The 57,671-nt window shown below is 72.0% G+C and carries 46 protein-coding genes (1 of these 46 running past the window's edge); 28 read left to right on the top strand and 18 right to left on the bottom strand.

The features are described 5' to 3' along the window. A protein-coding gene (locus tag AB0M99_RS02215; protein WP_365916899.1) for a hypothetical protein crosses the window boundary here: on the top strand, window positions 1-729 show its 3' portion. The gene continues 351 nt to the left of window position 1, outside the view; only the last 729 of its 1,080 coding nucleotides appear in the window; the start codon falls outside the window, past its left edge; its stop codon occupies window positions 727-729. A gap of 14 nt (window positions 730-743) precedes the next feature. Further along, window positions 744-2,015 carry a hypothetical protein gene (locus tag AB0M99_RS02210; protein WP_365916618.1) on the top strand — a complete coding sequence of 424 codons (1,272 nt, stop codon included), beginning with the start codon at window positions 744-746 and terminating at the stop codon, window positions 2,013-2,015. Between the two features lie 73 nt (window positions 2,016-2,088). Here the strand turns inward: AB0M99_RS02210 and AB0M99_RS02205 are convergent, their stop codons facing one another. After that, a complete protein-coding gene (locus tag AB0M99_RS02205; RefSeq protein ID WP_365916616.1) occupies window positions 2,089-3,609 on the bottom strand; it encodes an oligopeptide:H+ symporter in 1,521 nt (506 codons plus the stop codon). A gap of 493 nt (window positions 3,610-4,102) precedes the next feature. Here AB0M99_RS02205 and AB0M99_RS02200 point away from each other — a divergent pair, with 493 nt between their 5' ends. Beyond that, window positions 4,103-4,780, top strand: coding sequence for a response regulator transcription factor (locus tag AB0M99_RS02200; RefSeq protein WP_183069176.1), 678 nt, complete (start codon window positions 4,103-4,105; stop codon window positions 4,778-4,780). Between the two features lie 14 nt (window positions 4,781-4,794). Beyond that, a complete protein-coding gene (locus tag AB0M99_RS02195; protein ID WP_365916613.1) occupies window positions 4,795-6,060 on the top strand; it encodes an ATP-binding protein in 1,266 nt (421 codons plus the stop codon). A gap of 40 nt (window positions 6,061-6,100) precedes the next feature. On the opposite strand, the gene AB0M99_RS02190 is transcribed toward AB0M99_RS02195, so the two are convergent. After that, the gene (locus AB0M99_RS02190) at window positions 6,101-6,622 is read right to left on the bottom strand and encodes a GtrA family protein (RefSeq protein ID WP_365916611.1); all 522 of its coding nucleotides are present in this window, start codon (window positions 6,620-6,622) and stop codon (window positions 6,101-6,103) included. Window positions 6,623-6,853: 231 nt separating this feature from the next. Between AB0M99_RS02190 and AB0M99_RS02185 the strand changes: the two genes are divergently transcribed. From AB0M99_RS02185 to AB0M99_RS02170, 4 genes are all read left to right on the top strand, one after another. After that, the gene (locus AB0M99_RS02185; protein ID WP_365916898.1) at window positions 6,854-7,972 is read left to right on the top strand and encodes a 5-(carboxyamino)imidazole ribonucleotide synthase; all 1,119 of its coding nucleotides are present in this window, start codon (window positions 6,854-6,856) and stop codon (window positions 7,970-7,972) included. Window positions 7,973-8,004: 32 nt separating this feature from the next. After that, window positions 8,005-8,502: a 5-(carboxyamino)imidazole ribonucleotide mutase gene (gene purE, locus AB0M99_RS02180; protein WP_365916897.1), complete on the top strand. Its 498-nt coding sequence runs from the start codon at window positions 8,005-8,007 to the stop codon at window positions 8,500-8,502. Beyond that, window positions 8,499-9,689, top strand: a complete 1,191-nt coding sequence (locus tag AB0M99_RS02175) for a dipeptidase (protein WP_365916609.1) — start codon at window positions 8,499-8,501, stop codon at window positions 9,687-9,689. Before purE ends, AB0M99_RS02175 begins: the two co-directional genes overlap by 4 nt. 169 nt (window positions 9,690-9,858) lie before the next feature. Continuing rightward, window positions 9,859-10,947, top strand: coding sequence for a membrane dipeptidase (locus tag AB0M99_RS02170; protein ID WP_365916607.1), 1,089 nt, complete (start codon window positions 9,859-9,861; stop codon window positions 10,945-10,947). A 6-nt stretch (window positions 10,948-10,953) separates the two neighbouring features. On the opposite strand, the gene AB0M99_RS02165 is transcribed toward AB0M99_RS02170, so the two are convergent. After that, window positions 10,954-12,243 (bottom strand): glycosyltransferase family 87 protein, encoded by a 1,290-nt coding sequence (locus tag AB0M99_RS02165; protein WP_365916605.1) that lies wholly within the window; start codon window positions 12,241-12,243, stop codon window positions 10,954-10,956. 99 nt (window positions 12,244-12,342) lie between these two features. Beyond that, window positions 12,343-13,686 carry a UDP-glucose/GDP-mannose dehydrogenase family protein gene (locus tag AB0M99_RS02160; RefSeq protein ID WP_365916603.1) on the bottom strand — a complete coding sequence of 448 codons (1,344 nt, stop codon included), beginning with the start codon at window positions 13,684-13,686 and terminating at the stop codon, window positions 12,343-12,345. 194 nt (window positions 13,687-13,880) lie between these two features. Between AB0M99_RS02160 and AB0M99_RS02155 the strand changes: the two genes are divergently transcribed. From AB0M99_RS02155 to AB0M99_RS02145, 3 genes are all read left to right on the top strand, one after another. Then, the gene (locus AB0M99_RS02155) at window positions 13,881-15,038 is read left to right on the top strand and encodes an acyl-CoA dehydrogenase family protein (protein WP_365916601.1); all 1,158 of its coding nucleotides are present in this window, start codon (window positions 13,881-13,883) and stop codon (window positions 15,036-15,038) included. Window positions 15,039-15,147: 109 nt separating this feature from the next. Continuing rightward, entirely contained in the window at window positions 15,148-16,230 is a 1,083-nt protein-coding gene (locus AB0M99_RS02150; RefSeq protein WP_365916599.1) for an NDP-sugar synthase, read from the top strand. 25 nt (window positions 16,231-16,255) lie between these two features. After that, window positions 16,256-17,059: a polyprenol monophosphomannose synthase gene (locus AB0M99_RS02145; RefSeq protein ID WP_365916597.1), complete on the top strand. Its 804-nt coding sequence runs from the start codon at window positions 16,256-16,258 to the stop codon at window positions 17,057-17,059. A gap of 80 nt (window positions 17,060-17,139) precedes the next feature. Here AB0M99_RS02145 and AB0M99_RS02140 read toward each other — a convergent pair whose 3' ends face one another. Then, window positions 17,140-18,285, bottom strand: a complete 1,146-nt coding sequence (locus AB0M99_RS02140) for an acyltransferase (protein ID WP_365916595.1) — start codon at window positions 18,283-18,285, stop codon at window positions 17,140-17,142. Window positions 18,286-18,464: 179 nt separating this feature from the next. Continuing rightward, window positions 18,465-19,814: an LCP family protein gene (locus AB0M99_RS02135; RefSeq protein WP_365916593.1), complete on the bottom strand. Its 1,350-nt coding sequence runs from the start codon at window positions 19,812-19,814 to the stop codon at window positions 18,465-18,467. A gap of 106 nt (window positions 19,815-19,920) precedes the next feature. On the opposite strand from AB0M99_RS02135, the gene AB0M99_RS02130 reads away from it, so the two are divergent. Next, on the top strand, window positions 19,921-20,463 hold the full coding sequence (locus AB0M99_RS02130) for an acyl-CoA thioesterase (RefSeq protein ID WP_365916591.1): 543 nt from the start codon (window positions 19,921-19,923) through the stop codon (window positions 20,461-20,463). A gap of 118 nt (window positions 20,464-20,581) precedes the next feature. Beyond that, the gene (locus tag AB0M99_RS02125; RefSeq protein WP_365916589.1) at window positions 20,582-22,090 is read left to right on the top strand and encodes a glycosyltransferase family 39 protein; all 1,509 of its coding nucleotides are present in this window, start codon (window positions 20,582-20,584) and stop codon (window positions 22,088-22,090) included. Window positions 22,091-22,108: 18 nt separating this feature from the next. On the opposite strand, the gene AB0M99_RS02120 is transcribed toward AB0M99_RS02125, so the two are convergent. Next, window positions 22,109-23,548, bottom strand: coding sequence for an LCP family protein (locus AB0M99_RS02120; protein ID WP_365916896.1), 1,440 nt, complete (start codon window positions 23,546-23,548; stop codon window positions 22,109-22,111). A gap of 226 nt (window positions 23,549-23,774) precedes the next feature. Here AB0M99_RS02120 and AB0M99_RS02115 point away from each other — a divergent pair, with 226 nt between their 5' ends. Next, on the top strand, window positions 23,775-24,800 hold the full coding sequence (locus tag AB0M99_RS02115) for a glycosyltransferase family 2 protein (protein ID WP_365916587.1): 1,026 nt from the start codon (window positions 23,775-23,777) through the stop codon (window positions 24,798-24,800). 92 nt (window positions 24,801-24,892) lie between these two features. Here the strand turns inward: AB0M99_RS02115 and AB0M99_RS02110 are convergent, their stop codons facing one another. From AB0M99_RS02110 to AB0M99_RS02095, 4 genes are all read right to left on the bottom strand, one after another. Next, the gene (locus AB0M99_RS02110; protein ID WP_365916895.1) at window positions 24,893-26,401 is read right to left on the bottom strand and encodes an LCP family protein; all 1,509 of its coding nucleotides are present in this window, start codon (window positions 26,399-26,401) and stop codon (window positions 24,893-24,895) included. A 264-nt stretch (window positions 26,402-26,665) separates the two neighbouring features. Then, window positions 26,666-28,441 carry an LCP family protein gene (locus AB0M99_RS02105; RefSeq protein ID WP_365916585.1) on the bottom strand — a complete coding sequence of 592 codons (1,776 nt, stop codon included), beginning with the start codon at window positions 28,439-28,441 and terminating at the stop codon, window positions 26,666-26,668. A gap of 224 nt (window positions 28,442-28,665) precedes the next feature. After that, on the bottom strand, window positions 28,666-29,859 hold the full coding sequence (locus AB0M99_RS02100; protein ID WP_365916583.1) for an LCP family protein: 1,194 nt from the start codon (window positions 29,857-29,859) through the stop codon (window positions 28,666-28,668). A gap of 169 nt (window positions 29,860-30,028) precedes the next feature. Beyond that, window positions 30,029-30,781 carry a TIGR03089 family protein gene (locus tag AB0M99_RS02095; protein WP_365916581.1) on the bottom strand — a complete coding sequence of 251 codons (753 nt, stop codon included), beginning with the start codon at window positions 30,779-30,781 and terminating at the stop codon, window positions 30,029-30,031. Window positions 30,782-30,920: 139 nt separating this feature from the next. Here AB0M99_RS02095 and AB0M99_RS02090 point away from each other — a divergent pair, with 139 nt between their 5' ends. Next, entirely contained in the window at window positions 30,921-32,318 is a 1,398-nt protein-coding gene (locus AB0M99_RS02090; RefSeq protein WP_365916579.1) for a peptidoglycan recognition protein, read from the top strand. A gap of 291 nt (window positions 32,319-32,609) precedes the next feature. After that, complete coding sequence (locus AB0M99_RS02085) at window positions 32,610-33,629, top strand: DNA-3-methyladenine glycosylase 2 family protein (RefSeq protein ID WP_365916577.1); 1,020 nt, start codon at window positions 32,610-32,612, stop codon at window positions 33,627-33,629. A 15-nt stretch (window positions 33,630-33,644) separates the two neighbouring features. On the opposite strand, the gene AB0M99_RS02080 is transcribed toward AB0M99_RS02085, so the two are convergent. The 3 genes from AB0M99_RS02080 to AB0M99_RS02070 are packed head-to-tail and all read right to left on the bottom strand — an operon-like array spanning window position 33,645 to window position 36,476. Next, the gene (locus tag AB0M99_RS02080) at window positions 33,645-34,973 is read right to left on the bottom strand and encodes a coenzyme F420-0:L-glutamate ligase (RefSeq protein ID WP_365916575.1); all 1,329 of its coding nucleotides are present in this window, start codon (window positions 34,971-34,973) and stop codon (window positions 33,645-33,647) included. Then, the gene (gene cofD / locus AB0M99_RS02075) at window positions 34,970-35,929 is read right to left on the bottom strand and encodes a 2-phospho-L-lactate transferase (RefSeq protein WP_365916573.1); all 960 of its coding nucleotides are present in this window, start codon (window positions 35,927-35,929) and stop codon (window positions 34,970-34,972) included. Before cofD ends, AB0M99_RS02080 begins: the two co-directional genes overlap by 4 nt. Before the next feature lie 28 nt (window positions 35,930-35,957). Then, window positions 35,958-36,476 carry a cysteine dioxygenase family protein gene (locus tag AB0M99_RS02070; protein ID WP_365916571.1) on the bottom strand — a complete coding sequence of 173 codons (519 nt, stop codon included), beginning with the start codon at window positions 36,474-36,476 and terminating at the stop codon, window positions 35,958-35,960. A 655-nt stretch (window positions 36,477-37,131) separates the two neighbouring features. Here AB0M99_RS02070 and AB0M99_RS02065 point away from each other — a divergent pair. The 3 genes from AB0M99_RS02065 to AB0M99_RS02055 all read left to right on the top strand — a co-directional run bounded on the left by AB0M99_RS02065 (window position 37,132) and on the right by AB0M99_RS02055 (window position 42,810). After that, on the top strand, window positions 37,132-37,395 hold the full coding sequence (locus AB0M99_RS02065; RefSeq protein WP_003983763.1) for a WhiB family transcriptional regulator: 264 nt from the start codon (window positions 37,132-37,134) through the stop codon (window positions 37,393-37,395). 262 nt (window positions 37,396-37,657) lie between these two features. Next, window positions 37,658-41,323 carry a glycosyltransferase family 2 protein gene (locus tag AB0M99_RS02060; protein WP_365916569.1) on the top strand — a complete coding sequence of 1,222 codons (3,666 nt, stop codon included), beginning with the start codon at window positions 37,658-37,660 and terminating at the stop codon, window positions 41,321-41,323. Beyond that, window positions 41,320-42,810 carry a DUF5719 family protein gene (locus AB0M99_RS02055; protein ID WP_365916567.1) on the top strand — a complete coding sequence of 497 codons (1,491 nt, stop codon included), beginning with the start codon at window positions 41,320-41,322 and terminating at the stop codon, window positions 42,808-42,810. The genes AB0M99_RS02060 and AB0M99_RS02055 overlap by 4 nt, the downstream gene beginning before the upstream one ends. A 71-nt stretch (window positions 42,811-42,881) precedes the next feature. Here AB0M99_RS02055 and AB0M99_RS02050 read toward each other — a convergent pair whose 3' ends face one another. Further along, window positions 42,882-43,265, bottom strand: a complete 384-nt coding sequence (locus tag AB0M99_RS02050; protein WP_365916894.1) for a metallopeptidase family protein — start codon at window positions 43,263-43,265, stop codon at window positions 42,882-42,884. 314 nt (window positions 43,266-43,579) lie between these two features. On the opposite strand from AB0M99_RS02050, the gene AB0M99_RS02045 reads away from it, so the two are divergent. From AB0M99_RS02045 to AB0M99_RS02020, 6 genes are all read left to right on the top strand, one after another. Further along, the gene (locus AB0M99_RS02045) at window positions 43,580-43,954 is read left to right on the top strand and encodes a DUF3499 domain-containing protein (protein WP_365916565.1); all 375 of its coding nucleotides are present in this window, start codon (window positions 43,580-43,582) and stop codon (window positions 43,952-43,954) included. Between the two features lie 77 nt (window positions 43,955-44,031). Further along, window positions 44,032-45,402, top strand: coding sequence for a phosphomannomutase/phosphoglucomutase (locus AB0M99_RS02040; RefSeq protein WP_365916563.1), 1,371 nt, complete (start codon window positions 44,032-44,034; stop codon window positions 45,400-45,402). 337 nt (window positions 45,403-45,739) lie between these two features. Continuing rightward, window positions 45,740-45,928: a Trm112 family protein gene (locus AB0M99_RS02035; RefSeq protein ID WP_365916561.1), complete on the top strand. Its 189-nt coding sequence runs from the start codon at window positions 45,740-45,742 to the stop codon at window positions 45,926-45,928. Between the two features lie 112 nt (window positions 45,929-46,040). Further along, window positions 46,041-47,174: an SIS domain-containing protein gene (locus AB0M99_RS02030; protein WP_365916559.1), complete on the top strand. Its 1,134-nt coding sequence runs from the start codon at window positions 46,041-46,043 to the stop codon at window positions 47,172-47,174. A gap of 52 nt (window positions 47,175-47,226) precedes the next feature. Continuing rightward, window positions 47,227-48,384: a mannose-6-phosphate isomerase, class I gene (gene manA / locus AB0M99_RS02025; RefSeq protein ID WP_365916557.1), complete on the top strand. Its 1,158-nt coding sequence runs from the start codon at window positions 47,227-47,229 to the stop codon at window positions 48,382-48,384. Between the two features lie 72 nt (window positions 48,385-48,456). Next, complete coding sequence (locus AB0M99_RS02020) at window positions 48,457-49,389, top strand: cation diffusion facilitator family transporter (RefSeq protein ID WP_365916555.1); 933 nt, start codon at window positions 48,457-48,459, stop codon at window positions 49,387-49,389. A 129-nt stretch (window positions 49,390-49,518) separates the two neighbouring features. Here AB0M99_RS02020 and lepB read toward each other — a convergent pair whose 3' ends face one another. Both lepB and AB0M99_RS02010 read right to left on the bottom strand, forming a co-directional pair. Further along, window positions 49,519-50,334, bottom strand: a complete 816-nt coding sequence (gene lepB / locus AB0M99_RS02015; protein ID WP_365916553.1) for a signal peptidase I — start codon at window positions 50,332-50,334, stop codon at window positions 49,519-49,521. 232 nt (window positions 50,335-50,566) lie between these two features. Next, the gene (locus AB0M99_RS02010) at window positions 50,567-52,630 is read right to left on the bottom strand and encodes a fructose-specific PTS transporter subunit EIIC (RefSeq protein WP_365916551.1); all 2,064 of its coding nucleotides are present in this window, start codon (window positions 52,628-52,630) and stop codon (window positions 50,567-50,569) included. Window positions 52,631-52,993: 363 nt separating this feature from the next. Between AB0M99_RS02010 and ahcY the strand changes: the two genes are divergently transcribed. Both ahcY and AB0M99_RS02000 read left to right on the top strand, forming a co-directional pair. Continuing rightward, a complete protein-coding gene (gene ahcY, locus AB0M99_RS02005) occupies window positions 52,994-54,430 on the top strand; it encodes an adenosylhomocysteinase (RefSeq protein WP_365916549.1) in 1,437 nt (478 codons plus the stop codon). Window positions 54,431-54,515: 85 nt separating this feature from the next. Further along, window positions 54,516-55,142 (top strand): hypothetical protein, encoded by a 627-nt coding sequence (locus AB0M99_RS02000; RefSeq protein WP_365916547.1) that lies wholly within the window; start codon window positions 54,516-54,518, stop codon window positions 55,140-55,142. A 6-nt stretch (window positions 55,143-55,148) separates the two neighbouring features. Here AB0M99_RS02000 and AB0M99_RS01995 read toward each other — a convergent pair whose 3' ends face one another. Next, a complete protein-coding gene (locus tag AB0M99_RS01995) occupies window positions 55,149-56,075 on the bottom strand; it encodes an RDD family protein (protein WP_365916545.1) in 927 nt (308 codons plus the stop codon). A 124-nt stretch (window positions 56,076-56,199) separates the two neighbouring features. Between AB0M99_RS01995 and AB0M99_RS01990 the strand changes: the two genes are divergently transcribed. After that, window positions 56,200-57,207 carry a stage II sporulation protein M gene (locus AB0M99_RS01990; protein WP_365916543.1) on the top strand — a complete coding sequence of 336 codons (1,008 nt, stop codon included), beginning with the start codon at window positions 56,200-56,202 and terminating at the stop codon, window positions 57,205-57,207. The last annotated feature ends 464 nt before the right edge of the window (window positions 57,208-57,671 follow it).

Raw genomic sequence — 57,671 nt, 5'->3', positions numbered from 1 at the left:
GACCACCCGGTGGCGGAGCTCCCGGCCGAGGGCGGCACCGCCCGCCTGGCCATGCTCACCGGCGTCCGGCTCAAGGGCGACGACGGGGTGCTGACCTGGTTCGGCGCCCCGCCCGGCCGGAAGTTCACGGTCACCGTCGGCAATCTCGGCTCCGCACCGGTCAAGGACCCGGTCTTCCAGCTCGGCATCGCCCACGGGGTGTTCGCGCCGATCTGGGAGGAGGTCCGGTGGAAGGGCACCATCCCGCCCGGCGGCAAGGCGGAGGTCGCCCTCGACGTCTCCCTGTCCGCGGGAGCCCACGGGGACTACACGATCTCCCTCAAGTACGGCGAGACGGTCGTGGCCACCCAGCCCTGGGGCGTCGCCCGCCCGTACGGCGTGCTGCTGTTCTGGGGACTGCTCCTGCTGGTGATCCCGGCCGGGATCTTCCGCATCGGCATGGCCGTGGTGGACAAGGTCCGCCCGCGCGAGCCCGCCGGCGCCGGCGGCCGGCACCGCGGCGCCCGCCTCCCCGACGCGGCGGCGGCCGTGACGGCCCGCCTGCCCCGGATCCCCGCCGTACGGGGCCCCGCACAGCCGCGCACCGAGCACCCGGCTCGGTCCCCCCAGACCACCACGGCGGTCCTGCCGTGGTTCACCCCGGACCGTGCGCCGGACAGCGCGCCGGGCACAGCACCACAGGCGTCCGCACCGTCTGAGAACCGTTCGACGACGAAGGGACATTCGTGAAAACCCAACGGAGGGTGAGCGCGGCCGTGATCGCGCTGCTGCTCGGCGGCGCCGGTATTGCCATCGGAGCCACTCCCGCCCAGGCGGCCGAGACCAAGTTCAACGTCAAGTGCGTGCCGCCCGCCGGCGGCGGCAGCCCGGTGGAGGGCGAGACCACCGCCAAGGTCACCGCTCCGGCCTCGGCGAAGGTCGGCGACGAGGTCGACGTGTCCTGGGAGACAGTCAAGCCCGCCTCCAACAACACGGACCTGATGGACATCCCCGCGGACTCCGTCCAGCCCACCGGCTGGATCACGGTGAGCGGCGGGGGCGGCGAGCTGAAGGTCGTCGGGGAGAAGAAGAACCCGCCGATCCCCAAAAAGGCGCCCATGCAGATGTCCACGATGAAGGGGAAGCTGAAGCTCACCAAGCCGGGCAAGATCACCCTGACACCCGGCAAGTACGACGTCGCCGTCACCTTCTCCTTCGGCACCTTCGTCACCAAGTGCGCGCCCACGGGTGCCGTGGGCGTCGGCGCCACCATCGACGTGGCGGCCGGCAGCAGCGGCGGCACGACGGACGGCGGCGCCACCAAGGGCGGCACGACCAGTGGCACGACCAGTGGCACAACGAGCGGCACGACCAGCGGCACCACCGCCGGCGGGGGCGGCGGCCAGACCGACTTCCCGGGCAAGGCCGTCGAGGTGGCCTTCGACTGCGGCCCGGTCGTCCCCGGCGGCATCAAGACGCCGGTCACGATCAACGCGAAGAAGAACGGCGGCAGCTACGACCTGACCGTCAAGACCGCCAAGGGCGCGATGGCGGCGCCGATGGCCCTGCCGGCGGGGGCCCTCAAGCCCTCGATGAACGTCAAGCTCGGCGGCGCCGACAGCGGCACGGTCAAGGTCTCCGGCCCGGCCAACGCGGAGCCGATCCCGGACAAGGCGCCGGTCAGCCTCAGCGACATGACCGGGACGTACAAGCCCGGCAAGTCCGGCAAGGTCACGCTGAGCCCGGACCAGCTGACGATCGACGTCACGATGGCCCCGGGGTCCACCCCGATCAACGTGCCCTGCAAGGCGGTCAGCAGCGGCGTCTCGCTCGAGCTGGACACCACGGCCCAGGCGGGCGGCTCGGGCTCCCCGGCCACCACCGGGAGCAGCCCCTCGGGCGGCAACCTCGCCGAGACCGGCGCCGAGGACGAGGGCGGCATCAAGGCCCTGGCCCTGGTCGCCGGCACCGTGATCCTCCTCGGTGGGGCGGTGTTCACCTTCACCCCGTGGCGCCGCCTGCGCGGCACCCGGTAGCCCCGCGGACACGAAGAACGGCCCGGCACACCTTCCGGTGTGCCGGGCCGTTCGGCCGTCAGTGGGGGACGCGTCAGTTCACGTCGCCCATCAGCGCATTGACCTTCTTGCGGTACATGTAGATCGCGAGACCGGCGAGCACGGCGGCGAACGCCTCGAAGGCGACCACACCGACACCGTTCATCTTCACCTCGGCGAGGCCGAGCAGACCGGTGACGCAGTCACCGGCGGTGACGGCCAGGAACCAGACGCCCATCATCTGGGAGCCGTACTTCTGCGGCGCCATCTTGGTGGTGACCGACAGGCCGACCGGGGACAGGAACAGCTCGGCGACGGTGTGCATCAGGAAGATGAGCACCAGCCACCACATGGTGACCTTGACGTCGGTGCCGGCGGTCTGGTTCAGCGGCAGGCAGAACACGAAGAACGAGGCGCCGACGATGACGAGGGCGATCGAGAACTTCACGATGGTGCTGGGCTCGCGGTTGCGGCGGGACAGGGCCAGCCACGCCCAGGCGAACACCGGGGCCAGGAGCACCACGAACAGCGGGTTCAGCGACTGGAACAGGACGTTCGGGATGTCCCAGCCGAACAGGCTGCGCTCGGAGTTCTTGTCGCCGAAGAGCGAGAGGGTCGATCCGCCCTGGTCGTAGATCATCCAGAACACGGCGGCGGCCACGAAGAACCAGATGTAGGCGCTCATCTTGGTCTGCTCGACCGGGGACAGGTCCTTGTCCCGCTTGATCCGCGTGAGGACGGCGACCGGGATGATCAGGCCGGCAATCGTGATCGGGTACAGCGCCCACTTGAGGGTGAACATGTCCATCGCGACCACGGCACCGTAGAACACCGCGGTGACGACGACGCCGATGACGACCTTGGTGACGATGCTGTTGCGCTCGGCGGCGGACAGCGGGTTCGGGACGAGGCTGCTCTGCGGGCTCAGCGTGCGGCCGCCCAGCAGGAAGACCAGCAGGCCGAGGCCCATGCCGACCGCGGCGAGACCGAAGCCGAGGTGCCAGTTGACGAGCTCGCCGACCATGCCGATGCCGACCGGGGCGAGCAGGGCACCCAGGTTGATGCCGATGTAGAACACGGTGAAGCCACTGTCGCGGCGCGAGTCGTCCGTACCCCGGTACAGGTGGCCGACCATCGTGGAGATGTTGGCCTTCAGCAGACCGGAGCCGACCGCGACCAGCAGCAGACCGGCGAAGAACGCGATCTGGCCGGGCAGCGCGAGCGCCAGGTGACCGGCCATGATGATGAAGCTGGCGATGGCCACGGTCTTGCGGGCGCCCCAGACGCGGTCGCCGAACCAGCCGCCTGGCATGGCCATCAGGTAGACCATGGCGACGTACACGGAGTAGATGGCCGTGGCCGTCGTGGCCTTGAAGGCGAGGCCGCCGCCCTGGCTTCCGGCCGCGGCGTCGACACCGCCGGAGACCAAGTACAGCACCAGAAGCGCACGCATGCCGTAGTAGGAGAACCGCTCCCACATCTCGGTCATGAACAGAGTGGCCAGGCCACGGGGGTGGCCGAAGAAGGTCTTTTCGGTGGACGGATCCGCCGCGTCCTTCGTCAGGCTGGAAGCCATGGTCGATCCTTGCTTGCTCGGGACGCTTCGGCTTCGTGAGCTCATCCGCGCCCGGTGGGGGGTGGCCGGCACCGGCAGCGGGTGCCCCACCCCACGCCTGGGGGTCCCGCCCCGCGGTGGCGGGAGCGGAGGGACATCCGTAACCGGGATCCACGCCCGGTCGCGCATCTTCGCGCGGCGGGCCCGGCCCATAGGTCATTCACTGTCATCAAGCCCGGACAGGTCAGTCACAGAGGACTGCCAGAACGGTCAGGACAGAAGTAGAGACCTTCGGCGCGCTTTTGGGCACAAAGGTCTCTCAGGTAGTGCATCAGGCGTCTCGCCACCATACGACACGACACTGTGGCATATGAAAGGACTTGAGAGATGGATCACAGGCGCGGAGGGAACCGTTCGGTCACATTCGAAGGCGGTTAGTAGTTCATAAGACCAGATAGCCAGGGGTGTACTGGCGGGCCCCTTGTCACAGCCGCCGCGGACTACCATCACCCACATGACGCGTGTACTGCTCGCCGAGGACGACGCATCCATCTCGGAACCACTGGCCCGGGCCCTGCGCCGGGAGGGGTACGAGGTCGAGGTCCGGGAGGACGGCCCCACCGCCCTGGACGCAGGACTGCAGGGCGGCGTCGACCTCGTCGTCCTGGATCTGGGCCTGCCGGGGATGGACGGCCTGGAGGTGGCCCGCCGGCTGCGCGCGGAGGGCCACGGCTTCCCGATCCTGGTCCTCACCGCCCGCGCGGACGAGGTCGACACGGTCGTCGGACTGGACGCCGGCGCCGACGACTACGTGACCAAGCCCTTCCGGCTCGCCGAGCTGCTGGCCCGCGTACGGGCCCTGCTGCGGCGCGGCTCCACCGAGGCCGCGCAGCCGCCGGCCACCCACGGGGTGCGGATCGACGTCGAGTCGCACCGCGCCTGGATGGGGGAGGAGGAGCTCCAGCTCACGGCCAAGGAGTTCGACCTCCTGCGGGTCCTGGTCCGCGACGCCGGCCGGGTCGTCACCCGCGACCAGCTGATGCGCGAGGTCTGGGACACCACCTGGTGGTCCTCCACGAAGACCCTCGACATGCACATCTCCTGGCTGCGCAAGAAGCTCGGGGACGACGCCGCCAACCCCCGCTACATCGCCACCGTCCGGGGCGTCGGCTTCCGTTTCGAGAAGAGCTGAGCCTTCACTAAGCCATGCGCCGCCGCCTGATCAACTCCACGCTCGCCGTGGTGCTCGTCGTCATCGCCGTCTTCGGGGTCTCCCTGGTCATCGTGGAGACCCGGACGATCACCAGCAGCGCCCAGGACCGGATCGAGTCCGAAGCGCTGCGGCTGGTGGGCATCGTCGAGTCGAACGTCCTGGAGAAGCAGCGGATCGACCCCGATGCCCTCGCCGAGCAGCTCGACGCCGGCCGCTACGCGCGGATCACGGTCCCCGGGCAGCCGGCCGTGGAGGTCGGCGAGCGGATCCCCGACAGCGTGATCCGGGGCACCGCCCGCGGCGAACAGGGCGAGCTCGTGGTCGTCGAGGTCGCGCGCTCCACGGTCACGAGGGAGGTCGTGCGCACCCTGGCCGTGGTCGGCGCGGTGGCGCTGCTTGCCGTCGTGGCGGCCGTACTGCTCGCCGTACGCCAGGCCAACCGGCTGGCCTCCCCGCTCACGGACCTCGCCGAGACGGCGGAGCGCCTCGGATCCGGCGACCCCAGGCCCCGGCACAAGCGGTACGGGGTCCCCGAGCTGGACCGGGTCGCCGACGTGCTGGACGCCAGCGCGGACCGGATCGGGCGGATGCTGACCGCCGAGCGGCGCCTGGCCGCGGACGCCTCCCACCAGCTACGGACCCCGCTCACGGCGCTGTCCATGCGGCTGGAGGAGATCACGGTCACCGAGGACCTGGAGACCGTACGGGAGGAGGCGACCATCGCCCTCACCCAGGTCGAGCGGCTCACGGACGTGGTGCAGCGGCTGCTGACGAACTCGCGCGACCCGCGGACCGGCTCGGCCGTGCCCTTCGACCTGGACGAGATCGTCAAACAGCAGGTGGAGGAGTGGCGGCCGGCCTACCGCAGCGCCGGACGGGCCATCGTGCGCTCCGGGAAGACGGGCATGCGGGCCGTCGGCACCCCGGGGGCGGTCTCGCAGGTCCTGGCGACCCTCGTGGAGAACGCGCTCATGCACGGTGGCGGCACGGTCGCACTGCGTACCCGGGTGATCGGCAACCAGGCGGTGCTGGAGGTCACGGACGAGGGGCCGGGCGTCCCGCCGGACCTCGGCAACCGGATCTTCGAGCGGGCCATCAGCGGCCGCAACTCCACCGGGATCGGCCTTGCGGTGGCCCGGGACCTCGCGGAGGCGGACGGCGGCCGTCTGGAGCTGCTCCAGGCGCAGCCGCCGGTGTTCGCGCTGTTCCTCAGCCGGACGGCCCCGCAGCCCGCGGAGCCGGAGCAGACGGTCCGCTAGCCGCTCCGGGCCGCTGGTCGTTCGCGGGAGTCGGGGGGAGTCAGTTGTTCGCGGGCTCGGGGGCGCGGGAAGCGCTCTGGCCGTCGCGCTGCTCGACGACCAGCGAGGCCGGAGCGGGCGCGGGCAGGGCCTTGAAGACCCAGCTCCGGTAGGACCAGAAGCGGAAGACGGTGGCGATGCCGATGCCGGCGAACTTGAAGAAGTTGCTGGCGAGCGGGCCGTCCCAGCCGAAGCCGTAGGTGGCCGAGTACAGCACGCCGTTCTCGATGATCAGGCCGATCGCGCTGAACAGGGCGAAGAGGGTCAGCTCGCGGGTCCGGCCGGTCTGGTTGGCCCGGTCCCGGTAGGCGAAGTAGCGGAAGCCGAGGTAGTTCGTGGCGATGGCCACGACGGTGGCTATGACGCTCGCCCGGACGACCTGCAGGTCCGTCGTGTTGCGGATCAGGTTGAAGACGCCCAGGTTGACCAGCACGCCGATCCCGCCGACGGCCCCGAACTTGGCGACCTCTCGTGCGAGGCCGCGTACGCGGTCGAGGGCAGATCCGTTCTTCGGCACGCTCATGTGATTGGTCAGTCCCTGTCCGTTGTCGCCCCGCTGGAGGCGTCTGGGGTCGTCCGTCAACCCGTCCATGTTAAGTGTCGCCCCGGTGGTCCGTCTGTGCCTTCGGGCCCCGTGCGACGCACGGCACACCCGTACGTCCTACGGGCGCACCGATCGGTACGGGCCAGGGGCGTGTCCGGATGGCGGAATACCGGCGGATACCCTGGAGGAGTGACGTTCCCGGTAGTCGGCATGGTCGGCGGCGGACAGCTCGCCCGCATGACCCACGAGGCGGGTATCCCCCTCGGCATCAGATTCAAGATCCTCAGTGACACCCCACAGGACTCGGCGGCCCAGGTCGTGAGCGACGTCGTCATCGGCGACTATCGCGATCTGGAGACCCTGCGCGCCTTCGCGCGCGGGTGCGACGTGATCACCTTCGATCACGAGCACGTGCCCACCGAACACCTCCGGGCCCTGGAAGCGGACGGCATCCCCGTCCGCCCAGGGCCCGACGCGTTGGTGCACGCCCAGGACAAGGGGGTGATGCGCGCCAAGCTCGACGAGATCGGTGCGCCGAGCCCCCGCCACCGGATCGTGAGCGATCCGGCGGACGCGGCGGCCTTCGCGGACGAGGTGGGCGGCTTCCCGGTCATCCTCAAGACGGTGCGCGGCGGGTACGACGGCAAGGGCGTGTGGTTCGTGCGCACGCCCGAGGACGCGGAGGCCCCCTTCAAGGCGGGCGTCCCGGTCCTCGCGGAGGAGAAGGTCGAGTACGTCCGCGAACTCGCGGCCAACATCGTCCGCTCCCCGCACGGCCAGGCCGTGGCGTACCCGGTCGTGGAGTCCGTCCAGGTCGACGGGGTCTGCGACACGGTGATCGCCCCCGCCCCGAACCTCTCCGAGGAGCTGGCGGGCGAGGCCCAGGCCCTGGCCCTGCGCATCGCCAAGGAGCTCGGCGTGACCGGCCACCTGGCCGTGGAGCTCTTCGAGACCACCGACGGCCGCATCCTGGTCAACGAACTGGCGATGCGCCCGCACAACAGCGGCCACTGGACCCAGGACGGTGCCGTCACCTCCCAGTTCGCCAACCACGTCCGCGCGGTCCTGGACCTCCCCCTGGGCGACCCGCGCCCCCGCGCCCGCTGGACGGTCATGGCGAACGTGCTGGGCGGGGACTACCCCGACATGTACGCGGCGTACCTGCACTGCATGGCGCACGACCCGCAGGTGAAGATCCACATGTACGGCAAGGACGTGAAACACGGCCGCAAGGTCGGCCACGTCAACACCTACGGCGACGACCTCGACGATGTGCTGGAGCGCGCACGTCACGCCGCCGACTACCTCAGAGGAACGATCACCGAGTGAGCACCCAGAGCAACCCCCTCATCGGCATCGTCATGGGCTCCGACTCGGACTGGCCGGTCATGGAGGCCGCCGCCCAGGCCCTGGACGAGTTCGAGATCCCCTACGAGGTCGACGTGGTCTCCGCGCACCGGATGCCGCGCGAGATGATCGCGTACGGGGAGCAGGCCGCCGAGCGCGGTCTGAAGGCGGTCATCGCCGGCGCCGGCGGGGCGGCCCACCTGCCCGGCATGCTCGCGTCGGTCACCCCGCTGCCGGTCATCGGCGTACCCGTGCCCCTGAAGTACCTCGACGGCATGGACTCGCTGCTGTCGATCGTCCAGATGCCCGCCGGGGTTCCCGTCGCCACCGTCTCCGTCGCGGGTGCCCGCAACGCGGGCCTGCTGGCCGTACGGATGCTGGCCGCGCACGACACCGAGCTGCTGGCCCGGATGCGGGAGTTCCAGCAGGAGCTCAATGACCAGGCCACCGAGAAGGGCAAGCGGCTGCGTACGAAGGTCGCCGGCCAGGAGTCCTTCGGGTTCGGCAAGTGAGCGCGGCGCAGCGCCTGGACGAGGCGCGTGAGCTGCTGGCCGAGCACCCGGTCGTCGACGGCCACAACGACCTGCCCTGGGCGCTGCGCAAGCAGGTCCGCTACGACCTCGACCGGCGGGACATCGCCGGCGACCAGTCGGAGCACCTGCACACCGACATCCCCCGGCTGCGGGCCGGCGGCGTCGGCGCACAGTTCTGGTCGGTGTACGTCAGCACCGAGCTGACCGGCGACGAGGCGGTCAGCGCCACGCTGGAGCAGATGGACGCGGTCGACCAGCTGATCGGCCGTTACCCCGGCGACCTGGTGCGGGCGCTGACGGCGGACGACATGGAGGCGGCCCGCGCCGACGGCCGGATCGCCTCGCTGATGGGCGCCGAGGGCGGGCACTCCATCAACAACTCGCTCGCCACGCTGCGCGCCCTGCACCGCCTCGGCGTGCGGTACATGACGCTCACGCACAACGACACCATCGACTGGGCGGACTCGGCGACCGACGAGCCCCGGCACGGGGGCCTGACGGACTTCGGCCGCGCGGTCGTGCGCGAGATGAACCGCATCGGCATGCTGGTCGACCTCTCGCACGTCGCCGCGACGACGATGCGGGACGCCATCGCCACCTCGGCCGCGCCGGTGATCTTCTCGCACTCCTCCGCGCGGGCGGTCTGCGACCACCCGCGCAACATCCCGGACGACGTGCTGGCGCTGCTGCCGGCCAACGGCGGGGTGGCGATGGCCACCTTCGTGCCGAAGTTCATCCTCCCGGCGGCGGTCGAGTGGACGCTGGCCGCGGACGAGAACCTGCGCGCACACGGCCTGCACCACCTCGACACCACCTCCGAGGCGATGGCCCTGCACCGGGCCTTCGAGGCGGGGCGCCCGCGTCCGGTGGCCACGGCCGCCACGGTGGCCGACCACCTGGACCACATGCGCGAGGTGGCCGGCGTCGACCACATCGGCATCGGCGGGGACTACGACGGCACGGCCTTCACCCCGTCCGGGCTGGACGACGTGGCCGGGTACCCGAACCTGATCGCAGAGCTGCTGACCCGCGGCTGGTCCAAGGCCGACCTGTCCAAGCTGACCTGGTCGAACGCGGTACGGGCGCTGCGCGACGCCGAAGCGGTGGCGCGCGCGGAGTCGGCGTCCCGCGGTCCCTCGAACGCCGTCCTGGACGCGGCGCCGTAGGCCCCGCGCGCTGCTCCCCCGTGTTCCGCCCGGCGGTGCGGCGACGGGTGTGACCTGCCGGTTACACCCGAACGCCACACCTGCCGGGCGGCTCACACGTCCCACATGTCACGGTGGCAACATCTTCCCTGCTTCTCTCCCCGCTGCCGCCGAGACCGGAGCGATTGCCATGGCCGACCTGCAGGATGAACCGCAAACGAGCCCCGTGACCCCCGTGGGACCCGGATCCCTCGGAGCCGAGGACACCCCCGTCGCGGTGGTGGCCGGAGCGCTGGAGCGGGCCGCCGCCCTGCTGTCCGTGCATCCTGTCGCGGACGGGTGCAACACCCTCGTCTGGACCCTGCGCCAGAGCCCGTACCACGACATCGACACCCCGGACGTGGGCGTCGACACCGACATCCCGCGGCTGCGCGCCGGGGGAGTGGGCGCCCAGTTCTGGTCGCTGCTCGTGCCGCCGGGCCGGCCGCGCGAGGCCGCGGCCGGCGACCAGGTGGTGTCCGACACCCTCGAACAGATCGACGTGGCGCGGGCCCTGGTGCGCCGCTACCCCGACAGCCTGTGCCTCGCGCTGAGCGCCGACGACCTGGCCGACGCCCGCAACCGGGGCCGGATCGCCTCGTTCCTCGGGCCCGTGCCCGGCTGCACGCTGACCGACTCGCTGGGCGCGCTGCGCGCCTTCCACGCACTGGGCGTACGGATCCTGGCGCCCGCGGGAGCCCCCTGGGCGGACGAGGGCCTGACGGCCTTCGGCCACGAGGTGGTCCGCGAGACGAACCGGCTGGCGATGCTGCTGGACCTCACCGGCTGCCGGCCCGTGGTGGCCTGCCAGCTCGCCGGGGCCTCCAAGGCGCCGGTGATCATCTCGCACACGGCGGCCGCGGCGCTCAACCCGCATCCGGACAACGCGACCGACGATGTCCTGCTCGCGCTGCGGGAGGGCAACGGCCTGGCGATGGTCACCTTCGACACCGCGCGGACCGGGGACTCCCTGCACGCGGTGGCGGACCACCTGGACCACGTACGGGCCGTCGCGGGTCCGACCTGCGTGGGCCTGGGCGCCGGCTTCGGCGCCGAGCCGGGCGTCCCCCGGCCGACGGGTCTGACCGATCCCTCGGGCTACCCGAAGCTGGTCGCGGAGCTGCTGGAGCGCGGCTGGCCGGAGACCGACCTGGCCCTGCTCACCTGGGGCAACGCACAAAGGGTGCTGCGCGACGCGGAATTCACGGCCCGCGCCGCACAGCACCGAAGGGCGAACTGAGCCCGCTCAGAGAGCGGGGGCCGCCGGGAGGGGCGAGACGCTCGCCTTCCACAGGCGGACGCCGGACCACACCGCGGCGACCAGCAGCAGCCCGTTGCGGGCGCACATCAGGAAGGTGCCGAAGGCGGTGCCGGCCAGGATGTCCGAGTCGTAGACCAGCGGGTAGATGACCGTGCTCAGCCCGGAGACCACGACCAGCAGCCACGCGATCGGACGCTGGGTGGTGTGCCGGGAGGTCAGGCAGACCGCGGCGAGGCCGAGCAGCCAGATCATGTACTGCGGGCTGATGACGCGGCTGGTGACCGTGAACAGCAGGATGGCGCAGAGCGCGGCGTCCGCCGGCGTCGCGGTCGTCCAGCGCTTGGCCTTCACGCGCCACAGCAGCAGCCACAGGAAGCCGATGACCGTCAGGGCGAGGGAGAGCCGCGCGACGCTGGAGACGTAGGGGCCGACGTACTCGAAGGCGCCGTACTGGTACTTGACCCTGCCGGGCCAGATGTCGACGAGCTTGCCGAACATCAGCGCGGAGCCGCCGAGCGACTCGATCTGGACCCCGCGGTCGCCCTGGTTGCCCAGGAAGCCGAGGGTGTCGCGGAAGAAGGCCGCGAAGACGGCGAACAGCGCGACGGCCGCCAGCACGGCCGACACGACGGCCTCACGGGTGCTCTTGCCCCGCGGGGTGCCGAGCAGGACGAGCAGCGGCCACACCTTCACCATGGCGCCGACGCCGGCGAGCGCCCCGCCGAGCTTCGTGCGGTACCGCAGGCAGAGCAGCGAGGCGACGGCCAGCAGGGTGACCTGGAGGTCGTAGCGCGCGAAGGGCAGCCCCAGCAGCAGCGGCAGCGCGCCCAGCCACAGCGCCACGCCGGCCATGCTCCCGTCGGGCCGCCGGGCGGCGCGGAAGAGACCGAAGGCGATCAGGGCGTCGCAGAGCACGGTGAGTGCGACGAAGCCCTGGAAGTAGCTCAGGAAGGGGAGCAGCTTCGGCGACAGGAAGATCGCCGCGGCGCCGGGCGGGTACTGCCACATGACGTCGTTGTGCGGCATCGTCCACGTCACGAGCACGTCGAACCAGTTGTGGTACGTGTTCGTGATCTCGGTGCGGACGCTGTTGCCGCGGAACGGCGTCACGAGCAGCACGAGCATCGCGGCCCGGGTGGCCAGCCAGAAGGCCGCCATGCCCAGCATTCCGGCGCGCCCGCGCAGTGCTGCGTCGAAGGATCCCCGGCCGTTGCCGGGGGCCGCCCCCGGCGCTGGTGCGGTGGCGGTCGTCGGGAGGCTGCGTGTGCTGGTCATCGGTCGTTAGTCTACCTATTCATTCTTTTGCCGGACCCCGGCAGCAGCCGCCGGGAAGACCCCCAGGTCAGGCGCGCGTGCACCTGCTCCGGGCCCGAATCAGGCGCGCGGCCGACCCATCGCGCGGTACGTCCAGCCCGCCTCGCGCCAGCGGGAGGGGTCGAGGGCGTTGCGGCCGTCGAGGATCAGGCGGTCCGTCACCACCGTGCCCAGCTCCGCCGGGTCGAGGTCGCGGAACTCGCGCCACTCGGTGAGGTGCAGGACGACCTCCGCGCCGCGGGCCGCCTCCAGGGCGGAGTCCGCGTAGCCGAGCGTCGGGAAGACGCGGCGGGCGTTGTCCATGCCCTTCGGGTCGTAGACCGTCACCTGGCCGCCCTGGAGGTGGATCTGCCCGGCCACGTTCAGCGCGGGGGAGTCGCGCACGTCGTCGGAGTCCGGCTTGAAGGTGGCGCCGAGGACCGCGACCCGCTTGCCGAGGAACGAGCCGCCGACCGCGTCGCGGGCCAGCTCGACCATGTGGCCGCGGCGGCGCATGTTGATGGAGTCGACCTCGCGCAGGAAGGTCAGCGCCTGGTCGGCGCCGAGCTCGCCGGCCCGGGCCATGAAGGCGCGGATGTCCTTCGGCAGGCAGCCGCCGCCGAAGCCGATGCCGGCCCGCAGGAACTTCGCGCCGATGCGCTCGTCGTGGCCGATGGCCTCGGCGAGCTTGACCACGTCGCCGCCGGCGGCCTCGCAGACCTCGGCCATGGCGTTGATGAAGGAGATCTTCGTCGCGAGGAAGGAGTTGGCCGCCGTCTTCACCAGTTCCGCGGTGGGGAAGTCGGTGACGATCAGGGGGGTGCCCTCGGACATCGGGGTCTCGTAGACCTCTCGCAGCAGCTTCTCGCCGCGCTCGCCCTTCACTCCGATGACGATCCGGTCCGGGTGGAGGGTGTCCTGCACGGCGAAGCCCTCGCGCAGGAACTCCGGGTTCCAGGCGAGCTCCACCTCGGCGCCCGCCGGGGACCGCTCCGCCAGCTTCGCCGCCAGCCGCTCCGCCGATCCCACCGGCACGGTGGACTTGCCGACCACGAGGACCGGGCGCGTCAGATGGGGCGCCAGGGACTCCATCGCGGAGTCCACGTAGGACATGTCACAGGCGTACTCGCCGTGCTTCTGCGGAGTGTTCACGCAGACGAAGTGCACGTCACCGAAGGCGCCGACCTCTTCCCACGAGGTCGTGAACCGCAGCCGCCCGGTGGAGCCCGGCAGTCCGGCGACGTGCGCGGCCAGCAGCTCCTCCAGCCCCGGCTCGTACATCGGCACGCGCCCGGCCGACAGCATCTCGATCTTCTCCGGCACCACGTCCAGCCCGAGCACCTCGAACCCCAGCTCCGCCATCGCGGCGGCATGCGTCGCCCCCAGATAGCCGGTGCCGATCACAGTGATCTTGAGGGGGGCCATGACTGCTCCAGATGTAGCGGGGCCGATCGCGGCCACCGAGCATAGTCGGGCCCGTCCGGGGGAAGCTCCCCACGGCCGCCCCTGCTGTCACGCAACTCACGTGCGACGTCCATGTCGCGCTCGGCGGCCGGACACTAAGCTTGGGTTACTTAACGGTAGTTAGCATCACGCATCACCCTGGGGAGTGAGAGATCTTGGCGGGTTCTGCCGACTTCGACCTGTACCGCCCGGCCGAGGAGCACGACATGCTCCGCGAGTCCGTCCGCTCGCTCGCCGAGGCGAAGATCCTGCCGTTCGCGGCGGCGGTCGACGAGGAGTCCCGCTTCCCGCAGGAGGCCCTCGACGCCCTGGTCGCCAGCGACCTGCACGCCGTCCACGTGCCCGAGACCTACGGCGGCGCCGGCGCGGACGCGCTCGCCACCGTGATCGTGATCGAGGAAGTGGCCCGCGTCTGCGCCTCCTCCTCCCTCATCCCGGCCGTGAACAAGCTCGGCTCGCTCCCGGTGATCCTCTCCGGGTCCGAGGAGCTCAAGGCCAAGTACCTCGGCCCGCTGGCCAAGGGCGACGCGATGTTCTCGTACGCCCTGTCCGAGCCCGAGGCGGGCTCCGACGCCGCCGGCATGAAGACCCGCGCCGTGCGCGACGGGGACTTCTGGGTGCTCAACGGCGTCAAGCGCTGGATCACCAACGCGGGCGTCTCCGAGTACTACACGGTCATGGCCGTGACGGACCCGGAGAAGCGCTCCAAGGGCATCAGCGCCTTCGTCGTCGAGAAGGGCGACGAGGGCGTCTCCTTCGGCGCCCCGGAGAAGAAGCTCGGCATCAAGGGCTCCCCGACGCGTGAGGTCTACCTCGACAACGTACGGATCCCCGCCGACCGCATGATCGGCGCCGAGGGCACCGGATTCGCCACCGCGATGAAGACCCTTGATCACACCCGTATCACGATTGCGGCTCAGGCACTGGGCATCGCGCAGGGTGCCCTGGACTATGCCAAGGGGTACGTCCAGGAGCGCAAGCAGTTCGGCAAGCCGATCGGTGACTTCCAGGGTGTTCAGTTCATGCTCGCGGACATGGCCATGAAGATCGAGGCCGCCCGCCAGCTGACCTACTCCGCGGCCGCCAAATCGGAGCGCGTCGACGCTGACCTCACCTTCTTCGGTGCGGCGGCCAAGTGCTTCGCCTCCGACGTGGCCATGGAGGTCACCACGGACGCCGTCCAGCTGCTCGGCGGCTACGGCTACACCCGTGACTACCCGGTGGAGCGCATGATGCGCGATGCCAAGATCACTCAGATTTACGAAGGAACGAATCAGGTTCAGCGGATCGTGATGGCCCGCAACCTGCCGTAACCGGAACGTGGCCGGAGGCGGCTGTGGTCCGCCGCCTCCGGCCTTTGCGCGTCCCCGGATGGGCTAACTTTGAACCTTCGTACGCCCGAACCGGTTGGGGAGAGAACAAATGACGGAAGCGATCCTGCTGGTCGGTGGGCAGGGGACGCGTCTGCGCCCCGTAACGGTGAACACCCCCAAGCCGATGGTCCCGGCTGCTGGTGTCCCGTTCCTCGCCCACCAGATAGCCAGGGCTGCTGCCGCCGGTGTCACGCACATCGTGATGGCCACCTGCTACCTGGCCGAGGTCTTCGAGCCGTACTTCGGCGACGGATCCGACTTCGGCCTCACCCTTGAGTACGTCGTCGAGGACGAGCCGCTCGGCACCGGCGGCGCCATCCGCAACGCCGCGCAGAGCCTGACCGGAGGCCCGGACGCCCCCGTCCTGGTCTTCAACGGCGACATCCTGACCGGCCTGGACATCGCCGGCCTGGTCGACGCCCACCGGGCGGCCGACGCCGACGTCTCCCTGCACCTGACGCGGGTCGAGGACCCGCGCGCCTTCGGCCTGGTCCCCACCGACTCCGAGGGACGGGTGCTGGCCTTCACCGAGAAGCCGCAGACCCCCGAAGAGATCATCACCGACCAGATCAACGCCGGCTGCTACGTCTTCCGCCGCAGCGTGATCGACGCCATTCCGGCCGGTCGATCGGTATCCGTCGAGCGCGAGACCTTCCCCGGTCTGCTCGCCTCCGGCGCCAAGCTGCACGGTGTCATCGACAACACCTACTGGCTCGACCTCGGCAAGCCGGAGTCTTTCGTCCAGGCTTCCGCCGATCTGGTACGCGGTGTCGTCTCCTCCCCGGCCGTCCCCGGTCCCCGCGGCGAGGCCCTGGTGCTCCCGGGTGCCCAGGTCGCTGACGGAGCGAAGCTTTCTGGCGGTACCGTTGTGGGCGCTGGTGCTCGGATCGAATCGGGCGCGGTCGTCCAGGGCTCCATCGTGCTGGACGGTGCGACCATCGGCCCGGACACGCATGTGAGCGCGAGCCTGATCGGCGCCGGCGCCTCCGTGGGATCGCGCACGGTCGTGGACGGTGCGGTCATCGGTGACGGTGCCGTCGTAGGGGCTGACAACGAACTTCGCGCAGGGGTGCGTGTGTGGTGCGAGGCCGAAGTGCCTGCCGCCGCCGTCCGCTTCTCCTCTGACCGGTGACCAACTTCAGTGAGGCAATAACCCTGTGATAGGCGCACAGCAGACTCCCCGCGAGACCGACATCGCAACCACGCAGCTTCCCGAATCCTGGGCGAGCACGCCGCTCACCGTCGTCATGCCCACGTACAACGAGGCGGGCAACCTCCCCGGCATGGTCGAGCTCCTCATGGGGCTGGACCAGCCGGGGCTGCGGCTGCTGATCGTGGACGACTCCTCGCCCGACGGCACCGGCAAGATCGCCGAGGAGCTCGCGGAGGGCTTCCTCACCAAGGACGGCAAGCCGCGCATGTCGGTCCTGCACCGCACCACGAAGGACGGCCTCGGCCGCGCCTACGCGGCGGGCATGGCCAAGGCCGTCGAGGAGGGCGCCCACTACGTGCTCCAGATGGACGCGGACGGCTCCCACCCGGCGGGCAAGATCGCCGAGATGCTGGGCGTGGCCCTGTCCACCGGCTCCGGCCTCGTCGTCGGCAGCCGCTACGTCCCCGGCGGCACCCTGTCCGACGCCTGGGGCGCGCACCGCAAGCTGCTCTCCCGCTGGGCCAACGCCTACGCGAGCACCATCCTGGGCACCCGCCTGCGCGACATCACGGGCGGCTTCAACCTGTGGAGCGCCGACGCGCTGAAGGCGATCGACCTCGCGTCGGTCGGCAGCGCCGGCTACAGCTTCCAGGTGGAGATGAAGTTCAAGGCGATGCGCCGTGCCTTCCAGGTGATGGAGGTCCCGATCCACTTCGAGGACCGCACCGTCGGCGAGTCCAAGATGAACCTCGCGGTCCAGCTGGAGTCCATCGCCATGCCGTGGAAGCTGCGCGCCCGCGTCCGCTGACCACCGCAGGACAAACGGAAGGGGCACCCCCTCGGGGGTGCCCCTTCCGTCGTTTCCGTACGGCGCCGGAGCGCCGGGCCTCAGCGCCGGCCGGGCCGCCGCTCCAGCATCCGCTTGAGGGCCGCGGAACCCGGCCGCTCCACGAACCGCACGATCAGGTACGAGGCCAGCAGCATCGCGCTCGTCATGGACAGCAGCAGCCAGTACGCCCCGACGTTGTCGGACCAGCGCTCCATCAGCTTGACGCCCACCTGCTGGTGGAGCAGGTAGAGCGGGTACGACATCGAACCGGCGACCGACAGCCAGGCCCAGTTGATCCGGTCGAGCCATCCCAGCGCCACGGCGGCCATCACGCCGTAGAACGCGGTGACAACGGCCACGCACACGGCCCAGGAGAGCTTGTCCCCGGAGCGGGTGTTCCAGGTGGCGATCTCGACCATGTAGCGCTGCATGAGCAGCCAGGACAGCGCCAGCAGGATCCACGGCTCGCCCACGCGCGCACCCTCGCGGCGGATGAGGTAGAAGCAGATGCCGGAGATGAACAGCGGCGAGTACGGGGCGTTGGCCACCGTCTCCAGCAGCGGCAGGCCGGAGGTCGGCGCCAGCAGCGAGGCGACCGTCCAGATCCAGCAGAAGTTCATCACCCTGCGGTACGTCAGCCCCTTCCAGGCGACGAACGCGAAGATCAGGTAGAACCGCGCCTCGGACCACAGGGTCCAGTAGGACGGGTCGAGCGAGGGGTTCTTCAGCGGCATCTGCACCATCGTCAGATTGGTGAGGATCTCGCTCGGGGTGGGGTGCTTGCCGCCGTAGAACTGCGCGTACGCCAGCAGCACGGCCCCGGTGGTCAGGACGCAGAACCAGTACGCCGGCCCGAGGCGGATCACGCGGCTGCGGAGGTACCCGCCGAGCGGCCGGCCCCAGGCGGACATGCAGATGACGAAGCCGCTGATCATGAAGAACAGCTCGACGCCGAGCCAGCCGTACCGGGAGGCCGTGGCCGCGAAGCCGAAGAGCTCGCCGTTGCGGCTGCCCCAGATGTCGGGGTGCAGGTAGTGGGCGCTGAGCACCACCACCGCGGCGAGGATGCGCAGGCCGTCCAGCACGCGCAGGCGCGGCTTGGCGGCCACCCGGTGCTGCTGCGCGGGGAGGGCGGTCAGGGGCGCCGCTGTCGCGCCGTCCTGCCGTCGGTCGCCGAGGACAGGCGGGGACGATGGCAAAGACATCTACGCTCCAGAGCCGGCAAGCAGGGCGGATCAGTTTTACGAAAAACACACAATGCTGTCCAGCGAGTCGCGGAACGAGTGCTTCATCTCACCCCGCGAAACGCCCGCGTTGCCCGGGCGTCACCCCCGGGCAACCGGCAACCGGCAACCACAGCCGGGCAACTCGGCCGCGGGCGCCCTCAGTCCCCGCGGACGGTGACCTTCTCGTCGTTCTGGATCTGCTTCACCAGCTGCTGCACCTTGGCCTTGTCCCACACCAGGTTGCCACCGCGCTGCCCGGAGATGGGCATGTTCATCGAGACGCCGTCGCCGCCGTTGATGCCCTTCATCGCGAAGAACATCTGGCCCATGTCCCACAGGGACATGTCCTTGTCCACGATGAGCGTGTCCAGACCCGCGCCCAGCATCGGGTACAGCGCGAAGGGGTTGATGATCGTCGAGGGCGTCGCCGCCTGGTTGGCGAGCGCCGACAGGAACTTCTGCTGGTTCTTCGTCCGCTGGAGGTCCGACTCGGCGAAGGCGTACCGGGTGCGGACGTAGGCCAGCGACTGCTCGCCGTTCAGCGTCTGTTTGCCCGCCTTGAAGTCAGCGCCCGACTTCTCGTCCTTGAAGCCCTGCTCGATGTCCAGCTCCACACCGCCCAGCGCGTCGACGATGTTCGCGAAGCCGGCGAAGCCGATCTCCGCGTAGTGGTCGATGCGCAGACCGGTGTTGTACTCCACCGTCCGCACCAGCAGTTCGGGGCCGTCCTCCGCGTACGCCGCGTTGAGCTTGGTCCGCTTGCCCGTGCCGGCGTACTTCTTCCCGCTGTCCGAGCCGACGAAGGAGGGGATCTCCACGTCCGAGTCGCGCGGCAGCGAGACCATCGTGTTCCCGCTGGAGCACTTCGCCAGGATCATCATCGAGTCGGTCCGCTTGCCCTCGGCCGAGCCGGTGTGGAGCTTCTTCTTCTCCTCGTCGGACATGCCCTCGCGGCTGTCGGAGCCCACGATCAGGTACGTCGTGCAGTCGCCCTCCTTCGGGCGCTCGATGACCTTGGAGAGGTCCACCTCGCGGCGCACATTGGAGTCGGCCCAGAAGTACGTGCCGATACCGGTCACCAGCAGCGCCGAGACCAGCACGATCGAGCCGATCTTGATCCGCTTGCGCCAGTCCGGGGCCGGACCGGGCGCACCGCCCGGCCTGCGCGGGCCCCCCGGGCCCGACGGGGACTGCGGCGGGATGCCCTGGCCGCCGCCCGGGGGGGACCCGTAGACCTGGCCCGTGTTGTAGCCGCTGTCGTACCCGCCGTACGTGTCGTGGCTCTGCGCCTGCTGCTGCGGTACGCCGTACCCGGGCGCGGGCGGCCGCGCCGGGCGGTTCGGGGGCTGGGCCGGCCGCTGCCGCGGGGGCTGCGGCTGCTGCGGCCGCTGGACGTGGCGCATCCGCCGCGCGCCTTCCGGCTGCGCCCGGTCGCTGCCGCGCCCGTACCCGTCATCGCGGCGGCCGCGGTCCTCTCGGTCGCCGTTCCACCCGTCCCAGTCACTCATGTGCCCAAGAATGCCTGCCCGGGCGGGCCCGCCGACAGGGCGGGCGGGTGTTCGTACCGGTGCTGTTGCAGAGCTGATGCCTCGGCGACGCACTTAAGGTGGTCGCATGACAGAGATACCGGGCGAGGTGCCGGGCAAGCCGATCTCGGCCTCCCGCACCACCCTGAGCCACATCATGACCGCCAACGACACCAACCTCCTGGGCACGGTGCACGGCGGCGTGATCATGAAGCTGGTGGACGACGCGGCGGGCGCCGTGGCCGGCCGCCACTCCGGGGGCCCCGCGGTCACCGCCTCCATGGACGAGATGGCCTTCCTCGCCCCGGTCCGGGTCGGCGACCTCGTCCACGTGAAGGCGCAGGTCAACTGGACCGGCCGGTCCTCCATGGAGATCGGCGTACGGGTCCTCGCGGAGCGGTGGAACGAGTCCACCCCCGCCACCCAGGTCGGCAGCGCCTACCTCGTCTTCGCGGCCGTCGACGTCGAGGGCAAGCCCCGCGTGGTCCCGCCCGTCATCGCGGAGACCGAGCAGGACGAGCGGCGCAACCAGGAGGCCCAGATCCGCCGCACCCACCGCCTCGCCCGCCGTCAGGCGATCATGGAACTGCGCGAGCGCCGGGCCGCCGAGGGCTTCGACGGGGACGCGTAGACGGCGCCCGGGCCCGCGTGGACGGCGTCCGCCCCCGCGTAGACTCGTGAGCCGACGTCCGGCTCCGCCTGAGCAGAGGCGTTCCCGAGAACCGGCTCTGCTGCGGAGAAGCCCCCTCATGCCGACTGCCACCCAGCCTTCCCCCGCGCCCGCGGACACGCCCGCCCCCGGCGGCCGCCGGGCCGGGCATCCGTCGCGCCGCATACCCGGACCCGACTGGCTGTGGGCGACCCTGCTGACCCTCGCCGTCGGCGTCGTCAAGATCGGCAGCGCCCAGCCCTGGCGCGACGAGCTGGCCAGCTGGTACGCCGCCTCGCGCAGCACCGGCGAGCTGATCGACATGCTGGGCCACGTGGACGCCGTGTCCGGCCTCTACTACCTGCTGCTGCACGGCTGGATCTCCCTCTTCGGCGACTCCGAGGCCGCGCTCCGCCTGCCCTCGGCCCTCGCCATGGCCGGCGCCGCGGCCTTCGCGGTGCTGACCGCGCGCAAGCTGTTCGACCGCCGCACCGCCGTCTTCACCGGCCTGCTCTTCGCCTTCCTGCCGTCCGTCTCCCGGTACGCGCAGGAGGCCCGCTCGTACGCGTTCGCCGTGCTCGCGGTCACCGCCGCGACCTGGCTGCTGCTGCGCGCGCTGGAGCGGCCGACCCCCCGGCGCTGGGCCCCGTACGGCCTCGCCGTCGCGCTGGCCGGGCTGTTCCACATGGTCTCGCTGCTGTTCCTGCTGCCGCACGCCCTGATCGTGCTGCTCCGTTGGCGGCGCGACCGCCGCGGGCGCACCCTCGCCGGCTACGCGGTGACCGTCGCCGTCGCGCTGCTCCCCGTCGTCCCGCTGGTGCTGCTCGGCCGGCAGCAGGTCGGCCGGCAGATCGGCTGGCTCAAGGCCCCGCACCTGCGCAGCCTCGCCGACCTGTGGAACGGCCTCTTCGGCTCCCCGCTCGTCGCGCTCGCCGTCGCCGCCGTGGCGCTGCTCCCGCTCGCCTGGAGCCGCGGCCGGCGCCCCGCCGGGGAACTCGTGCTGATCGGCGCGGTCCCGGTGGCCGCCGCCTGGGTGGTCTCGCAGGGCAGCACCTCGTACTTCATCGACCGCTACCTGCTCTTCACGATGCCCGCCTGGGTCGTGCTGGCCGCCGCCGGGCTCGCCGCCCTGCGGCCGCGGCAGGCCGGGGTGGCCGGGCTGGCCGCGCTGATCCTGCTCGGGGTCCCCGACCAGCGCCAGATGCGTACGACGGGCGGCAGGGTCGGCGCCGACGGGCAGGCCGCGGCGGACGTCATCGCCAAGGGCTACCGGCCCGGCGACGGCTTCGTCCCCGTCCGCGGCGAGGACCGGGTCTACATGATCGACCTCCAGGTCGAGTACTTCCTGCCCCCGCGGGTCCGCCTGCGCGACGTCTTCGCCGAGCGTTCCGCGGTCGCCGCCGACGACCTGTTCCCGGTGGAGTGCCCGCAGCCCGCACAGTGCCTCGGCACCACCGCACGGGTGTGGGTCGTCACCTGGGGCGGCACGCAGGACCCGTACAACAAGCTCCCCGAGGCCCAGGCCGAGGCGCTGCGCAGCCACTACAAGGTGGTCGAGAGCAAGAAGGTGCGCGGTCTGCGCGTCTCCCTGCTGGAGCGCACGAAGTAGGGACGGCCGCGGGGCCCGCTACTGCCCGCACACCACCTGGTCGCCCGTGACCACGCCGAACTCGCCCTGGTACGGGTCCTCCGCGCGCACCGCCACCACCTTGCGGTAGTCGGCGCCCGCGATCACCACGACCGTGCGGCCCTGCCCCGCGACGGCCCGCAGCTCGCTGCCGGGCAGCGCGGTCGAGACGGTACGGGCGGTGCGGTCCCAGCGCGGGTCGTACGTGATCACCGTGCGCTTCACGTCACGGCTGGCGGCGTTCCCCGGAGCCCGGGTGGTGTCGAAGCCGGTGGCGCGCAGCGCGGCGTCCACCCGGCCGCCGAGCCCGTCGATCCGGGTGCCGTTCTCCACCTGCACCCGGACCTGCTGCGGGGCCACGTCCACCGGTACCGCGGGCTGTGGCCGCGCGGGCCGGCCGCCGGGCGCGGCCGCCGGTGCCAGCGGGCGGTCGTCGCGCAGCGCCTGGAACAGCTTCGCGGCCTTCGGCTCGTCCCACTTCACCGTGGAGCCGATGCCCTTCACCCGGAAGGAGGGGTTGCCGATCGGCACCGAGGCGAACTCCGAGGAGGACGGGGTGAAGTCCCGCATCGCCTGTCCGAGGGCCAGCATCTGCTCCGAGCCGAAGTCCTTGTCGGCGCGCACGGAACCGAGCAGGGTGGAGCTGACCTGCTTGAACTTGACCGGATTGAGCAGGACGCCACCGCTGGTGGACTCGTGGATCAGGGCCGCGACGAACCGCTGCTGACGCTGCATCCGGCCGAGGTCGGAGGCGCCGTCCACATGGCGCGAGCGCACGTACTGCAGGGCCTGTCCGCCGCTCAGGCGGTGGGTGCCGGGCAGCAGGTCGAGGCCGGTGTTCGGGTCGCGCATGGTCTTGGCGGTGCAGATGTCCACCCCGCCGAGCGCGTCGACCGTCTTCATGAAGCTGGTGAAGTCGACCTCCAGGTAGTGGTCGATCTTCACCCGGGTCATGTTCTCCACGGTGCGCACGGTCAGGTTGGGCCCGCCCTCGGCGTAGGCGGCGTTCAGCTTCAGGGGATGCGCCTTGTGCGTCTTGCCGGTGACCAGGTCCTGATGGGCGGGGACCTCGGCGTAGCTGTCGCGGGGGAGGCTGATGACGCTCGCCCGCCCCTTGTCGGCCGAGATGTGCACCAGCATGATCGTGTCGGTGCAGTGGCAGGGCGCGCCGCCCAGGCGGTACTCGCGCTTCTCCTCGCTGCTGATCTTCTCGCGGCCGTCGGTGCCGACCAGCAGGAAGTTCACCCCGTGCCCGGCCTGCGGGCGGTTCTTCATGTCCTTGAAGGGGTCCACCCGTTCGATCCCGGTGTCCAGCCCGGTCATCACGGCGTGCCCGACGGCCCCGGAACCCAGCACCAGCACCGCCAGCCCGCCCGCGATCCGGACCCCCCACCGGGGCCCGTCCGCCCGGCGCCGGACCGCCGGACCGCCGCCCGTCATTCGCTGGGCGCGCTGCGGTGGCCTGGCGGGACGGGTGGAACGGTGCGGCTGGGGCACGGGGACACCTCCGCGGGGCAGTAGGGCAGCGGGGCAGCAGGCACATTCGGCTGATTCGTCAGAACAGTAGGCCCATACGATCAGCCTCTGTCCGTACCGCTCGTCCGCCGCGCACCCGTTTCCCCCGTACGCGGTAACGTGACACCGATACCCGACCTTGAAGGACCACATGCCCGCCCAGCAGCCCGCAGTCTCGGTGATCATGCCGGTGCTCAACGAGGAGCGCCACCTGCGTGACTCCGTCCGCCACATCCTCGGACAGGAGTACGCCGGCGAGATGGAGGTGGTGATCGCGCTGGGTCCGTCCACGGACCGCACCGACGAGATCGCCGCCGACCTGGTACGGGAGGACCCCCGCGTCCACACCGTGCCGAACCCCACCGGCCGCACCCCCGCCGCCCTCAACGCCGCCATCAAGGCCTCGCGTCACCCCATCGTGGTACGCGTCGACGGCCACGGCATGCTCTCCCCGAACTACATCGCCACCGCGGTCCGACTCCTGGAGGAGACCGGCGCGCAGAACGTCGGCGGCATCATGCACGCCGAGGGCGAGAACGCCTGGGAGGACGCCGTCGCCGCCGCGATGACCTCGAAGATCGGCGTCGGCAACGCGGCCTTCCACACCGGCGGCCAGGCCGGCCCCGCCGAGACCGTGTACCTCGGCGTCTTCCGCCGCGAGGCGCTGGAGCAGCAGGGCGGGTACAACGAGGAGTTCATCCGCGCCCAGGACTGGGAGCTGAACTTCCGCATCCGCGAGGCCGGCGGCCTCATCTGGTTCTCGCCCGAGCTGAAGGTCCAGTACCGCCCGAGGCCCTCCGTACGGGCCCTGGCCAAGCAGTACAAGGACTACGGGCGCTGGCGCCACGTGGTGGCCCGCTACCACTCCGGCTCCATCAACCTGCGCTACCTCGCCCCGCCGACCGCCGTCTGCGCCATCGCCGCAGGCGTGGTCGCGGGCGCGGCCCTCACCCCGTGGGCCTTCGCGATTCCGGCCGGCTACCTCGCGGCGATCACCGCCGGATCGGTCCCGGCCGGCAAGGGGCTCCCGCTCAAGGCCCGGGCGCAGATCCCGGTCGCCCTGGCGACGATGCACATGTGCTGGGGCTTCGGCTTCCTGACCAGCCCGCGTTCGCTGGCGAACAAGGTCATCGCGAGCCGCCGCCCGTCGGTGCGCCGCGACCCCAGCGAGGTCTGAGCGGGGGCGCGCACGGCCCCGCGTACGCGAAAGGGGTGACCCGGTCCGGGAGGACCGGGTCACCCCTTTCGCATGACCCGCGCCGTCTCAGCTCACCAGCGGTAGGGCTTGTAGACGTCCATGCACGCCCCGCTGTCCGCGCCGTTGAGCGCATCGGCCGACTCCGGGACCGCGCCGGCCTCGGGCGCGGGCTGCTGCGGGTAGAGGTTGCCCTCCCGCCAGTCCGCGCCCACCACGAGGGTGATCCTGGTGGCCCCGGCGGCCTTCTGCACCGAGCCGGCCGGAATCCCGAGGGCCGCCGCCACGCTCTGCGCGTCGGCCGCCTGGGCGTCCGTGGCGTAGCGGACGACCGTGGTCTTCTCCGGGGTGGTCTTGGTGTCCGCCTTGGCCAGCGCGAACCCCTTGGAGACCAGCTGGCCCGCGACGACCGTGGCGCGCTTGGGCACCGGCGTGGCTCCGGCCCCGGTGCCGTTGACCACCTGCACGGCGATCTTCGCCGGGTCGGTGGTCGGGGCCTTGGGGGGCTCGGTGGCCGGCGCCGACGGGGAACCGCCCGTGGTGGGCTGGCCGCTCTGGGCCGGGGCGGCGGGTTCGCCGTTGGAGTCCATGGCGATGTCCTTGCGGAGCATCGTCCACATCTTCTCGGCGTCCTTGGGGTTGACGACCACCCGGTTCTTGTCACCCGGGGCTTCCAGCACCGGGATCGTGGTCATCGTGATGCGGTTGACCGGTACGTCCTTGAGCAGCAGGGAGAGGTCGAGGAGCTTCTTGACCGACCCGATCTCCTCCGACACCCTCAGCGACTTCGTGGCCGCCTCCGCCAGGCCCGTGAGGCGGGGGATGTCGGTGAAGGCGTTCTGGCTCTTGAGCCCCCGCATCATCGAGTTCATGTACATGTGCTGGGCCTTGGCCCGGCCCATGTCACTGCCGAAGGCGTGCCGGGTGCGCAGCCACTGGAGCGCCTGCTCGCCCTGGACCCTGGTGGTGCCCGCCTTCAGCTTGAGGCCGGAACCGCCCGTCCCCGACCCCGGCTCCGACTGGTCGAAGACGTTCTGGTTGACGCAGACGTCGACGCCGCCGATGGCGTCGGCCATGCTCACGACACCCGCGAAGTCGATCATCATCCAGTGGTCGATGTAGACGTTGGTCAGCTTCTCCCAGGTGGCCAGGGTGCAGCCGGGACCCCCGTTGGCGAGGCTCTCGTTGATCATCGTCTTGGTGGCCTTGTACTTCGTGCCCGACTTGGGATCGGTGCACTCCGGGATGTCCACGATGGTGTCGCGCGGAACGGAGGTGACCGAGGCGTTCTTCCGGTCGGCGGAGATGTGGATCAGCATCTGCACGTCGGCCCGCGCGGGGTCGCCGATGTTGTCCCAGCCCCCACCGAGTTTCGCGTTCTCCTCGTCGCGGATGTCGGAGCCGAGCATCAGGATGTTGATCGGACGCCGGCCCGCGGCGTCGGCCTCGCTCTTGGCGACCCCGCTGTCACCGCTCAGGCGCTGGCCGCTGCGGATGTTGCCGTTGAGGTGGCGGTAGTAGAGGTAACCGGCCGCCGCCGTCCCGAGTATGAGGAACGCCAGCACCGAGGAGACCCAGCGCAGGACGCGCCGTTTGCCCCGCCGGGTGCGGCGGCTGCCACGGCGTCTGCGCGAGGAGGCGCTCCGCTGTGGGGGTACCGCGTCGGACGCGTCCGCACGGCCGTCGGATATGCCCTCGGCGCCCTGGGCGGGCGCCCCCTCCCCTCGCACGCTGCTGTGCCTCACGCGTACCCCCCTTGCATTCCCTGTGTGGTCGGTATTGTGCCGGTCCGACCTGTCCCGGCCCGGCATTTGGCGATCATGGTCGCCCGGTGGCCCCCCGGCCGGTCACTTCGCGCAGATCGCCTTGTCCGCCTCGACCCGCTGGACGCCCTCGGGGGCCTTCTGCGGGGCCGTCTGGGACACCCCGGCCCCCTTGAAGTCGGCGCCCAGCGTCAGCTTCATCGGGGTCTTCGCGGAGGCGTCCGCCGTACCCGGCTTCAGCGCCGAGGCCGGGAGTCCCATCATGTCCGCCAGCGCCCTGGCCTGGTCCGCCTGGTTGGGCGCGTACTCCAGCTGCGTGGTGGGGACCTTGGCCGGGGCGTTGCCGCGGTTGCTGGCCTTGGACACGCCCTTGGTGTTCTGCAGCCAGGTCAGGGTGCCGGAGGCGGAGCCCGCGGGGCCGCCGCCGTTGTAGATGTCCACCCGTACGTCCTTGGCGGGGGCACGGCTGCCCTGGAGCAGGGCGTCCTGCTTGTTCTTCTCCTCGGCGTTCGCGGCGTCGGCCGCGTCCTTGGCGGCCTGCTCCTTCTGCTCGACCTCCGTGAGGGAGACGTCCCCGCGGATCATCTGCAGCAGCGGATCGGCCTGCGCCGGATTCACGACGACGGTCGCCTTGACCTTCTCCGCGGGATTGTCGAGTACGGGAAGAGTGGTGAAGGTGATGTTCTTGAGGTCGATGTCCTTCAACTCACCCGCGAGATCCGTGAGTTTGTCGATCGACCCTATCCCGGAGTCCACGCTCAGCGATTTGGTCGCCGCCTCCGCGAGGGAGAAGAACTTCTTCGGACTGGTCAGGGTCTGCTTCGACTTCATCTCGCGCATCATCGAACCGAGGAACTGCTGCTGGGTCTTGATGCGGTCGAGGTCGCTCTCATTGCCGAAGGCGTGCCGGGTCCGTACGAAGGCCAGCGCCTGCTCGCCCTCCAGCCGGTGCTCGCCCGCCGACAGCTTCAGCTTGGAGTCCTCGTCGTCGACGGCCTTCTCCACGCAGACCGGGACCCCGCCGACCGCCGTGCTCAGGTTCTTCACCGCGTTGAAGTCGGCCATCATGAAGTGGTCGATCTGGATCCCGGTGATCTCCTTGACCGTACGCATCGTGCAGCCCGGGTCGCGGCCCGCCTGGCCGAGGCTCGTGTTGAAGCGGACCCCGCGCTCACCGGGGATGTTCTTCGTCGTACCGTCCGGCTGCTTGGTCGGGCAGGACGGGACGTTGGTGATCAGGTCGCGCGGGATGGACAGCGCGGTGGCGTTGGAGCGGTCCTTGGAGACGTGGAAGAGGATCGTGGTGTCGGCGTGCCCGACGCTGCCGGAGTCCCCGTAGCCCTCGTTGCCCTCGCCGCTGCGCTTGTCGGTGCCGATGACCAGGATGTTGAAGGCCTGGTCCTTCTTGAAGCCGCCGCTCGTCCCGGCGTCGCCGACGTCGGTGACGTTCAGGTTGCCGTTCAGGTGCTCGTAGTAGAGGTACGCCGCGACCGAGCCGCCGACCAGCAGGAACGCCAGGGTCGCGCCCGTGATGACCAGGACCTTCTTCTTGCGGCCGCCGCCGTCCTTGCGTGAACGGCCGCCGCGCCGTCCGCCGCCGGGAGGCCCGTCACCGCGGCGCGGCCCGGGGACCGCCGGTGAAGGGGACGGGGCAGCGGGCGCGCCCGGAGCCGGGGCGCCACGGCGCCCTGCCTGGCGGGGAGCCTGGTCGGAAGGCGCTCTGCGGGGGGCGGCGACGGACGCCTGCGCTTGCGCAGGGGAATGGTCCAGTTGCAGTTCGTAGTTGCCTGTGCGGGGGTTGAGCACCCACTGGTCTGCGGGGTCGATCTCGTCGGCCCGCCCACGGCTTTGCGCATCCACGGTTGCTCGAATCCTCCGTCGGTGCTTCGCGATGCGCCTCCCCCCAGGCGCCCGGTCAACGATCCGGCTGCTGGTGCACGGCCTCTTTGCTGGCCGGGGCACCGGATCGCTCACCTTATCCGGCCAGGTCAGCCGCAAACCATGCTGGTGACAAATTCCACTCCCCTTATAACGGGCCAATCACCTCAAGCAGCTCGGTTCGGTGTCCGGCTTTTGGGATTGCTTTACCGGCAGTCGGCGGTGCCGGCCGTGGTGCCCGTGAATGTGGGGACCGGTGCGGGGGTGTTCTCGGCGGGGGCGGAGGGGCTGCCCTCGGCCGCCGTGGCGGTGCGGGGGCTGGGCTCCGGCTCGGGCGGGGTCACCGTCACCGGCTTGTCGGCCCGCAGCTGCTGGAACAGCCGGTTCGCGTCCGGCTCCAGCAGCTCGTCCCGGTTCGGGTCCACGGAGCTCGGGCGGCGCGGCACCGTCAGGAACTTGACCTGGTCGGTCGGTATGCCCCTTACGCCCCTTACGAGTTCGTACAGCCCGCGCAGCGACGCCAGTCCCGGGTCCGTGGTCACCGAGGAGGTCGCCGCGTCCAGCAGCGGGTAGAGCCGCGCCGGGTTCAGCAGTACCCCGTTGCTCTGCACCTTCTTGACCAGCGAGCCGAGGAACTGCTGCTGGCGCTGCATCCGTTCCGTGTCGCTGCCGTCACCCAGGCTGTAGCGGGCGCGGACGAAGCCGAGCGCCTGCTCGCCCTGGAGCGTCTGCCGCCCGGCGGGCAGCTTCAGCTTGGCCTCAGGGTCGTTCACGGGCTCCTTGAGGCAGACCTCGACCCCGCCGACGGCGTCGACCATCTTCTTGAACCCGCCGAAGTCCAGCACCATGTGGTGGTCGATGCGGATCCCGGTCAGCTTCTCGACCGTACGGATCGTGCAGGCGGCCCCGCCCCACTGGAACGCCCAGTTGAACTGCGCCGTCCGCTCCGTGGTGCGCTGCCCGTCGGGCCCCAGGCAGCTCGGGATCTCCGCCATCAGGTCCCGGGGTATCGACACGGCCGTCGCGCTCCTGCGGTCGGCCGGCAGGTGCAGCAGGATCGCGGTGTCCGAGCGCTGGGTGCCCCCGTCCTGGCCGTAGCGGGCGTTCTCCAGGCCCGAGCGCGAGTCCGAGCCGATCAGCAGGATGTTCTGCGCGCCGCCCGCGAGGTGCGTCGGGCGGTCCCGCTCGTAGCGCCGCAGCTCGGAGGCGGCCGAGGTGTCCTCGGTGATGTTCCCGTCGAGCTTGGTGTAGAGCCACCACCCGGCGGCCGCCCCGGCGAGGACCAGCAGGGCCAGCACGAGGCCGATCCAGCGCAGCAGGCGACGCCGACGGCTGCGCGGAGGCTTCGGAGTGCCTCCGCCGCCCTCGGTGCCGCCCGGTATGCCCGCGCTGTCCGTCACTCGCGTTCCGTCCCCTCACCGCCGTGGCACGACCAGCCGTACGGGTGAGTACGGCTTCCTGCCCGATCCTGCCCCCGGGCGGCCGGGGCGGCCCGGGGGCAGGGCCCCGTACAGGGCCATGTGGGTGACAAATCGCGCGTTGTCGCTGTTGGGCGAAGTGGGTGAGGGGCTACTGGGCGGTGTGGGTGACGCGCTCGCTCTCGGTCCGCTGTGCCAGGCCGTCCGCCGACAGCCGGTCGAGGTTGCGGCACAGAACCACCGAACCGCCGGCGGCCAGCGCGGCGAAGAGCCCCGCCGAGAGCCCTTCCCAGGTGTCGTAGCCGAGCCCGGACAGCATCCGCGAGCCGTCCTTGAGGCCGAGCTCCGCCGCGTCCTCGCGGGCCCGCTCGCAGATCCGGGCGTACGAGAGCTCCTCGCCCCGCACCACCAGCCCCGGGCCGTCGGCGTCGACCGGCGCGAAGGGCGCGAACCGGTCGCCCTGCCCCGGCACCTCCACGGCGTAGTCCGCGAACCCGGCGGGCGGCTGCGGGAAGCGCCCGCCCAGCGGCCGCAGCGCCAGCGCCACCCGCTCGCCCGGGCACGCGGCGGCCTCCTCCAGGGTGTCGGGCCCGCTCACGACGAGGTCGGCACCGGCCGGATCCCCGCCCACCTCGGCCACGACCCCGACCGAGGCGCAGGCGAGCAGCCACACGGCGCTCTGCCAGTGCGCCGGGAGCATCAGCGCGAGCCGGTCGCCCGGCTCGGCGCCCAGGTCGCCCTGGAGCAGATTGGCGGTCTTGGCCACCCAATTGGCGAAGGTGGCGACGGACAATTCGACGCGCTCGCCCGTGGCGTCGTCGTAGAAGGTGACCAGAGGGCGGCCCGGATCGGCGGCGAGCGCGGATCGCAGCAGGTCGGCAGGGGTGCGGTCGGTGGCGTTCACGCACCAGAGCCTACGCGGGCCGCTCCGCCGTACGGCGGCAGCACGCTCCCCCGTACGGGGTAGGCGTACGGGCCGCCGATCAGACGGTGTGTCAGTTCTCGGATGGCGAGCGCCGCCGGGAGTACTCAGCATCCTTTCCATGCGTGGATTCCTTGCTTCCCCGATCGGCGTCGCGACGGCAGCCGCACTGGCCCTGCCGCTCGTGCTCCCCACTACGGCCCTGGCCGCCCCCCTCCCGGGCGTGGTCACCCCGGTGGCTCCCGCCGGGTCCACCCAGTCCCTGCCCCTGGTCCCGCTGGGACCGGCCGCCGAGTCCCCCGGCGTCCCGGGCATGAGCACCTCACCCCGCCTGCCGGAGACGCAGGGCCTGGCCGCGCGCGAGGTCACGACGTTCTCGTTGGTCGGCGTCGTATGGGACGACGCGAGCACCCAGCTCTTCGGCCGCGTCCAGGTCCGTACCCGCTCCGCGTCGACCGCGGTCTGGTCCGACTGGCAGGACGTCGAGACCCACAACAGCGAGCACGCCGCCGACCCCGACACGCCGGAACGCGGCTCCGGCCGGGTCCGCGGCAGCACCGCCCCGCTGTGGGTCGGCGAGTCCGACGGCGTGGAGGTACGCGTCCAGGCGGAGCCCGGCAGCAACCGCGCGGCGGGCCGCCGGCTGCCGTCGGGCATGCGCATCGAGCTGGTCGACCCCGGCGCGACGGACGGCCGTCCGGCGGCGGGCGACGGCAAGAACGGCGCCCCGACGGGTGACGACAAGGGCGATCTCGTGCTGCTGCCGGGCATGACGATGGAGATGGCGGAGTCCTCCGCCGTCAACGTCCCGATGGCCCCGCTCGGCGCGAACGAGATCCCCGCGCTCAACAAGGCCGACTCCACCGCCGACGCGGTCCTGGCCGACGACACGCTCGAACAGGTCGCGCGCCCGTTCATCGGGCCGCGCCCGCGCATCGTCACCCGCAAGGGGTGGGGCGCGGACGAGAGCCTGCGCGAGAAGGCCTTCGTCTACACGAACACGGTCAAGGCGGCGTTCGTCCACCACACCGCCTCCGGCAACAACTACGCCTGCAAGGACGCCCCGGCGGTGCTGCGCAGCCTGTACCGCTACCACGTGGTCAGCAGCGGATGGCGCGACATCGGCTACAACTTCGCCGTCGACAAGTGCGGCACGGTGTACGAGGGGCGCGCGGGCGGCGTCGCCAAGGCGGTGCTCGGCGCGCACACCATGGGGTTCAACACGGACAGCATGGGCATCGCGGTGATCGGCTCGTTCGGCTCCACGGCCCCACCGGCGGTCTCCGTGAAGGCGGTGGCGCAGCTGACTGCGTGGAAGCTCGGCCTCTTCGGGGCGGATCCGCGGGCGAAGACGACTCTGACGTCGGGCGGCGGCAACCGGTACCCCAAGGGCCAGAAGGTTTCGCTGAACGTCATCTCGGGCCACCGGGACGGCTTCGCGACGGAATGCCCCGGCAAGCGGCTCTACAGCGAGCTCCCCCCGACCCGCGTCTCCTCGGCGAAACTCCAGGGCCGCTAACGGCACGCCCCGGACGCAGACGGGGCGGGTCGCGCAAACCGCGCCCCGGCCCCGCCGGTCCGGCTCATGGTGTCCGGGCCGCAGCGTCGGGCACGCAGCGTCGGGCACGCGGCGCCCGGGCCCCGGCGCCCGGGCACGCGGCGCCCGGGCCCCGGAGTTCGGGCCCCGGAGTTCGGCTCGCGCCGCCCGGCCCCGCCGTCGTCCGGGGCGGCGCTGTCCGGGGCATGGTGTCCGGGGCGCGGGCCGGGCGCAGGCCCGGGTGTGTCGGCCCGCGGCGCTACGCTCGAAGGCATGGCCGGCCGCTTCGACCCCCTCACCCGTACCGCCGTGCGCGGCGGCCGCACCGACGTGCCCCGGGCCACCGCTAACGCCACCCCCGGTGCCAAGGCCCGCACCTGGAGCCCCGACGGCCCCCTGGACCTCGGCCTCACCCTCGGCCCGCTCCGGCGCGGCCCCGGCGACCCCACCTTCCGCACCACCCCCGACGGCTCCGTCTGGCGGGGCTGCCGGACCCCCGCCGGCCCCGCCACGCTCCGGGTCGCCGCCCACGGCACCGCCGTGCACGCCGAAGCCTGGGGCCCCGGCGCCGACTGGGTCCTCGACGAACTGCCCGCCCTGCTCGGCGCGGACGACGACCCGGCCGCCTTCGTCCCGCGCCACCGGCTCCTGCACGCCAGCCACCGCCGCCGCCCGGGCCTGCGCCTGACCCGTACCGGGCTGGTCCTGGAGTCCCTGATCCCGACCGTGCTGGAGCAGAAGGTCACCGCCGACGAGGCGTACCGCGCATGGCGCCGGCTCGTACGGCAGTACGGCGAGCCCGCGCCGGGCCCCGGCCCCGGCCCCGGCCCCGGCCCCGCCCCGCGGGACCTGTACGTGATGCCCGACCCCCGAACCTGGGCCCTGATCCCGTCCTGGGACTGGCACCGGGCCGGCGTAGACGCCAAGCGCTCCGCGGCCATCGTCCGGGCCGCCCGCGTCGCCGGCCGCCTGGAAGAGGCGGCCGCCATGGACCTGCCCGAGGCCGTACGGAGGCTGGAGGCCGTCCCCGGCATCGGCCCCTGGACCTCCGCCGAGACCCTCCAGCGCAGCAACGGCGCCCCCGACGCCGTCACCACCGGCGACCTGCACCTGCCGGGCATCGTCGGCTACGCGCTGGCCGGCGACCGCGACGCCGACGACGCCGCGATGCTGGAGCTCCTCGCCCCGTACGCCGGCCAGCGCCACCGCGCCGCCCGTCTCATCCTCCTCGCCGGAGCCGCCCCGCCCCGGCGCACCCCGCGGATGCCCCGCGGGGACATCGGCCGGCTCTGACCGCCCCCGGCCCGGCTACCGCACCTCGATGAACCGTTCCGCCTCGCGCGCGGGCCGCTCCGCCGGAGCCGAGGCCGGGTGTCCCACGGCCACCGCCCCCATCGGGTCCCAGTCGTCCGGCAGCCCGAGCACCTTGCGCACGACGTCCCGGCAGAACATCGTCGAGGACACCCACGCCGAACCCAGCCGCTCCCCGGCCAGCGCGACCAGGAAGTTCTGCACGCCCGCGCCCATCGCGACCACGAACATCTCCCGCTCCGCCGCGTCCCGGCGCGCGTGCCCGTAGTCGTGCGCGCCGTCCGTCACCAGGCACGGCACCACCAGGTACGGGGCGGCCCGCAGGACGTCGCCGCGCCGCACCCGCTTCGCGATGGACTCCGGGGACTTGCCGTCCCGCCGCAGGTCCTCGATCCACGCGTCCCGCATCGCGTCGAGCAGCTCCAGCCGCGCCGCGGCCGACTCCAGCAGGACGAACCGCCACGGCGTCGTGTGGTGCGGGGCCGGGGCCGTCACGGCGGCCGCCACCGCGCGGCGGACCGCGCCCGGGTCGACCGGGTCGGCGGTGAAGGCCCGTACCGTACGGCGCTGCGTCACGGCCTCCCGTACCGCCTCCGAGGTGCCGAGGCGGAACATGTCGTCGGCCGGCGAGCGGACCAGGTCCCGCGCCGAGGAGCCCTCGCCCAGTACGTGGGCCAGCCCGCGCACCACCGCCACCGGCAGGCCGGCGGCCTTGCCCTTGACCAGGTCCCCGGCGCCGGCCAGTTCGTCGGCGGTGGCCACAACCGTCGCGCTCAGCGGGTTGCCGTGCGCGTCCGTACCGCCGCGCAGGTCGTCCAGGACCCGCACCCCGGCCGAGCCGATCGCGACGTCGGTGAGCCCGGTGCGCCACGGCCGCCCGAAGGTGTCCGTCACCACGACCCCGACGTCCACGGACAGCAGCTCCCGCAACCCGGCCCGGATGGCGCGCGCCGAGGCGTCCGGGTCCTCGGGCAGCAGCAGCACCGTGCCGGGGGCCGTGTTCGAGGCGTCCACACCGGCCGCGGCCATCACCAGGCCCTGGCGGTTCTCGACTATGCGCAGGGTTCCGCGCCGCGCGACCACCCGTACGGTCTCCGCGTCTATGGCGTCCTCGCGCGAGTCGGCCCGGGTGATGCGGCCCTCCGCCTTGGAGACGATCTTCGAGGTGACCAGCAGGACGTCGCCGTCCCGCAGGCCCGGCTCGGCGGCCGCGATCAGGCGCGCCAGGTCGTCGCCGGGTCGGACCTCGGGGATCCCGCCGAGGGCCCGGACCTCGTACGAGGGACCGGGCGCGCCGGAGGCCCCGCGCTCGCCGGGGGCGGTCACCGGGAGGCCTCCGCGAGTTCCAGCGCGGCCCGGGCCATGTCGGCGGTGGCGGCCAGGTCGGTCATCATCAGCGGCACCGCCCGGCAGCCGATCCCGGCCGCCTCCACCTCGGGGACGGCGGCCGCGTCGGCGGTGTCGACGAGCCAGCCGTCGAGCAGCCCGGTGCCGTAGTGCAGGGCGACCGCGGCGGCGGTGGACTCGACGCCCACCGCGGCGAGCACCTTGTCGGCCATGCCGCGCACGGGCGCGCCCCCGACGATGGGGGAGAGGCCGACCACGGGCGCCTGCGCGGAGGCGACGGCCTCCCGGATGCCGGGGACGGCCAGGATGGTGCCGACCGAGACCACGGGGTTGGACGGCGGGAAGAGGATCACGTCGGCGGCCGCGATGGCCTCCAGCACGCCGGGCGCGGGCTTGGCCTGCTCGGCGCCCACGGGGACGACGGCCTCCGCGTCCACCGAGGCGCGCATCCGGACCCAGTACTCCTGGAAGTGGATGACCTTGCGCTCGCCGGTGCCGGCGTCGGTGATCGCGACGTGGGTCTCGACCCGGTCGTCGGACATGGGCAGCAGCCGGACCCCGGGCTGCCAGCGGTCGCAGAGGGCCTCGGTGACGGCGCTGAGCGGGTAGCCCGCGCCGAGCATCTGTGTACGGACGATGTGGGTGGCGAAGTCGCGGTCGCCGAGGCCGAACCAGGTGGGTCCGACCCCGTACGCCGCGAGTTCCTCCTTGACGGTGAAGGACTCGTCGGTGCGGCCCCAGCCCTGGTCCTCGTTGATGCCACCGCCGAGGGTGTACATCACCGTGTCCAGATCGGGGCACACCTTCAGCCCGAACAGGTGAATGTCGTCACCGGTGTTGCCGATGACCGTGATGTCCGCGTCGGGAACCGCGGCTTGGAGTCCGCGGAGGAAACGGGCGCCGCCGATGCCGCCGGCCAGAACAACAATGCGCATGCAGCGCAGTCTGTCAGGCCGCGTGCCGTCAGACGGAGACGGCCTCCGGCCTGGCCGGGGAGCAGTTGTGCATCGGCATCTCGGTCAGGCCGGGGAAGTACACGTGCAGGCTGACCGCGCCGTCGAGGCTGTCGTTGACGACCTCGTGGGCGTAACCGGGGGCGAAGACGCGCTGGGCGCCGGCGCGCAGGTTGAGGGGGCCGCGGGAGGGGTTCGCCGCGTGCTCGGTGAGCTCGCCGTCGAGGACGGTCAGCACTCCGGAGGAGGCGCCGTGGTCGTGCAGGCCGCTGCCCTGGCCGGGGACCCAGCTGAGCAGCCAGACCTCGTACCCGGGGCCGGTGCGCAGCCGGTGGTACCAGCGGGTGGTGGCGTCGTATTCGACGAGGTGCTCCCACTCGGAGCGGTTCTCGGCGATGGAGCGGGCGAGGCCGGCGAACTCGGCGACGGTGGCCGGGTGTTCGCGGGCGGGCTGCAGGAGGTGCTGCACGGAGAGGATGTCGCCGGCGATCTGGAGGTCGCTCTCGACGGTGAGGGGGGTGCTGTTCATCGTGGGGGAGTCCTCGACGGATGTCAGTGGTGCTGGCGGTTGCTGTGGGGGCGGGCCGGAGCTCTGGGGAGCCGAAGCTCCGAAGGCATCAACAGCCGCAACAGCAACAGCGAACCTGGGCAGCCCACAGGAACCCACGAATGGGGGTCCGGGAGGCGGCTGAGGTCACTGACATGGCAACAAGGAGAGCGGGTCGGGGTGGGGACTGTCAACCCAATGTCCGATTTGGTCCAAAAGTTTCACCTCATCCGGTTAGTGTGTGCGGAGAAAGGTTTGTGCAGTCCGCGCCAGGGGATGTGGCGCTCCAAGCCGCCGCGGTCACCGCATTGGGGGCGCTTCCAAACCGGTCGTCGCCACACCGTGGCCGAAATGTGATCCACACCGCTTCTTCGGCCGGATCGGAACCCCACCACAGAGTGACGCGTCGACTACTGGAGAGGGAGTGGCCCTTGCGATGTCTATGGCATGTGTCACGATTTTTGGCGATATGAACACTTTCTGCATAGGCTTGGTTCCGCAGAGTGAATAAGGGGCCCAATAGCAGATCTCGGCTTGACTGCGCCGGAGCCCCCCACTTGTAATTTCACTCGTGTCGTTACCTGGCGATCAGTAACGGCAACACCACGGGGACGCACAGACAGAGCGAGGGGCGCACATGACCGAGCTGTTTCAGGAACTGCTGGTCGAGGAGGCGGACGAGGAGCTCGGATGGCAGGAGCGCGCACTGTGCGCCCAGACCGACCCCGAGTCCTTCTTTCCCGAGAAGGGCGGCTCCACCCGCGAGGCCAAGAAGGTCTGCCTGGCCTGTGAAGTCCGCTCCGAATGCCTGGAGTACGCCCTCGCCAACGATGAGCGGTTCGGCATCTGGGGCGGCCTGTCCGAGCGCGAGCGCCGTCGCCTGAAGAAGGCAGCGGTCTGAAACTGCCCCGGCGCTCGCTTCCCGGCGCCCACGGCACATCCCATGACATATCAACCGCCGCGCACGGCATAGCCGACAGCACGGCGCACACCGCACGAGCACCACGGCAAGCACCGCAACGAGCTGAGCAAACGGTCCGCCTCCTGCACCTTCCCCGCTGGAGGCGGACCGCTGTGTTCCCAGCCGTTAGTGTGGGGCGCTGTCCAGCAGCCTCCGAGGGCACACCACCCCCGGACCCCCCGGCCGGAGGGCCCGTACCGCGATGTCCCTGCACAGCCAGTCGACGGCCTCCTACCAGGCTGCCGCCACACCAGAGTTCCCCCGGCACGTCGTCACCGCGGTGCTCGTCGCCCATGACGGCGCCCGCTGGCTGCCCCGGACGCTCGCCGGCCTCCTGGGCCAGGAACGCCCCGCCCAGAGCCACATCGCCGCCGACACCGGCAGCGCCGACGACTCCGCGCGCCTGCTGGGCGAGGCCCTGGGCGACGACCGCGTCCTGCACCTCGCCCGCCGCACCGGCTTCGGCGCCGCCGTCGACGAGGCCGCCCGCACCGCCGGCACCCTCACGCCCGAGGACCTCCCGTACCTCAAGCGCCCCTCCGGCTGGGACCCCGTCAGCCGCACCTGGCGCGACGACAACTACGACCTCCCCGAGCTGCCCCACGGCGAACCCGTCCAGTGGCTCTGGCTGCTCCACGACGACTGCGCCCCCGAGCCCGACGCCCTCGCCGAACTGCTGCGCGTCGCCGAGGAGAACCCCGACGCCGCCGTCATCGGCCCCAAGCTGCGCGGCTGGTACGACAAGAAGCAGCTCCTCGAAGTCGGCGTCACCATCGCCCGCAGCGGCCGCCGCTGGACCGGCCTCGACCGCCGCGAACAGGACCAGGGCCAGCACGACCAGGTCCACCCCGTCCTCTCCGTCTCCACCGCCGGCATGCTCGTGCGCCGCGACGTGTACGACGCCCTCGGCGGCTTCGACCGCCGACTGCCCCTCATGCGCGACGACGTCGACCTCTGCTGGCGCGCCCAGAGCGCCGGCCACAGCGTCCTCATCGCCCCCGACGCCGTCCTGCGCCACGCCGAGGCCTCCGCCCGCGAACGCCGCACCGTCGACTGCGCGGGCCGCACCACCGCCAGCCCGCACCGCGTGGACAAGGCCGGCGCCGTCTACACGATGCTCGCCAACAGCTCCGGCCGCGCGCTCCCGTACGTCCTGCTGCGCGTCCTCGTCGGCACCGTGCTGCGCACCCTCGCCTACCTCGTCGGCAAGGCCCCCGGCCAGGCCGTCGACGAGATCACCGGCCTCCTCGCCACCCTCCTGAGACCCGGCCGCATCCTGGCCGCCCGCAAGGCGCGCCGCCGCCCCGCCGTCCCCGCCAAGGAACTGCGCCCGCTCTTCCCGCCGCCCGGCGCCACCCTGCGCGCCAACGTCGAACAGCTCGCCGGCTACTTCGGCGCCGACCGCGACACCGAGGCCGCCGCCGGCCGCCACGGCGGCGCCGTCGAGTCCGGCCCGGGCGGGGACGACGCCGACTTCCTGGAGATCGAACAGTTCGCGCGCCTCAAGCGGATCGCGCGCAAGCCCGCGCCCGTCCTCTTCGCGCTCCTCCTGCTCGTCTCCCTGATCGCCTGCCGCTCCCTGCTCGGCGGCGGCTCCCTCATGGGCGGCGCCCTGCTGCCCGCCCCCGACAGCGGACTCGACCTCTGGCGCCGCTACACCGGCGACTGGCAGCCCGTCGGCACCGGCTCCACCACCGGCGCACCCCCCTACCTCGCCGTCCTAGGGGCGTTCTCCACCCTGCTGTTCGGCTCCACCGCCACCGCCCTGACCCTGCTGCTCGTCTGCTCGGTCCCGCTCGCCGGACTCGCCGCCTACTTCGCCTCCCGGCCGCTCGTCGAGTCCCGGCTGCTGCGCGGCTGGGCCGCCATCGCCTACGCCTTCCTCCCCGCCGTCACCGGAGCCCTCGCCGGCGGCCGCCTCGGCACCGCCGTCCTCGCGATCCTGCTCCCGCTCATCGCCCGCTCCGCCGTCGCGGCCTTCGGGTTCGCCGACTCCGAGACCACCGGCAGCTGGCGCGCGACCTGGACCTACACCCTCCTGCTGACGCTGGCCACCGCCTTCACCCCCGTGGTGTGGCCGCTCGCCGCCGTGCTGGGGACCGCCGCGCTCGTCATGCGCCGGGCGCGCTGGAAGGCGTACGGGCTGCGGCTCCTGGCCACCCTCGCCGTCCCGCTCCTCGTGCTCGCCCCCTGGTCGCTGAGCCTGCTCACGCACCCCGGCCGCTTCCTGCACGAGGCCGGACTGCCCTACGGCACCGGCTCCGCCACCGCCCTGGACCTCCTCGGGATCAGCCCCGGCGGGCCCAACACCGCAGGCGGAGCGGTGCTCCTCGGCATCGTCCTCGCCGCGCTGGCCGCCCTGGTGCGCTCCGACCGGCAGTTCGCCATCCGCACCGCCTGGGCCACCGCGCTGGCCACGCTGGTCCTCGCCGTCCTCCTCAACCGCACCGCCTGGGCCGGTCCCGCGACCCTCGTCTACGGGCTCGCCCTGCTGGCCGCCGCGGTCCTCGGGGCCGACGGAGCCAAGAACCGCGTCGCCGCCAGCAGCTTCGGCTGGCGCCAGCCGCTGGCCGCGCTCATCGGCCTCGCCGCCGCCGTCGGCCCGCTGCTCGGCGCGGCCGGCTGGATGTTCAACGGCGCCGACGGCCCGCTCCAGCGCCGCGACCCCGTCCAGGTCCCGGCCTTCGTCGCCGAGGAGAGCGGCACCCGCGACCAGGCCCGCACCCTCGTCCTCGGCGCCACCTCGCCCGCCTCGCTCTCCTACAGCCTGGTCCGCGGCTCCGGCGGGCACCTCGGTGACGCCGAACTCGCCGCCCAGGCCGGCAGCGACCCCCGCCTCGACAAGGTCGTCTCCAGCCTCGTCGCCGGCTCCGGCGCCGACCAGACCGACCAGCTCGGCGGCTTCGCCATCCGCTACATCCTGGTCCGCGACGGCGCCCCCCAGCAGATGCGCAAGGTCCTCGACGCCACCCCCGGCCTCAGCCGCCTCAGCCAGCTCGACGGCAGCGCCCTGTGGCGCGTGGACCGCCAGGTCGCACGCGTCGTGATCGCCTCCGGCAAGCCGGGCGAGGCCCCGATCCCGGTCGCCTCCGGCCCCGTCGAGGCCCACACCAAGATCCCGGCCGGCGAGGCGGGGCGCGTCCTGCGCGTCGCCGACCGGGCCGCCCCCGGATGGCAGGCCACCCTCGACGGCAAGCCGCTCAAGGCCAAGACCGTCGACGGATGGGCGCAGGGCTTCGAACTCCCGGCCGCCGGCGGCCGCCTCGACCTCGTCCACGAGGACGCCCTCACCCGGACCGCCTGGCACTGGGCGCAGGGCCTGCTCGCGCTGGTGCTGATCGTCATGGCCCTGCCCGGTCGCAGCGCCCGCCTCGACGACGACCTGCCCGAGGACGAGGCCGCCGTCCCGGCCCGGTCCGGACCGGGCGAAGGCGGGGAGGGCCGCCGCGCCCGCCGCCTGCGCGCCGAGTCCGAAGCCGCGTCCGCCTCGGAGGCGGCCGCCGCCGAGACCGCCGCCGCGGTCGCCGCCGACCCGTACGCACAGATCCCGGCGCAGCCGGCGTACGGGGAGGAGACGTACGCGTACCAGGCGTACGGGGACCAGGACGGCTACGCCTACGGCCGGCAGGAGCCCCAGCCCCAGCCGCCCCAGCAGCCGCCGTACCCCCCGGCCCCGGGCTACGAGCAGTACCCCGCGCCGGAGCAGCCGTACGCGGACCAGCCCTACCAGGACCAGCCGTACGGGCAGCAGCCGCAGCAGCCCCAGCCGTACGAGCAGCCGTACCAGCAGCAGTACCCCCACCCGTACGACCCGTACGACACCTACGGACAGCACGACCCGCGTCCGGACGGGAGCCCCCAGCAGTGAAGCGCGCACCCCTGACGCTCGCCGCCGTGGCCGCGGCGCTCGCCGCCGTCACCGGCATCGCCTCCCTCACCGCGCCCGCCGACGGTGCCGCCGCGGCCACGGACGGCAAGGCCCCGGCCGCCGCGGCGCGCATGCCCGTGGAGCGGTCGCTGCTGGTGTGCCCGGCGCCCAGCTCCTCCGACATCGCCGAGACCCTGTACACGGCGATCACCCCGGGTGCGGCCGCCGCCGGCGGCCAGGGCTCGGCCCGGCTGCTGGGCGCCACCAAGGACGCCAAGCAGGTGCTGGAGCTCAAGGAGCCCGGCAAGCCCGTCGGCGCCAAGGCCTCCGGCGCCGAGGCGCCCGCGCTCACCGGGAGCGCCGACGGGTTCCTCGCCCCCGGCTGGACCGCGCAGCAGACCACGGTGGTCTCGGTCGGCCGCGCGCGCGGTGTGCTCGGCGTCAGCTGCACCGCGCCCGGCACCGACTTCTGGTTCCCCGGGGTGAGCACCGCCAAGGGGCGCGAGGACTACGTCCACCTCACCAACCCCGACGACACCGCGGCCGTGGTGGACATCAAGCTGTTCGGCCCGGACGGGGTCCTCAAGCCCGACCAGGGCACCAGCGAGAACATCCGCATCGACCCGAGGTCCAGCAAGGCCATCTCCCTCTCCTCGCTCGCCCCGGGCGCCCAGATCGCGGACGTCACCGCCCACGTGACCACCCGCGCGGGCCGGGTCGGCGCCACCGCGCAGGCCGCCGAGGAGGGCGTCGGCGCCGACTGGCTGCCCGCCTCCGTCGACCCGTCGGGCTCGCTGGTGCTGCCGGGGATCCCGGCGGACGCCACCTCCGTACGGCTGGTCGCCTTCGCGCCCGGCGACGAGGACGCCGACCTCAGCCTCCGGCTCGCCGGCCCGGGCGGCTCCATCAGCCCGGCGGGCAGCGAGCAGCTGCACATCAAGGCGGGCATGACCGCGAGCGCCGACCTCAAGGACGTGACCCGCGGAGAGCCGGGCTCGCTGCTGCTGACCCCCGCCGAGGGCAAGCGGGCGATCCCGGTCGTGGCCGCGGTACGCGTGGTCCGCGGCAGCGGCGCCAAGCAGGAGCTCGGCTTCGTCCAGGCCTCCGCCCCGGTGGGCACCCGGGCCACCGTCGCCGACAACCGGACCGAGGAGAACGCGACGGTGCTGTCCCTGACGGCGGCGGGCGGCACCGACGCGAAGGTCAAGGTGACGGCCTCGCCCGGCACCGAGGGCGGCGAGGCGGCCTCCCAGGAGGTCACCGTCAAGGCGGGCACCACCCAGACGGTGGCCGTGGCCCCGGCCGGCGGCAAGGGCGCGTACGCGCTGACGGTGGAGACCCTCTCCGGCGGCCCGGTCCACGCGGCCCGGATGCTCACCATCCCGCGCGACGGCATCCCGATGTTCACCGTGCAGACCCTGTCCGACGACCACTCGACGGTCTCGGTCCCCAAGGCGACCCAGGACCTCTCGGTCCTGACCGACTGACCCGCTCCGCCCGCCCCCGCTCCCGTCCCCGCGTCCGAGGCTCGACGCAGGGGGGCGGCGGCGGGGGCGCGTCAGTCCTGCCCGTACCTCGGGTCCACGGTCTCCGGGGACAGCCCCAGCAGCTCCGCCACCTGCTCCACCACGATCTCGTGGATCAGCAGCGCCCTCTCGTCCCGCGACTTCGCACGGATCTCCACGGGCCGGCGGAACACCACGATCCGGGCCGGCCGCCCGTCCAGCGGCTCCGACAGCGCGCCCAGCGGCACCGCCTCGTCGTTCCAGCCGGCGTCCGGCCCGCCCGGAGGGCCCGGCACGTCCCCGACCAGGAACTCCACCTCGGCCAGCTGCGGCCAGTGCCGCTCCAGCCGCTCCACGGAATCCCGTACGAGGTCGCCGAAGAGCTCGGCCCGGCTCGCCGACAGCGGCACCTGCGGGGGCGCCACGGGCCCGCGCATCCCGCGCCCGTGCCGGTCGCGGCGGCGCACCCGCGGCTCGGCGGGGGGCCCGGCGGCGGGGTCGGCGGGGAGGGGAGGCAGCTGGCTGTCCGTCACCCCCGCAGCGTAGCCCGCGGCGGCATCCGCGCTCCGGCCCTCGCCCCGGCCACGGTCCGATGTCGTACGCGGAACGATTCGGCCAAGGTTCGGCGGCTTTCCGGACTCCGCGCACCGGACCCGGGCACGACCCGTACCCCACCGGGACGACGACACGGGGGAGTGACCTGCGGGAGAGTCGTCGCGGCCCGGTCAAGAGTGCGGTACCGTCCAACGTCGTGAGCCTTGTACGTCGCTGTTCGCGCACCGCGTGCGGCCGCCCTGCCGTCGCGACACTGACGTACGTCTACGCCGATTCGACCGCAGTTCTCGGCCCGCTCGCCACCTATGCCGAACCCCACTGCTATGACCTGTGCGCCGAGCACTCGGAGCGCCTGACGGCCCCGCGCGGCTGGGACGTCGTACGCCTCACCGACGGCTCCGCGCCCTCCCGCCCCACCGGCGACGACCTCGAAGCCCTGGCCAACGCCGTGCGCGAGGCGGCCCGTCCGCCGGACCGCGCGGCCGAGGCCGGCGGCGCCCGGCCCACCGCCCCGGCCACGGGCGAGACACGTCGCGGACACCTGCGCGTACTGCGTTCGCCCGACTCCTGACACTCTGATCGTCTGAAAAGCCGCTCTCCGCACCAGGTAGGTTTGCTCCACCGCACAGAACCTCAGGAGGGCAGGCAGTGGCCGCAGATCTTTCGAACATCGTCAAGGCATACGACGTACGAGGCGTCGTACCGGACGAGTGGGACGAGCCCCTGGCCGAGCTCTTCGGTGCCGCGTTCGTCGAGGTCACCGGAGCCACGGCCATCGTCGTCGGCCACGACATGCGCCCCTCCTCGCCGGGCCTGTCGGGCGCCTTCGCCCGCGGCGCCGCCGCCCGCGGCGTCGACGTCACCCTGATCGGACTGTGCTCCACCGACCAGCTGTACTACGCCTCCGGCAAGCTGGACCTGCCCGGCGCGATGTTCACCGCCTCGCACAACCCGGCCCAGTACAACGGCATCAAGCTCTGCCGCGCGGGCGCCGCCCCGGTCGGCCAGGACACCGGCCTCTCCACCATCCGCGAGCTCGCCGAGAAGTGGACCGACGAGGGCGCCCCGGCGATCCCCGCCGGCACCGTCCCGGGCACCATCACGGAGCAGGACACCCTCGTCGGGTACGCCGAGCACCTCAAGGGCCTGGTGGACCTCACCGCCATCCGCCCGCTGAAGGTCGTCGTCGACGCGGGCAACGGCATGGGCGGCCACACCGTCCCCACCGTCTTCGAGGGCCTCCCGCTGGACCTCGTACCCATGTACTTCGAGCTGGACGGGACCTTCCCGAACCACGAGGCCAACCCCCTCGACCCGAAGAACATCGTGGACCTCCAGGCCCGCGTGAAGGCCGAGGGCGCCGACCTCGGCCTCGCCTTCGACGGCGACGCCGACCGCTGCTTCGTCGTCGACGAGCGCGGCGAGGGCGTCTCCCCGTCCGCCATCACCGCCCTGGTCGCGGCCCGCGAGCTGGCCCGCAACGGCGGCAGCGGCACCGTGATCCACAACCTGATCACCTCCTGGTCCGTCCCGGAGGTCGTCAAGGAGAACGGCGGCACCCCGGTCCGCACCCGCGTCGGCCACTCCTTCATCAAGGAGGAGATGGCCAAGTCCGGCGCCATCTTCGGCGGCGAGCACTCCGCGCACTACTACTTCAAGGACTTCTGGAACGCGGACACCGGCATGCTCGCCGCGCTCCACGTCCTGGCGGCCCTCGGCGGCCAGGACGGCACCCTGTCCGACCTGGTCTCCTCCTACGACCGCTACGTCGGCTCGGGCGAGATCAACTCCACCGTCGCCGACCAGGCCGGCCGGACCGCCCTGGTCAAGGAGACGTACGGCTACCAGGACGGCGTCACCGTCGACGAGCTCGACGGCCTGACGGTGACCACCGCCGACTGGTGGTTCAACCTGCGCCCCTCGAACACCGAGCCGCTGCTGCGCCTCAACGTCGAGGCCCGCGACCAGGCGACCCTCGACAAGATCCGCGACGAGGTCCTCGCCCTCGTCCGCGCCTGACACAACCCCGGCGGGGCCCCTCCGGCCCCGCCGGGCGCAATCCGGCTGCGCGGGCCAGAACCTGCCCTGCCGGGAGTCCGGCGGCGCAGGCCAAACCGGCCCCGCCGGGCGCAATCCGGCGGCATCAGCCAGATCCAGCCCCGCCGGCGTTCGAGGCGCGGGGTCCGGGGCGGAGCCCCGGTACCCGGCGGAGCCGGGATCTCCCGCGGCGCACCCGCACCCGCGGCCACGGCACGCCGCCCGCCGGCGCCACCCCGGAACCCATCGCACCACACCGGAGGTGACACGGCGGTACGCTGACCTCGCCCGATCCACATCCCCGAAGGGAACCCGCCCCATGCCGCTCGAAGCCGGCCTCCTGGAGATCCTCGCCTGCCCCGCCTGCCACTCGCCCCTTGAGGACAAGTCGGCCGACGAGACCGCACCCGAGCTGATCTGCACCGGCACCGCGGACTGCGGGCTCGCCTACCCGGTCCGCGACGGCATCCCGGTCCTCCTCGTGGACGAGGCCCGCCGCCCCGCGTAGCCGACCCGGGCGCGCCCGAACCAGCCGCGCCCGACCCGGCCGCGCCCGAACCAGCCCGCGCCCGAACCAGCCGCGCAGACCGCCCACGCCGTCCACACCGCCGGAGGCCGCCATGCTCGACGAGTCGCTCCTCGACGCACCGGAGGACCTGGCCCGCGCCGACCGCCGCGGCCTGCTCCGCGGCGCCGCCGAGGCCGGGGCCAGAGTCCGCACCGCCGCCCGGCACGCCGCCGAGGCCGGCCTCGGGGACCTGCGCCCCGACGGCCGCCCCCGCGCCGTGCTCATCGCCGGCCCCGGCACCGCCGCCACCGGCGTCGCCGACCTGCTGGGCGCCCTCGCGGGAGCCTCCGCCCCCGTCACCCGGCTGCGCCCCACCGGTGTCGCGCAAGCCGCCGGGGCACTGCGCTGGGCGCTGCCCGGCTGGGCCGGCCCCGTGGACCTGCTGCTCATCGCCACCACCGACGGCACCGAGCCCGGCCTCGCCGTCCTCGCCGAGCAGGCCTACCGGCGCGGCTGCACGGTCGTCGCCGTCGCGCCCGAGCGCTCGCCCCTGAGCGAGGCCGTGGACGGCGCGCACGGGCTCCTCGTACCGATGGCCAAGGCCCCGTACCAGGAGTACGACGAGTCCGCCGCGGCCGGACCCGGCGCGCTGTGGGCGCTGCTGACCCCGCTGCTGGTCCTCCTCGACAAGGTCGGCCTGATCACCGCGGCCCCCGGCACCCTGCAACTCGTCGCCGACCGGCTCGACCGCACCGCCGAGCGCTGCGGCCCCGCCATCGCCACGTACTCCAACCCCGCCAAGACCCTCGCCTCCGAGCTCGCCGACTCCCTCCCGCTCATCTGGAGCGAGGGCGCAGCCGCGGGCCCGGCCGGCCGCCGCTTCGCCGCCACCCTCGCCGAACTCGCCGGCCGCCCCGCGCTCGCCTCCGAGCTCCCCGAGGCGCTGCCCGCCCACGGGGTCCTGCTCGCCGGGTCCTTCGCCGCGGGCGCCGACCCCGACGACTTCTTCCGCGACCGCGTCGAGGAGCCCCAGGCCCTGCGCGCCCGCGTCGTCCTGCTGCGCGACCGGCCGGCCGGCGGCCTGACCGCCGCCCCCGCCGCCCGCGAGCTCGCCCTCAGCCACGACACGGCCATCAGCGAGCTCGAACCCGAGGAGGGCACGGAGCTCGAACAGCTCGCCGAACTCCTCGCCGTCACCGACTTCGCCACCGCCTACCTGGCGCTGGCTTCCAGGGGACACAGCTGAGGCACCCACCCGTGCCCGCCCCGCTTCCAGCTCCAGATCCAGGAAGACCACGATGGACCGCCTGACGAACACGATCCGCCCCTACGCCTGGGGATCCACCACCGCGATCCCGGCCCTCCTCGGCGTCGAGCCCACGGGTGAGCCCCAGGCCGAGATGTGGATGGGCGCCCACCCCGGCGCGCCCTCCCGCCTCGAACGCGGGGCCGGGACGAGCACCCTCGCGGACGCCATCGCGGCCGACCCCGAGGGCGAGCTCGGAGCGGCCGCCGTCGCCAAGTTCGGCCCCAGGCTGCCCTTCCTCCTCAAGCTCCTCGCCGCCGGCGCCCCGCTCTCCCTCCAGGTCCACCCCGACCTGGCCCAGGCCGAGGCCGGCTTCGCCGACGAGGAGAGCCGGGGCGTCCCGATCGACGCGGGCCACCGCAACTACAAGGACGCCAACCACAAGCCCGAACTGATCTGCGCGCTCACGCCCTTCGACGGCCTGTGCGGCTTCCGCCGGCCGCTGGAGGCCGCCGAACTGCTCGAAGGCCTCGGCGTCGACTCCCTCAAGCCGTACGCCGACCTGCTGCGCGCCCACCCCGAAGAGGCGGCGCTGCGCGAGGTGCTCACCGCCGTACTGACTGCGGACCGCGCCGAGATGGCCCGTACGGTCACCGAGGCCGCGGCCGCCGCCGAACGGCTCGGCGGCCCGTACGCGCCGTACGCGGGGCTCGTCCACGACTACCCCGGCGACCCGGGCGTGATCGCCGCCATGCTGCTCAACCACGTCCGGCTCCAGCCCGGCGAGGCCATGTTCCTCGGCGCCGGCATCCCGCACGCCTACATCGACGGCCTCGGCGTCGAGCTCATGGCCAACTCCGACAACGTGCTGCGCTGCGGGCTCACCCCCAAGCACGTCGACGTGCCGGAGCTGCTCAAGGTCGTCATCTTCGAGCCCAGCGAGCCCGGCATCCTGCGTCCCGAGGGCGGCGGCGAGGAGGTCTACGAGACCCCCATCGACGAATTCCGGCTCTCCCGCTTCGTCCTGGCCCCCGGCGGCGCCCCCCAGACGCTCCCGGACGCGGCCCCGCAGATCCTGCTGTGCACCGCCGGATCCCCCAAGGCGGGCGAACTGACCCTGGTGCCGGGCGAGTCGGTGTTCGTACCGGCGGGCGAAACGGCCGAACTGTCGGGAACCGGCGTCGTCTTCCGTGCCACCGTGGTGGTCTGACGTAGCGTCCGTACCGGCGGCTGCAACAATGTGCGGCCGGTAGTCAGTGGCTAGGAAGGACACCCCGCATCCATGAGCGCGTCGGGCGGTACCAAGGCGATCGTGGCGGCACTCGCCGCCAACCTCGCCATCGCTGTAGCCAAATTCGTGGCATTCCTCTTCAGCGGCTCCTCGTCGATGCTCGCGGAAAGCGTCCACTCGCTGGCCGATTCGGGGAACCAGGGGCTGCTGCTCCTCGGCGGCAAGAAGGCACAGCGAGAGGCGACACCGCAGCACCCCTTCGGGTACGGGCGTGAGCGCTACATCTACGCCTTCCTCGTCTCCATCGTGCTGTTCTCGGTCGGTGGCATGTTCGCGATCTACGAGGGCTACGCCAAGATCAAGGACCCGCACGAGATCGAGCACTGGTACTGGCCGGTGGGCGTCCTCGTCTTCGCGATCATCGCGGAGTCCTTCTCCTTCCGCACGGCGATCAAGGAGTCGAACGAGATCCGCGGCTCGCTGTCGTGGGGCCAGTTCATCAAGCGGGCCAAGGCCCCCGAGCTGCCCGTGGTCCTGCTGGAGGACCTCGGCGCGCTCGTCGGCCTGGTCCTGGCCCTCGGCGGCGTCGGCATCGCCCTGCTGACCGGCGACGGCGTGTGGGACGGCATCGGCACCCTGTGCATCGGCGTCCTGCTGATCGCCATCGCGATCATCCTGGCCGCGGAGACCAAGTCCCTGCTGCTCGGCGAGGCCGCGGGCACCGACGAGGTCGAGAAGATCAAGGCCGCGGTCGTCGACGGGGACACCGTCACCGGCGTGATCCACATGCGCACCCTGCACCTCGGCCCCGAGGAACTGCTGGTCGCCGCCAAGATCGCCGTCCAGCACGACGACACCGCGACCGAGGTGGCGAACGCCATCAACGCCGCCGAGGCCCGCATCCGCGAGGCCGTCCCGATCGCCCGGGTCATCTACCTGGAGCCGGACATCTACGACGCCACCCGCGCGGCGGGCAAGGCCTGACGGCGGCACCGCGCCAGGGCGCTACGGCGCCAGGGCGCAACGGCGCAAGCCGAAGGCCCCCGCAGCACTCGCTGCGGGGGCCTTCGCCATGTCTCGTACGGTCGTACCTTCGTACCGCTGTCAGAGGGGCTAGGACTGCGCCGCCGGGGCCTGGGGGGCCTCGGACGCCTCCGGGGCCGCCGGAGCGCCCTGAGCGGCCTCCGTCCCCGTCTCCACCGGAGCTCCGGCCTCCTGCGCCGCGGCCGCATCGGCGGCGGCCTTGGCGGCAGCCGCCTTCGCGGCCTTCGCCGCGGCCTTGGCGGCGACCCGCTCGTCACCCCGCTTGCGCGCCTTGCGCGCCACGTACGCGAGCGCACCGCCCATGACGAGGATCACCGCGCCGGCCAGCTGCGCCCACAGGGCGAGCATGGCCATCGGCAGCGCGACGACCTTCCAGGCCACGTTGCCGGCCGGTACGGGGCCGTTGTTCGCGAACTGGGAGCCGTCGGAGTTGAGCCGGTTGTCGGCCATCAGGAACAGCTGTCCCTTGGGGACCGTCACGTCGAAGACCACAGTGGACGGGTACTTCCACTCCTCCAGGTAGGCCTCGTCGTACGGCTTGCCGTTGAGGAGCAGGTTCTGCGCGGTGCGCTTGCCCATCTTGTACTGGATCTGGTCGCCACCGACCGCGACGACCCGGTTCATCTGGTACTTCTCCGGGGACCACGGCACCTTCGCGAGGACGATGTCCCCGCGCTTGAGCTTGCCCTTGCCCACCGGCTCCAGGTAGATCGTCTCGCCGTTCTTGTACGTAGGCGCCATCGTGAAGCCGACGTGCTTGCTCTCGGTGTAGCGGACCGGCGGGGCCACAGCCTTCGCCACCGTCACACCCACGAGCAAGACCGCTCCGAGCACCAGCAGGACGATCGCCGCGATCCCGCGTCTGCGTCCTGACCTGTGTTCCATTTCGTCCCTTCCGATGTACCTGCCTTGCATCGTAGGTCGATCTCCGCCCCGTCATTGCCGCCGGGCCCCGCTCCGGCCGTCCCCACGGGTTTCGATTCGGACACGGTCGACGCCTCCCGGACCCTCCCGAAGGGCGGACGACGACGGGTCCCGCACCGGTGAGGCACGGGACCCGACGGGTCAGGACCGGTACGCGGGGGGCCTTCCGGCCCCACCGCCGGACCTCTTCGGTCTACTGGATCTCGCGCAGGACCTCCAGGATCGCCCGCTCGTCCGGTGCGGCCTGCAGCCGGTCCCGGAAGCCGGTGTCCATGAGCTTGCGCGAGAGCAGCGCCAGGATCCGCAGGTGCTCGTCGCCCGCCGCGGCCTCCGGCACCGAGATCATGAAGATCAGCCGGGCCTTCGTCCCGTCCAGGGCGCCCCACTCGATGCCCTCGTCGGAGCGGGCGAAGCCCACGGTCGGGCGGGACACCGCGTCCGTCTTGGCGTGCGGGATCGCGATCGACTCGCCGAGGCCGGTCGTGCCCTGCGCCTCCCGGGCGAGGGCGACCCGTACGAGCTCGTCCACGTCCCGGACGTTGCCGGTGCCGGCCAGCATCTGCGCCATCTCGCGGATCGCCGCCTCCTTGGAGTCCGAGGCCAGCTCGGTCTTCACGGTCTGCGCGGTCAGGTACCCGGACAGCACCTCCGGATCCCCGGAGGGAGCGGCGGCCGGGGCGGCGGCCGCGGCCGGAGCCGCCTGGGCGGCCGCCGCGGTACCGGCGGCGCCACCGGCCGCGGCACCGGCCCCGGCGAGCACGGGCTCGCGTACCGGGGCGTCCGGCACGGCGGGAGCCGCCGTGCCGTTCCTGCGCAGCTTGATCTCGATGAGCGCGTTGGTGGTGAGCGCCGTGACGGCCACACCGATCGCCATGGCGACGAAGAACATCGCGACCCCGCTGATCGCGCCGAACAGCGCCACGATCGGACCGCCGTGCGGTACGGAGTTCTCGACCCCGGCGAGGCCCGCGACGGCGCCGGCCACGGCGCCGCCGAGCATGTTCGCCGGGATGACCTGGGCCGGCCGGGCGGCGGCGAACGGAATGGCACCTTCGGAGATGCCGAAGAAGCCCATGAACAGCGCGGCGATGCCGGTCTCCCGCTCCTGCTCGCTGTACAGCTTGCGGCGCAGCAGCGTGGCCAGGCCCTGGCCGAGGGGCATGACCGGGATGGCCGCGGCGGCCATGCCCATCACGTGGTTGTTGGTGCCGATGAGGCCCACGGCGACGAGGAACGCGGTCTTGTTGACCGGACCGCCCATGTCGAAGGCGATCATCAGGCCGATGATGGCGCCGAGCACGATCGCGCTGGAGCCGGTCATCCCGTTCAGCCAGCTGGTCAGGTGCGTGAAGACCCAGGAGATGGGCTGGCCGATGACGTAGATGTAGAAGAGGCCGAGCGCCAAGGTCGACAACACCGGGATCACGATGATCGGCATGATCGGCATGACGAACTTCGGGACCTTGACCTTCTTGATCCAGATCACCAGATAGCCGGCGAGGAAGCCCGTCGCGATGGCGCCGAGGAAGCCGGCGTTCGCATCCGCCCCGTAGATGCTGACGGCGTCCGCTGCCAGGAAACCGCCGATCATGCCGGGCACCAGCGCGGGCCGGTCACCGAGCGCGTAGGCGATGTACCCGGAGAAGATCGGCAGCATCAGCTTGAAGCCGAGCCCGCCGAGGGAATTGACGTAGAACCAGAACGAGTCCTTGTCGAACTCGATGCCCTTCGGCGTGGTGTGCCCGCCGAGCGCGATGGACACGGCCAGCAGCAGACCGCCGACCACCACGAACGGGATCATGTACGAGACGCCGTTCATCAGCGCCTTGTAGGCCTGGCTGCGCTCCCTGCCGCCGCCGGCGCCCCCGCCGCCGCCCGCGGCGGCGGCCGTACCGGCCTGCACGGGCGCGCTCTGCGCGCGCTCGATCAGCTCCTCCGGCTTGTGGATGCCGTCCGCGACGCCCGTGGCCAGGACCCGCTTGCCGGCGAAGCGCTCGCGGTCGACTTCCTTGTCGGCGGCGATGATGACCGCGTCCGCCTCCCTGACATCGTTGTCAGTGAGCACGTTCTCGGCCCCGATGGAGCCCTGCGTCTCCACCTTCATCCCGACCCCGAGCCGGTCGGCGGCCTGCTGGAGCTTCTCCGCGGCCATGTAGGTGTGCGCGATGCCCGTGGGACACGCGGTTACGGCGACCAGCTTCACGGGCTTGTCCCCGCTCGTGCTTCCGCCACCGGGAGGGTCTGCCGGACTCGTCACTGGAATCTCCTCACGCCTTCGTCCTGCGGGATCGCGCATTCGACCCGATCCAACGGCATCCTGCTACACGTAAGCGGTGGATCAAAAGTCCGAAAGGCCCTGATGTGTGCCGCTGGACGGCCTGACTTCGAGATGCGACTTGCCCTTCCGCCGACTGGGGCACGCTCCGCCGATCGGTGTAGATTCGTCATCAGTGTCAGGCGTCGCTGCTGATGGCGGTCGGGCGGTCCTCGTGACCGGCCGAGGGGAGAGAGGGCCCCCGACGGACTGAGCGCGTGGTGCAGGATCGCCCGGGCAGACTTCGCCGGGGCCCATGCACGGCTCAGCCGTACCCACCCTCTCGAACCATGAGGAGCAGCACCCATGGACTTCAAGGTCGCAGACCTTAGCCTTGCCGCCTTCGGCCGCAAGGAGATCACCCTGGCCGAGCACGAGATGCCGGGCCTGATGTCGATCCGCCGGGAGTACGCGGCCGCGCAGCCCCTGGCCGGCGCCCGCATCACCGGCTCCCTGCACATGACCGTGCAGACCGCCGTCCTCATCGAGACGCTCGTCGCCCTCGGCGCCGACGTCCGCTGGGCCTCCTGCAACATCTTCTCCACCCAGGACCACGCGGCCGCCGCCATCGCCGTCGGCCCGAACGGCACCGCGGACAACCCGCAGGGCGTTCCCGTCTTCGCCTGGAAGGGCGAGACGCTGGAGGAGTACTGGTGGTGCACGGAGCAGGCGCTGACCTGGCCGAACACCCCCACCGGCGGCCCGAACATGATCCTCGACGACGGTGGCGACGCCACCCTCCTCGTCCACAAGGGCGTCGAGTTCGAGAAGGTCGGCTCGGCCCCGGACCCCTCCACGGCGGACTCCGAGGAGTACGGCCACATCCTCACGCTGCTGAACCGCACCCTCGGTGAGACCCCGCAGAAGTGGACGCAGCTCGCGTCCGAGATCCGCGGCGTGACCGAGGAGACCACCACCGGTGTCCACCGCCTCTACGAGATGATGGACGAGGGCTCGCTGCTCTTCCCGGCGATCAACGTGAACGACGCCGTCACCAAGTCGAAGTTCGACAACAAGTACGGCTGCCGCCACTCCCTGATCGACGGCATCAACCGCGCCACCGACGTCCTCATCGGCGGCAAGGTCGCGGTCGTCTGCGGCTACGGCGACGTCGGCAAGGGCTGCGCCGAGTCCCTCCGCGGCCAGGGCGCGCGCGTCATCGTCACCGAGATCGACCCGATCTGCGCCCTCCAGGCGGCGATGGACGGCTACCAGGTCGCCACGCTCCAGGACGTCGTCGAGACCGCCGACATCTTCATCACCACGACCGGCAACAAGGACATCATCATGGCCGCCGACATGGCCAAGATGAAGCACCAGGCCATCGTGGGCAACATCGGCCACTTCGACAACGAGATCGACATGGCCGGCCTCGCCAAGATCGAGGGCATCGTCAAGGACGAGGTCAAGCCCCAGGTCCACACCTGGAAGTTCCCCGACGGCAAGGTCCTCATCGTCCTCTCCGAGGGCCGCCTGCTGAACCTCGGCAACGCGACCGGCCACCCGTCCTTCGTGATGTCGAACTCCTTCGCGGACCAGACCCTGGCCCAGATCGAGCTCTTCACGAAGCCGTCCGAATACCCGACCGACGTCTACGTGCTCCCCAAGCACCTCGACGAGAAGGTCGCCCGCCTGCACCTCGACGCGCTGGGCGTCAAGCTCACCACCCTGCGCCCGGAGCAGGCCGACTACATCGGCGTCAAGGTCGAGGGCCCGTACAAGCCGGACCACTACCGCTACTGATCCCCGAGGATCCACAGCGCTGAGCCAGGCCCCCGGCACCTGCCGGGGGCCTGCCCCGTAAGCACGCACGCAAGGACCGGACCCCATGCCCCGCGGCCGCTACTCGCTCCACGACCCGCACGACCACACCCCCCTCGGCGAAGAGCACTTCCACTGCGCCCCGGGCCCGAGCGGCTGGCGCTACGTCTCCCAGCTGACCGCCCCGAACGGCGACCACCGCGGCTCAGTCGACCTGGCCGTCGACGAACTCGGCCGCCCCATCCGCCTGGAACTCAACGCGTCGAGCTGGCAGGTCCGCGGCGCCGCCATCGACGGCGTCACCTGGGTACGCACCGACCCCGCCGGCACCGAGGCCACCGAGGGCAACGTCCAGGCCCCGGGCTTCACCGGCACCTCGCCGGCCTTCCTCGTCGCCACGGCGCGGCTGCTCCGCCTGACCCCGGGCGCCCCCGCCACCCGCGTCCGGCTCGTCGCCCTCACCGAACCCGTGCTGGCCCCCCGCACCGTCGACCAGGCCTGGGCCCTGCTGCGCCGCGAGGAGCACCCCACCGACAGCGGCCCGCTCGTGGTGGACGAGTACCAGGTCAGCGCACTGGACACGGGCGAGGTCCACACCGTCCACCTCGCCGGGGACGTGGTCCTCTCGGCCCCGGGCATCGAGCTCGAACACCTGGAGACCCCGCCGTCCTCCTTCGAGGACGGGGCCGTCTAGGCGCGTCTAGGCGGGCGGAGCGAAACCCGTCCCGCGCGCGGGCGGCTCCACGGGCGCCACGTACACCGGAGCCGCCGGGGCGACGGGAGCGACGGGTACCGCCGCCGGGGCGACGGCGGGCATCGCGGGCATCCCCCCGTACGCGGGGTTCGCCGCGGGGGCGCCCGCACCGGCCGCACCGGCGGTACGGGCGAAGGCCCGGGCCGCGTCGCGCGACTGCCGCTCGTGCACGACCGCCATCAGGAACGCGGCCGCCGGCACCCCGGCCGGCGCCGGCGCCCCCGTACGCGCCACCACATCGTCCGCGAGCCGCGCCGCCATCGCCGCGCCCACCTGCGGATCCAGCTGGTTCATCCGCGTCAGGTACTGCCGTACCGCCAGCCACAGCCCGTCCGGCACCGCCGACAGGTCCAGCCCGGCGAACCGCCCGGCCAGCCACGGAGGCGGAGGCGGAACCGGCATCACCCGCGCCCCGGGCACCCGCTCCCGTATGACGAGGGTCCCCGCGAAGACGTCCCCGAGCCGCCGCCCGCGCGCCGAGACCAGCGAGGCGATGCAGGCCACGGCACCGAACGTACCCAGCAGCTCGACCGCTCCCATGGCCCCGCGCACCAGCGCATGCCGGAACCGGATCGGCCCGCCGTCGTCCCGCACCACCCGCAGTCCGCAGGCGAGCTTGCCCAGCGACCGCCCGTGGCTCAGGGTCTCCACCGCGATCGGTACGCCGACGAGCACCAGGACGAACATCGCCACCTGCACCGCCGCGCGCGCGGCGCCGTCCAGCGAGGCGACGGCGAAGGTCAGCCCGATCGAGACGAGCAGGTACCCGGTGAGGTACACGGCCAGGTCGAGCAGCACCGCCAGGGCCCGGCTCGGCAGCCTCGCCGGCCGCAGCCCCAGGACGACCGCGTCCCCCGTCACCAGATCGCTCACCGATGCACACCCTTCACGTGACCTGACCCGCCCCTTTGGCATCCAGTCTGCCAAGCTGACCACAGAAGAAGCAGGAAAAATCAGGGGACCGGCAGCGGACCAGGGGCAGGGGAGCGCCAACCACATGGATCTCGACGTCTTCGTGGCGGCCCACCGGGCGGAATGGGACCGGCTGGAGCAGCTCCTGGGCCGCGGCCGCAAGCTCACGGGAGCCGAGGCCGACGAACTCGTCGCGCTCTACCAGCGGACCTCCACCCACCTCTCCCTCATCCAGTCGAGCACCCCCGACCCGATGCTCACGGGCCGCCTGACCCAGCTCGTCGCCCGCGCCCGCGCCACGGTGACGGGCGTCCGCCGGGGCGGCTGGCGCGACGCGGCCCGGTTCTTCACCGCCGGCTTCCCGGCGGCCGTGTACCGAAGCCGGCGCTGGTGGATACCGACCGCGCTGCTCTCCACGGCGATAGGCGTGCTCATCGGCTGGTGGATCGCCACCCACCCCGAGGTCCAGGGTGCCATCGCGGCCCCCGAGGACCTGAAGGCGATGACGAAGCCCGGTGGTGAGTACGAGACGTACTACTCCAGCCACCCGGCAGCCTCCTTCGCCGCCCAGGTCTGGACGAACAACGCCCAGGCCGCCGCGATGTGCCTGGTGCTGGGCGCCTTCCTGGGGCTGCCGGTGCTCTGGATCCTGTTCCTGAACATGGTCAACCTCGGTGTCGGCATCGGCCTGATGGCCTCCGCCGACCGCCTCGACGTCTTCCTCGGCCTGATCCTCCCGCACGGCCTCCTCGAACTGACGGCCGTCTTCGTCGCGGCGGGTACGGGCCTGCGCCTGGGCTGGACGGTCATCGACCCCGGCCCCCGCACCCGCCGCGCGGCCCTGGCGGAACAAGGCCGCGCCGCCCTCGGCATGGCCATCGGCCTGGCGGCGGTCCTCTTCGTCTCCGGCCTGATCGAAGGCTTCGTCACCCCCTCCGGCCTGCCGACCTGGGCCCGCATCGCCATCGGCGTCGCCGCCGAGGCCGCCTTCCTGCTCTACGTCTACGTCCTGGGCGGCCGCGCCTCCCGCGAGGGCGAGGTCGGCGACGTCGAGGCGGCGGACCGTACGGCGGCCCTGCCGACCGCGGCTTGATGTGCGTACAAGCCTGCTGAGCTGCTAGTCTCCTCGTCGTCCCGCGAAGACTGTTGACACGGTCGCAGCGGGGAGGTAGATTCGAACGGTTGCCTCGAACTGGACAAGTTCGGCAGCGATGGTTTAAAGTCTCTCTCGCCCCAGGAATTGAATTCCAATTGGGCACACTCGACTCTTCATTCAAGAATTCGAAGCCGGGAAATCCGGTGGAAAACTTCTGATAGAGTCGGACTCGCCGGAAAGGGAAACGCGAAAGCGGAAACCCGGAAAGCGAAACCCGCTTCGACCGGGAATCGGACACGAAAGAGTCTGATAGAGTCGGAAACGCAAGAACGAAGGAAGCGCCCGGAGGAAAGCCCGAGAGGGTCGGTACGAAGGAAGCGTCCGTTCCTTGAGAACTCAACAGCGTGCCAAAAATCAACGCCAGAAGTTGATACCCCGTCCACTTCGGTGGATGAGGTTCC

It is taken from the genome of Streptomyces sp. NPDC051183, assembly GCF_040682455.1.
Lineage (GTDB): Bacteria > Actinomycetota > Actinomycetes > Streptomycetales > Streptomycetaceae > Streptomyces.
Note: the sequence above shows the minus strand (reverse complement) of the source record. Positions and strands in the feature narration are given on the sequence as shown.

Coding starts and splice junctions, on each gene's coding strand:
- AB0M99_RS02060 (WP_365916569.1), top strand. CDS start 37,658: ATGTCCCTGCACAGCCAGTCGACGGCCTCCTACCAGGCTGCCGCCACA.
- manA (WP_365916557.1), top strand. CDS start 47,227: ATGGACCGCCTGACGAACACGATCCGCCCCTACGCCTGGGGATCCACC.
- purE (WP_365916897.1), top strand. CDS start 8,005: ATGGGCTCCGACTCGGACTGGCCGGTCATGGAGGCCGCCGCCCAGGCC.
- AB0M99_RS02120 (WP_365916896.1), bottom strand. CDS start 23,548: ATGACGGGCGGCGGTCCGGCGGTCCGGCGCCGGGCGGACGGGCCCCGG.
- AB0M99_RS02090 (WP_365916579.1), top strand. CDS start 30,921: ATGCGTGGATTCCTTGCTTCCCCGATCGGCGTCGCGACGGCAGCCGCA.
- AB0M99_RS02070 (WP_365916571.1), bottom strand. CDS start 36,476: ATGAACAGCACCCCCCTCACCGTCGAGAGCGACCTCCAGATCGCCGGC.
- AB0M99_RS02170 (WP_365916607.1), top strand. CDS start 9,859: ATGGCCGACCTGCAGGATGAACCGCAAACGAGCCCCGTGACCCCCGTG.
- AB0M99_RS02150 (WP_365916599.1), top strand. CDS start 15,148: ATGACGGAAGCGATCCTGCTGGTCGGTGGGCAGGGGACGCGTCTGCGC.
- AB0M99_RS02135 (WP_365916593.1), bottom strand. CDS start 19,814: ATGAGTGACTGGGACGGGTGGAACGGCGACCGAGAGGACCGCGGCCGC.
- AB0M99_RS02140 (WP_365916595.1), bottom strand. CDS start 18,285: ATGTCTTTGCCATCGTCCCCGCCTGTCCTCGGCGACCGACGGCAGGAC.
- AB0M99_RS02065 (WP_003983763.1), top strand. CDS start 37,132: ATGACCGAGCTGTTTCAGGAACTGCTGGTCGAGGAGGCGGACGAGGAG.
- AB0M99_RS02030 (WP_365916559.1), top strand. CDS start 46,041: ATGCTCGACGAGTCGCTCCTCGACGCACCGGAGGACCTGGCCCGCGCC.
- AB0M99_RS02125 (WP_365916589.1), top strand. CDS start 20,582: ATGCCGACTGCCACCCAGCCTTCCCCCGCGCCCGCGGACACGCCCGCC.
- AB0M99_RS01990 (WP_365916543.1), top strand. CDS start 56,200: ATGGATCTCGACGTCTTCGTGGCGGCCCACCGGGCGGAATGGGACCGG.
- AB0M99_RS02130 (WP_365916591.1), top strand. CDS start 19,921: ATGACAGAGATACCGGGCGAGGTGCCGGGCAAGCCGATCTCGGCCTCC.
- cofD (WP_365916573.1), bottom strand. CDS start 35,929: ATGCGCATTGTTGTTCTGGCCGGCGGCATCGGCGGCGCCCGTTTCCTC.
- AB0M99_RS02020 (WP_365916555.1), top strand. CDS start 48,457: ATGAGCGCGTCGGGCGGTACCAAGGCGATCGTGGCGGCACTCGCCGCC.
- AB0M99_RS02195 (WP_365916613.1), top strand. CDS start 4,795: ATGCGCCGCCGCCTGATCAACTCCACGCTCGCCGTGGTGCTCGTCGTC.
- AB0M99_RS02160 (WP_365916603.1), bottom strand. CDS start 13,686: ATGGCCCCCCTCAAGATCACTGTGATCGGCACCGGCTATCTGGGGGCG.
- lepB (WP_365916553.1), bottom strand. CDS start 50,334: ATGGAACACAGGTCAGGACGCAGACGCGGGATCGCGGCGATCGTCCTG.
- AB0M99_RS02085 (WP_365916577.1), top strand. CDS start 32,610: ATGGCCGGCCGCTTCGACCCCCTCACCCGTACCGCCGTGCGCGGCGGC.
- AB0M99_RS02200 (WP_183069176.1), top strand. CDS start 4,103: ATGACGCGTGTACTGCTCGCCGAGGACGACGCATCCATCTCGGAACCA.
- AB0M99_RS02035 (WP_365916561.1), top strand. CDS start 45,740: ATGCCGCTCGAAGCCGGCCTCCTGGAGATCCTCGCCTGCCCCGCCTGC.
- AB0M99_RS02115 (WP_365916587.1), top strand. CDS start 23,775: ATGCCCGCCCAGCAGCCCGCAGTCTCGGTGATCATGCCGGTGCTCAAC.
- AB0M99_RS02185 (WP_365916898.1), top strand. CDS start 6,854: ATGGTCGGCGGCGGACAGCTCGCCCGCATGACCCACGAGGCGGGTATC.
- AB0M99_RS02205 (WP_365916616.1), bottom strand. CDS start 3,609: ATGGCTTCCAGCCTGACGAAGGACGCGGCGGATCCGTCCACCGAAAAG.
- AB0M99_RS02190 (WP_365916611.1), bottom strand. CDS start 6,622: ATGAGCGTGCCGAAGAACGGATCTGCCCTCGACCGCGTACGCGGCCTC.
- AB0M99_RS02000 (WP_365916547.1), top strand. CDS start 54,516: ATGCCCCGCGGCCGCTACTCGCTCCACGACCCGCACGACCACACCCCC.
- ahcY (WP_365916549.1), top strand. CDS start 52,994: ATGGACTTCAAGGTCGCAGACCTTAGCCTTGCCGCCTTCGGCCGCAAG.
- AB0M99_RS02050 (WP_365916894.1), bottom strand. CDS start 43,265: ATGCGCGGGCCCGTGGCGCCCCCGCAGGTGCCGCTGTCGGCGAGCCGG.
- AB0M99_RS02165 (WP_365916605.1), bottom strand. CDS start 12,243: ATGACCAGCACACGCAGCCTCCCGACGACCGCCACCGCACCAGCGCCG.